The organism is Paraburkholderia sp. MM6662-R1, assembly GCF_050436245.1.
Classification (GTDB): domain Bacteria; phylum Pseudomonadota; class Gammaproteobacteria; order Burkholderiales; family Burkholderiaceae; genus Paraburkholderia; species Paraburkholderia tuberum.
In genome coordinates, this window is sequence record NZ_JBNDLV010000003.1 from 864456 (window position 1) to 922126 (window position 57671).

The 57671-nt window shown below is 61.9% G+C and carries 48 protein-coding genes and 3 pseudogenes (1 of these 51 only partly in view); 26 read left to right on the forward strand and 25 right to left on the reverse strand.

Going from position 1 to position 57671, the window contains the following annotated elements; translation table 11 throughout:
- The first annotated feature begins 420 nt into the window (after positions 1-420).
- Positions 421-1551 (forward strand): IS110 family transposase, encoded by a 1131-nt coding sequence (locus OKW39_RS26795; protein WP_090803864.1) that lies wholly within the window; start codon positions 421-423, stop codon positions 1549-1551.
- Between the two features lie 392 nt (positions 1552-1943).
- A complete protein-coding gene (locus OKW39_RS26800) occupies positions 1944-2645 on the forward strand; it encodes a transposase (RefSeq protein WP_429564044.1) in 702 nt (233 codons plus the stop codon).
- 506 nt (positions 2646-3151) lie between these two features.
- Here the strand turns inward: OKW39_RS26800 and OKW39_RS26805 are convergent.
- The 3 genes from OKW39_RS26805 to OKW39_RS26815 all read right to left on the reverse strand — a co-directional run bounded on the left by OKW39_RS26805 (position 3152) and on the right by OKW39_RS26815 (position 6394).
- Positions 3152-4288 (reverse strand): IS110 family transposase, encoded by a 1137-nt coding sequence (locus tag OKW39_RS26805; protein ID WP_429359775.1) that lies wholly within the window; start codon positions 4286-4288, stop codon positions 3152-3154.
- A 117-nt stretch (positions 4289-4405) separates the two neighbouring features.
- Positions 4406-5038, reverse strand: coding sequence for a malonic semialdehyde reductase (locus OKW39_RS26810; protein ID WP_429359777.1), 633 nt, complete (start codon positions 5036-5038; stop codon positions 4406-4408).
- A 567-nt stretch (positions 5039-5605) separates the two neighbouring features.
- A complete protein-coding gene (locus OKW39_RS26815) occupies positions 5606-6394 on the reverse strand; it encodes a hypothetical protein (protein ID WP_429564271.1) in 789 nt (262 codons plus the stop codon).
- 224 nt (positions 6395-6618) lie between these two features.
- Between OKW39_RS26815 and OKW39_RS26820 the strand changes: the two genes are divergently transcribed.
- The 4 genes from OKW39_RS26820 (at position 6619) to OKW39_RS26835 (ending at position 10065) form a co-directional block, all read left to right on the forward strand.
- Positions 6619-7680 (forward strand): IS110 family transposase, encoded by a 1062-nt coding sequence (locus tag OKW39_RS26820; protein WP_090812806.1) that lies wholly within the window; start codon positions 6619-6621, stop codon positions 7678-7680.
- A gap of 626 nt (positions 7681-8306) precedes the next feature.
- Positions 8307-8789, forward strand: a complete 483-nt coding sequence (locus OKW39_RS26825; RefSeq protein WP_429564045.1) for a hypothetical protein — start codon at positions 8307-8309, stop codon at positions 8787-8789.
- 260 nt (positions 8790-9049) lie between these two features.
- Complete coding sequence (locus tag OKW39_RS26830) at positions 9050-9805, forward strand: hypothetical protein (RefSeq protein WP_429359783.1); 756 nt, start codon at positions 9050-9052, stop codon at positions 9803-9805.
- Between the two features lie 119 nt (positions 9806-9924).
- Entirely contained in the window at positions 9925-10065 is a 141-nt protein-coding gene (locus OKW39_RS26835) for a hypothetical protein (RefSeq protein WP_429359785.1), read from the forward strand.
- A 41-nt stretch (positions 10066-10106) separates the two neighbouring features.
- Here OKW39_RS26835 and OKW39_RS26840 read toward each other — a convergent pair whose 3' ends face one another.
- The gene (locus OKW39_RS26840) at positions 10107-10436 is read right to left on the reverse strand and encodes a hypothetical protein (RefSeq protein ID WP_429359787.1); all 330 of its coding nucleotides are present in this window, start codon (positions 10434-10436) and stop codon (positions 10107-10109) included.
- 75 nt (positions 10437-10511) lie between these two features.
- Positions 10512-10865, reverse strand: coding sequence for a BON domain-containing protein (locus OKW39_RS26845; protein ID WP_429564046.1), 354 nt, complete (start codon positions 10863-10865; stop codon positions 10512-10514).
- Between the two features lie 704 nt (positions 10866-11569).
- Between OKW39_RS26845 and OKW39_RS26850 the strand changes: the two genes are divergently transcribed.
- Both OKW39_RS26850 and OKW39_RS26855 read left to right on the forward strand, forming a co-directional pair.
- Entirely contained in the window at positions 11570-12964 is a 1395-nt protein-coding gene (locus OKW39_RS26850; RefSeq protein ID WP_429359793.1) for a serine hydrolase domain-containing protein, read from the forward strand.
- 501 nt (positions 12965-13465) lie between these two features.
- The gene (locus OKW39_RS26855; protein ID WP_429359795.1) at positions 13466-14536 is read left to right on the forward strand and encodes a helix-turn-helix domain-containing protein; all 1071 of its coding nucleotides are present in this window, start codon (positions 13466-13468) and stop codon (positions 14534-14536) included.
- A 316-nt stretch (positions 14537-14852) separates the two neighbouring features.
- On the opposite strand, the gene OKW39_RS26860 is transcribed toward OKW39_RS26855, so the two are convergent.
- Together OKW39_RS26860 and OKW39_RS26865 are read right to left on the reverse strand one after the other, a co-directional pair.
- Positions 14853-15137, reverse strand: coding sequence for a hypothetical protein (locus tag OKW39_RS26860; RefSeq protein ID WP_429359797.1), 285 nt, complete (start codon positions 15135-15137; stop codon positions 14853-14855).
- A gap of 490 nt (positions 15138-15627) precedes the next feature.
- Entirely contained in the window at positions 15628-21144 is a 5517-nt protein-coding gene (locus OKW39_RS26865) for a trifunctional serine/threonine-protein kinase/ATP-binding protein/sensor histidine kinase (protein WP_429564047.1), read from the reverse strand.
- Between the two features lie 923 nt (positions 21145-22067).
- On the opposite strand from OKW39_RS26865, the gene OKW39_RS26870 reads away from it, so the two are divergent.
- Together OKW39_RS26870 and OKW39_RS26875 are read left to right on the forward strand one after the other, a co-directional pair.
- Entirely contained in the window at positions 22068-23060 is a 993-nt protein-coding gene (locus OKW39_RS26870) for a hypothetical protein (RefSeq protein ID WP_429359801.1), read from the forward strand.
- Positions 23061-23124: 64 nt separating this feature from the next.
- Complete coding sequence (locus OKW39_RS26875; protein ID WP_429564048.1) at positions 23125-23838, forward strand: hypothetical protein; 714 nt, start codon at positions 23125-23127, stop codon at positions 23836-23838.
- 279 nt (positions 23839-24117) lie between these two features.
- Here OKW39_RS26875 and OKW39_RS26880 read toward each other — a convergent pair whose 3' ends face one another.
- The 3 genes from OKW39_RS26880 to OKW39_RS26890 form a co-directional block, all read right to left on the reverse strand.
- The gene (locus tag OKW39_RS26880) at positions 24118-24294 is read right to left on the reverse strand and encodes a DUF1016 N-terminal domain-containing protein (RefSeq protein ID WP_429332863.1); all 177 of its coding nucleotides are present in this window, start codon (positions 24292-24294) and stop codon (positions 24118-24120) included.
- Positions 24291-24569 carry an HU family DNA-binding protein gene (locus OKW39_RS26885; RefSeq protein ID WP_429360668.1) on the reverse strand — a complete coding sequence of 93 codons (279 nt, stop codon included), beginning with the start codon at positions 24567-24569 and terminating at the stop codon, positions 24291-24293. Before OKW39_RS26885 ends, OKW39_RS26880 begins: the two co-directional genes overlap by 4 nt.
- A gap of 959 nt (positions 24570-25528) precedes the next feature.
- On the reverse strand, positions 25529-26506 hold the full coding sequence (locus OKW39_RS26890; RefSeq protein WP_429359811.1) for an IS5 family transposase: 978 nt from the start codon (positions 26504-26506) through the stop codon (positions 25529-25531).
- 117 nt (positions 26507-26623) lie between these two features.
- On the opposite strand from OKW39_RS26890, the gene OKW39_RS26895 reads away from it, so the two are divergent.
- Positions 26624-26782 (forward strand): hypothetical protein, encoded by a 159-nt coding sequence (locus OKW39_RS26895; protein WP_167368858.1) that lies wholly within the window; start codon positions 26624-26626, stop codon positions 26780-26782.
- A 303-nt stretch (positions 26783-27085) separates the two neighbouring features.
- On the opposite strand, the pseudogene OKW39_RS26900 reads toward OKW39_RS26895, so the two are convergent.
- Positions 27086-27331, reverse strand: a pseudogene (locus tag OKW39_RS26900) (SET domain-containing protein-lysine N-methyltransferase); the annotation flags it as partial.
- A gap of 417 nt (positions 27332-27748) precedes the next feature.
- Between OKW39_RS26900 and OKW39_RS26905 the strand changes: the two are divergent.
- Together OKW39_RS26905 and OKW39_RS26910 are read left to right on the forward strand one after the other, a co-directional pair.
- A pseudogene (locus tag OKW39_RS26905) lies at positions 27749-27907 on the forward strand (IS6 family transposase); the annotation flags it as partial.
- 282 nt (positions 27908-28189) lie between these two features.
- Positions 28190-28789: pseudogene (locus tag OKW39_RS26910) on the forward strand (DUF2242 domain-containing protein); the annotation flags it as partial.
- A 367-nt stretch (positions 28790-29156) separates the two neighbouring features.
- Here the strand turns inward: OKW39_RS26910 and OKW39_RS26915 are convergent.
- From OKW39_RS26915 to OKW39_RS26925, 3 genes are all read right to left on the reverse strand, one after another.
- Positions 29157-29351, reverse strand: a complete 195-nt coding sequence (locus OKW39_RS26915; RefSeq protein ID WP_187639048.1) for a hypothetical protein — start codon at positions 29349-29351, stop codon at positions 29157-29159.
- 282 nt (positions 29352-29633) lie between these two features.
- Positions 29634-30023, reverse strand: a complete 390-nt coding sequence (locus tag OKW39_RS26920) for a hypothetical protein (protein ID WP_429359813.1) — start codon at positions 30021-30023, stop codon at positions 29634-29636.
- A gap of 76 nt (positions 30024-30099) precedes the next feature.
- On the reverse strand, positions 30100-31002 hold the full coding sequence (locus OKW39_RS26925; protein ID WP_429564049.1) for a hypothetical protein: 903 nt from the start codon (positions 31000-31002) through the stop codon (positions 30100-30102).
- Positions 31003-31205: 203 nt separating this feature from the next.
- Between OKW39_RS26925 and OKW39_RS26930 the strand changes: the two genes are divergently transcribed.
- The 3 genes from OKW39_RS26930 (at position 31206) to OKW39_RS26940 (ending at position 34118) form a co-directional block, all read left to right on the forward strand.
- The gene (locus OKW39_RS26930) at positions 31206-31907 is read left to right on the forward strand and encodes an IS6 family transposase (RefSeq protein WP_429564050.1); all 702 of its coding nucleotides are present in this window, start codon (positions 31206-31208) and stop codon (positions 31905-31907) included.
- A 70-nt stretch (positions 31908-31977) separates the two neighbouring features.
- Positions 31978-33675, forward strand: coding sequence for a phage integrase family protein (locus OKW39_RS26935; RefSeq protein ID WP_429564272.1), 1698 nt, complete (start codon positions 31978-31980; stop codon positions 33673-33675).
- Positions 33676-33848: 173 nt separating this feature from the next.
- A complete protein-coding gene (locus OKW39_RS26940; protein ID WP_429564051.1) occupies positions 33849-34118 on the forward strand; it encodes a DUF1488 family protein in 270 nt (89 codons plus the stop codon).
- Positions 34119-35070: 952 nt separating this feature from the next.
- On the opposite strand, the gene OKW39_RS26945 is transcribed toward OKW39_RS26940, so the two are convergent.
- The 3 genes from OKW39_RS26945 to OKW39_RS26955 form a co-directional block, all read right to left on the reverse strand.
- Positions 35071-36639: a tetratricopeptide repeat protein gene (locus OKW39_RS26945; RefSeq protein WP_429488390.1), complete on the reverse strand. Its 1569-nt coding sequence runs from the start codon at positions 36637-36639 to the stop codon at positions 35071-35073.
- A gap of 614 nt (positions 36640-37253) precedes the next feature.
- Positions 37254-38423 (reverse strand): IS91 family transposase, encoded by a 1170-nt coding sequence (locus OKW39_RS26950; protein WP_429564052.1) that lies wholly within the window; start codon positions 38421-38423, stop codon positions 37254-37256.
- Between the two features lie 23 nt (positions 38424-38446).
- Entirely contained in the window at positions 38447-39322 is an 876-nt protein-coding gene (locus tag OKW39_RS26955) for a tyrosine-type recombinase/integrase (protein WP_429564053.1), read from the reverse strand.
- A gap of 283 nt (positions 39323-39605) precedes the next feature.
- Between OKW39_RS26955 and OKW39_RS26960 the strand changes: the two genes are divergently transcribed.
- The 3 genes from OKW39_RS26960 to OKW39_RS26970 are packed head-to-tail and all read left to right on the forward strand — an operon-like array spanning position 39606 to position 42880.
- Entirely contained in the window at positions 39606-40919 is a 1314-nt protein-coding gene (locus OKW39_RS26960; protein ID WP_429564054.1) for an NAD(P)/FAD-dependent oxidoreductase, read from the forward strand.
- A 43-nt stretch (positions 40920-40962) separates the two neighbouring features.
- A complete protein-coding gene (locus OKW39_RS26965; RefSeq protein ID WP_429564055.1) occupies positions 40963-41799 on the forward strand; it encodes an alpha/beta fold hydrolase in 837 nt (278 codons plus the stop codon).
- 55 nt (positions 41800-41854) lie between these two features.
- The gene (locus OKW39_RS26970) at positions 41855-42880 is read left to right on the forward strand and encodes a pyridoxal-phosphate dependent enzyme (RefSeq protein ID WP_429564056.1); all 1026 of its coding nucleotides are present in this window, start codon (positions 41855-41857) and stop codon (positions 42878-42880) included.
- Positions 42881-43139: 259 nt separating this feature from the next.
- Here OKW39_RS26970 and OKW39_RS26975 read toward each other — a convergent pair whose 3' ends face one another.
- Positions 43140-43772, reverse strand: coding sequence for a class I SAM-dependent methyltransferase (locus OKW39_RS26975; RefSeq protein WP_429401084.1), 633 nt, complete (start codon positions 43770-43772; stop codon positions 43140-43142).
- A gap of 1049 nt (positions 43773-44821) precedes the next feature.
- On the opposite strand from OKW39_RS26975, the gene OKW39_RS26980 reads away from it, so the two are divergent.
- The 3 genes from OKW39_RS26980 (at position 44822) to OKW39_RS26990 (ending at position 48338) form a co-directional block, all read left to right on the forward strand.
- Entirely contained in the window at positions 44822-45691 is an 870-nt protein-coding gene (locus tag OKW39_RS26980) for a DUF427 domain-containing protein (protein WP_429564057.1), read from the forward strand.
- Between the two features lie 5 nt (positions 45692-45696).
- Positions 45697-47451, forward strand: a complete 1755-nt coding sequence (locus tag OKW39_RS26985; protein ID WP_429564058.1) for an MOSC domain-containing protein — start codon at positions 45697-45699, stop codon at positions 47449-47451.
- A gap of 578 nt (positions 47452-48029) precedes the next feature.
- On the forward strand, positions 48030-48338 hold the full coding sequence (locus OKW39_RS26990) for an EthD family reductase (RefSeq protein ID WP_429564059.1): 309 nt from the start codon (positions 48030-48032) through the stop codon (positions 48336-48338).
- Positions 48339-48814: 476 nt separating this feature from the next.
- Here the strand turns inward: OKW39_RS26990 and OKW39_RS26995 are convergent, their stop codons facing one another.
- From OKW39_RS26995 to OKW39_RS27010, 4 genes are all read right to left on the reverse strand, one after another.
- Positions 48815-49273, reverse strand: coding sequence for an NUDIX domain-containing protein (locus OKW39_RS26995; RefSeq protein ID WP_121323336.1), 459 nt, complete (start codon positions 49271-49273; stop codon positions 48815-48817).
- A 127-nt stretch (positions 49274-49400) separates the two neighbouring features.
- Positions 49401-50027 carry an NUDIX domain-containing protein gene (locus OKW39_RS27000; RefSeq protein WP_429401056.1) on the reverse strand — a complete coding sequence of 209 codons (627 nt, stop codon included), beginning with the start codon at positions 50025-50027 and terminating at the stop codon, positions 49401-49403.
- 62 nt (positions 50028-50089) lie between these two features.
- On the reverse strand, positions 50090-50722 hold the full coding sequence (locus OKW39_RS27005; protein WP_184056562.1) for an alkyl hydroperoxide reductase: 633 nt from the start codon (positions 50720-50722) through the stop codon (positions 50090-50092).
- Positions 50723-50887: 165 nt separating this feature from the next.
- Positions 50888-51091, reverse strand: coding sequence for a hypothetical protein (locus tag OKW39_RS27010; protein WP_429564060.1), 204 nt, complete (start codon positions 51089-51091; stop codon positions 50888-50890).
- Between the two features lie 874 nt (positions 51092-51965).
- Between OKW39_RS27010 and OKW39_RS27015 the strand changes: the two genes are divergently transcribed.
- The 4 genes from OKW39_RS27015 to OKW39_RS27030 all read left to right on the forward strand — a co-directional run bounded on the left by OKW39_RS27015 (position 51966) and on the right by OKW39_RS27030 (position 54187).
- On the forward strand, positions 51966-52163 hold the full coding sequence (locus OKW39_RS27015) for a hypothetical protein (protein WP_090812124.1): 198 nt from the start codon (positions 51966-51968) through the stop codon (positions 52161-52163).
- Between the two features lie 257 nt (positions 52164-52420).
- Positions 52421-52987 carry a TIGR01841 family phasin gene (phaP, locus tag OKW39_RS27020; RefSeq protein WP_429564061.1) on the forward strand — a complete coding sequence of 189 codons (567 nt, stop codon included), beginning with the start codon at positions 52421-52423 and terminating at the stop codon, positions 52985-52987.
- A 154-nt stretch (positions 52988-53141) separates the two neighbouring features.
- Positions 53142-53885, forward strand: a complete 744-nt coding sequence (gene phbB, locus OKW39_RS27025) for an acetoacetyl-CoA reductase (RefSeq protein ID WP_429564062.1) — start codon at positions 53142-53144, stop codon at positions 53883-53885.
- A gap of 149 nt (positions 53886-54034) precedes the next feature.
- On the forward strand, positions 54035-54187 hold the full coding sequence (locus tag OKW39_RS27030; protein WP_167368824.1) for a hypothetical protein: 153 nt from the start codon (positions 54035-54037) through the stop codon (positions 54185-54187).
- A 603-nt stretch (positions 54188-54790) separates the two neighbouring features.
- On the opposite strand, the gene OKW39_RS27035 is transcribed toward OKW39_RS27030, so the two are convergent.
- From OKW39_RS27035 to OKW39_RS27045, 3 genes are all read right to left on the reverse strand, one after another.
- On the reverse strand, positions 54791-56038 hold the full coding sequence (locus OKW39_RS27035) for an enolase C-terminal domain-like protein (protein WP_090812121.1): 1248 nt from the start codon (positions 56036-56038) through the stop codon (positions 54791-54793).
- Between the two features lie 45 nt (positions 56039-56083).
- Positions 56084-57373, reverse strand: coding sequence for an MFS transporter (locus OKW39_RS27040; RefSeq protein WP_184056566.1), 1290 nt, complete (start codon positions 57371-57373; stop codon positions 56084-56086).
- A 98-nt stretch (positions 57374-57471) separates the two neighbouring features.
- Positions 57472-57671, reverse strand: partial view of an SDR family oxidoreductase gene (locus OKW39_RS27045; protein WP_184061701.1) — the final stretch only. It continues 568 nt past the right edge of the window; only the last 200 of its 768 coding nucleotides appear in the window; the start codon falls outside the window, past its right edge; it ends in the stop codon at positions 57472-57474.

Below are 57671 nucleotides of genomic sequence, written 5' to 3' on the forward strand. Positions count from 1 at the left end.
TGGGATGATCGCAGTTGCCCTCGAGCTGGCAAGGGGACCAACTGTTTCCGCGCTTCAGAAGTATGATTTCCTGGTCCTCTTTCCGTTTAATCCATCGACGCTCGCAAAATACCGCGAGGCGTTCAAACCGAGTCGGGCCAAAGACGATCCCACCGATGCCGAACTGGCACTCGATCTGCTGCTTTGCATCCCGAGCGGTTCGCTCCGCTGAGGCCGCAAAGCGCGGGTATGCGTTGTCTGATGAGCCTGATCGAGCAGCGCCGTGAAATGGTCGGCGACAAGACGCGATTCACTAGTCAGTATGACTCCGCGAGGTAGAGGCTGGCCCGCCGCGAGGACTCAAACGCGGGTTAGTATTTCTGCCAGAGCCGCACGGTGTGGACAGGGCCACACCCGGCGATATCCATCACGGAGGCCAGCGTGGAAAAAGATATCACACTGTACGTAGGGCTCGACGTTCACAAGGATTCGATCACGGTTGCCTATGCGCTGGGCACAGGCGAGGTCGAACTGCTCGGCAAGATTGGCACGACGAAGACGGATATTGATCGGCTGTGTACGCGCCTGCAATCGAAGGCGCGGCACATCCGCATCGTCTACGAGGCGGGCCCGTGCGGCTATGGACTTTATCGTCAGCTCGTGCAGAAGGGATTCGACTGCCTGGTGTGCGCGCCGTCGCTGATTCCGAAAAAGCCGGGCGATCGGGTCAAGACTGACCGGCGTGATGCGATCAAGCTGGTGCGGTCGCTGCGCGCCGGCGACCTGTCAGCGGTGTACGTGCCAAGCGTGGAAGACGAAGCATTCCGCGATCTGGCTCGCGCGTGGGTCAGCGCCAAGGACGATCTTAAGCGTGCGCGGCAACGGCTGAAGGCCTTTCTGCTCTTGCATGGCGTGCGCTATGCCGGCCGCGCCGACTGGGGACCTGCGCACCGGCGCTGGCTCAGCGCCTATGCTTTCGACAGCGTCTGGCAGCAACTGGCGTTCGAGGAGTATCGGCGCACGATCGAGGATCGCCTGGCGCAATGCGACCGGCTGGAGGCCGCGTTGCGCGAGGCTGTCGTCAACTGGCGATTCTATCCTGCCGTGCTGGGCCTGCAGACGATGCGCGGCGTGCAGTTCACCACGGCAGTGGGCATGCTCGCTGAGCTCGGGGATCTGTCACGCTTCGCCCACCCGCGCCAGCTGATGGCCTGGCTGGGGGTGACGCCATCCGAACACTCGTCGGGCGACAAGCGCCGTCAGGGCAGCATCACCAAGAACGGCAACAGCTATGCAAGAAAGTTGCTGGTGGAAGCGGCCTGGAGCTACCAGCATCCGGCCCGCGTGAGCCCCGAAATCCAGCGCCGCCACGAAGGCATCCCCAAGCCCATCGTTGACCGCGCCTGGGACGCGCAGATGCGCCTGTGCCGGCGCTACCGGAAGCTCCTCGCGCGCGGCAAGCAGAAGAATATTGCGGTGGTCGCGGTCGCTCGCGAACTCGCCGGTTTCATCTGGGACATCAGCCAGCTCGCCATGTCGCTCTCCGTACGGCCCGAGGTGCGCATGGCGTGACCGAACCCTTGAGCAACAAGTAAATCAACCTCACCACCCGAGCAAGAGTTTCCTGAAAGCGGCGTAGCCCGGCACCCGAGCAACCCGCGAGACGGTTAGGCAACGGATTTGATTCGACTTGCGGCACTAGATAGCGGCAGGCTCGCTGGGCGGACTTCTGTAATGCGGTAACCAACCCGCGGATATCAGCATGATCCACCGTCGAGATTTACTGCTACGTCGCCCTCAGGAAATTCAGATGGCAGCTCAAAACCCAAAACCGATCCCCTCTTGACAAGCGGAGTCATATCAACCGTTTATGCAATACGCTCAAACAGTATTACCCGCAGGCGCTGGAGTGGTTCGCGCACATCGACACGGCACTGTTCTGCGACTTCATCGCGCGTTGGCCGATGCTTTCGGCCGTCAAACGCGCCCACCGCAGTACCCTTGAGGCGTTCTTCCATGCGCACAACTGCCGCCGCCCCAGGCTGATCGAAATGCGTCTGGAGTCCATTCGCTCGGCCACCCCTCTGACTGAAGATCCCGGCATCCTCTCACCCTGCCGGCTGCACGCGTTGGCGCTGGTGGCACAACTGCGAGCGGCTCTCGCTGGGATCGATGTGTTCGACAGGGAGATTGCGACGGTCGCGCGAACGCTACCTGACTTCGCCCTGTTTGAATGCCTGCCGGGAGCGGGCCCACATCTGACACCGCGGCTGCTTGCCGCATTCGGCGAGCAGCGTGAGCGCTTCAGGCACGCTGCTGAACTGCAGAAGTATTCCGGCATTGCGCCGGTCACTGAGCGCAGTGGCAAGAAATGCTGGGTGCACTGGCGCTGGCAATGTCCGACGTTCCTGCGCCAGACATTCGTGGAATGGGCCGGCCAGACAATTAACAAGTCATTCTGGGCGGGCGCTTACTACCTGCAACAGAGAGCGAAGGGCAGTTCGTATCAGGCCGCCGTCAGGGCATTGGCGTTCAAGTGGATACGGATCCTCTACCGCTGCTGGCAAACACGGACACTGTACGACGAGAGCGTCCATCTGAATGCATTGAGGAAGCGGGGCTCGCCTCTCCTCGGAAGCCTCGCACTGCCCCCTCGAAATACTTGACGGACGGACTCAGGGCGTGAAGTCGTCATTCAAATCCCACCTCTGGTGGCCGCAATGCGGTATTTCGCCGTTAGGCAGTGACCGGCCCGCTTCGGACGTTCGCACGCGCTTTCAGGCAGACATTCGAACGTCGGCTTCTATGGGGACTTGTATGTCAAGCCGTTTTTGATCACGTAAGGCTTGGATTTCATGGTGGCTCCTGTAGGTTGTTGAGCGCGTGATGCCTTGGCGCGACATGGCTGTGCCATCCTGGTCCGGGGTCGGGGTGTGATGAGCGTTCGAGCCAGTGCCCGAACGAACTTCTATCCGTGCAGGGCGCCAACACCCTGCACCTCATGCAGCATGCGCGCAAGGCGCGCTGGCAAACCCCGGTTATGGGCGCGCCCCATCTCTGCGAGACGGTCACGGGGTGCCGTGACCCGCCGACGTTCCGGGCGCGTCGACCCTGGATCATGATGACGTGTTGCGTGCGAAGGCGTTGCGTGGTACCCGTGCTGCCCGGAATTTCAGGCAGCTGCCGGCTTGAGCGAGGCTCCGGCCGGAATCTCGCCGTGCTCGAGGTAGTGCCACAGCGCGATAGCCAGGCGCCGCGCCAACGCCACGATGCCCACGCGCCGCATGCGCTTGCCGCCGCCGGCAAAGCGCCGGTTGAACCACTGGGTCAGGAGGCTGTCGGGCTGCAGCTGCAGCCAGCGCCAGGCGAGTTCGACCAGCATCGTGCGCGCTCGCTTGTTGCCCGCCTTGCTGATGCCTTGCTCGATCTGACTGCCGCCACTGTCGTAGGGTGTCGGCGTGAGCCCCAGGCTGCCGGCCAGCTCGCGCCGGTTGGCGAAACGTCGCCAGCCAAACACTTCCTTGACCAGCACCCAGGCGCCCTTGGGGCCGATCGCGCGCAGCCGTGCCATTTGCGCCACCAGCGGATGCTTGCCCTCGGCCAGTTCCTGGCGCCGCGCCGCTTCCAGCACCTTGAGCTGCTGCCTGACCAGCGCCAGCCGCGCGCTCTCGCGCTCGATCTCGCCGCGCAACACCGGCGGCACCTGCTCGCGATGGCGCTCCCACCACGCCGCCCAGTCGCGCCCGCCGACGATGACCGGCACACGCAGGTTGTGCAGCACCAGCAGGGAGCGGATGCGGTTCGTGTGGGCGGTACGCTCCTGGCTCAGCCGGGCCAGTTCACGGTGCGTGCGGCGCGCATCTTCCTGCTCGGGCGCGGGCTCGTGCACTACCGACCAGACGCGCTCGCCAGCGTGGTGGCGCCTGAGCATCACCAGCAGCTTATCGCCGTCGAGCCGGTCGGTCTTGGCCCGTCTGGCGCGTCGGTTCACTTCGATGCTCGCCGGGTCGACCACGAGGTTGTCAATGCCTTGCCCGCTCAACCAGCGATGCAGCCACCAGCCATCGCGGCCGGCCTCATAGCACGAATGCACCGGGGCCTGCGGTTCGAGCTGGCAGCGCTCCTTGGCGCGGCGCACGCAGTCGAGCACCGCAGCCGTGTCGCCGGCGTGCACGCTGAAACGGCTCGGGCCGCGCCGGCCATCGCTGGCCGTCAACTTCCACGACTTGTCGCCGAGTTCGAAGCTCATGTAGAGCTGGACTTGGATCGCCGTATCATTGCCTTGTGGGACTGTCTGGGTCGCCGACATTTCCGTCTCCTTTGCACAGGGTTGGAAATTCCGTTTTAGCTAAACGGGTCTGGCTTGGGTAGTCCCACATAGCATCTCCGCTTTAGTCAACGGACGGCGAAACCGGGTTCCTGCTGGTCAGAGCAATTTGCAGGCCTCGTCAAAATCTAGGCGTGGGCTGCGCGGGAACAGCCCTGCCGGATCACCATAGCCCAGATTGCAGAGGAAATTCGACTTGATGTGGCTGTCGGGAAAGTACTCCTGCTGGAAGGTGCCCTCCTGTGCGCTCGCAGGAAAAAATTCATGGTCAACCTTTGCATGATCGAACCCGGACATCGGACCACAATCCAGTCCGAGCGAGCGGGCAGCCAGGACGAAATAGGCCCCTTGTAGCGAGCTATTGCGCCGTGCCGTGACCTCGGCCAGCTCCGGTGTGTCGGCGAACCAGGCTCGCGCATCTGCGTGCGGGAAGAGTTTGGGCAGCTTGTCATAGAACTTGCCGTCATAAGCGATGATGGCTGTCACCGGTGCGCTCATCGTTTTGTCGATATTGCCTGGTGCCAATGCCGGCAGAAGTCGTTGCTTCGCATCCTGAGTGCGCAGGAACAGAATACGTGCTGGGCTGCAGTTTGCGCTCGTTGGGCACCACTTCATCAGCTCGTAGAGTTCGCGCAATGTGTCATCACTGACCGGCTTAGGCAGCCAGCTATTGTGGGTTCGAGCCTGACGGAACAGCAGATCCATCCCTTCTCCATTCAATCGTTTCTCCATATTTGCCTCCCAGCGGAAACGGACGTTGCAAGTTGCCTGCCTGCATCAACAACCACGAATTGTTGGAGGGCCGTACGCCGTCCAAGCGTTTCGTGAACATCACGCAGCAGATCATCGATGATCTGAGCGCAGCCCCGTTCGGGTGTTATAGACGTACCACGCGTCGTCCATGGAAAAATTTGCGCGGTCGGGTACCAGTGACGCTTCGGGGAGCACCCTGCTGGACTGTAAGGAAGTCGGCATTTCCGAGCAGATCAGTCTGACTCCGATCACTTTCGAACGAGAGAAGGTGTAGCGACGCGTTGCCCGCCTCAATTAACCGTTGCAAAGGGTCACAGCTTACGCGCGACCATCACGGCGCCGCGATCCAGCTCCGTGCGAGCAGAGTATGTCAGATGTCCCTGCGCTGTCTCACGCTAACGTTCAATGCCGCTATTCCAGGTAGCGGCGTCTCCCGCGCACAATCCGGCTTGGTGACACTCAGAAGCTGCGGCTTCCTCTGTCTGATTCGAAACCGGCACCCCGAGAGAGGTTGTGTCGAAAAACAATCCAGGGTTTTTTACTTCTTTACTTCGACAGATGCAGCTTCTTCGATAGCACGATACCCCGCTGCGGGCTCACCAGCCAGATGGCGTGAATGTTGGTGTACAGCGTCGAGGTTCTTGTCGTGATGTCTGTGGGCTCGTCGTCGCTGGGATCGCTATGTTCGCGTCGATCGCTCAGGTAAGGCGGCGCCATGCTACACATCAGCACAATCGCGAAGTCTCCATTCGCTTCGTAGAACGCCGGCTGCGAAAGTGTCACGCGTCCGTGAACCCTGGTTTTGCTCCGTTCGCCGGACTTGAGCTCAATCAGATGGATATGTTGGATGTACCCCTTGGCCTTCGCCTCCGGCGCCACCACAAGCCCTCGACCGCGTGGTCCGGTTATGGTCTTCTTGAGCAGGATCACTCCCGGATTGTCGTCATCGGATAGATCTACGTTTACCGTCAACAGGTGCGTCTTTGACTGATATCGTATTCCGTAGGGCGCCGGTACGACGAAAGCCAGCTCGCGGTCGAGACTGGCTTTCGGCAAGTCGAGATCGCTTGGCGCCTTAAGGACAGGGACGTGGATCAGGTTCCTGATGCGATCGCTCAACGAAGGCGAGTTGGCATTGAAGCTCTGGTCCGCCAAGGCGTCCCTGATGGCAACCGGGTCGTCGCCCACGAAAGGCCGAGTCGACAGGACATCTGCAGAGGCAGAATTTTCAGGCTCAGTCGCATGGGTAACAGTGGCTGAGTCTGCCGACGTCCCGGCGTGCGCCAGCAGCGACATGCAAATCAGGGCGCAAGCGGCGTTCGAACGGACCAACATGGTTTTAAGATCAGCCACGACAAACCCCTCTAGGATCAAGGCAGTCTATCGCAAAGCCTTGCACGGTCAACTCGAGCGCGCGACAGCGGCCGTAGGCACCGGCTTGGTCCGTTCTTCGTCAGCTCAGCAATCCCAACGAATTAGTAAGGACTTTCCCGATCTCGTGGCATAGCGATATGCCAGGATGGTTGGTGCTAGACAACTCATCTGGGAAGGGGAAAGTCATGGACAAGATTACTCGTATCGGCGTGGATCTGGCCAAGAACATCATCCAGGTACACGGCGTGGACAGCATGGAACGCGTGGTGGTCAGGAAAGCCATTTCACGGCAGAAGTTTCTCGAATGGTTTGCCAACCTCGAGCCGTGCCTGGTCGCAATGGAAGCGTGCAGCGCAGCCCACTACTGGGGGCGCAAGCTGCGCGCGCTCGGCCACGAGGTTCGGCTGATCGCGCCGCAGCTCGCCGCGCCCTACCGCAAGGGCGGCAAACACGTGAAAAACGACAGGCTCGATGCCGAGGCCATCTGCGAGGCCGCGGGCCGACCGCACATGCGCTTCGTGGCCGTCAAAACGGCAGAGCAGCAAAACGTGCTGCTGCTGCACCGGATGCGGGACGGTTTCGTTGAGGAGCGTACCGCGCTCGTCAACCGGCTGCGCGGTGAGCTGGTCGAGTTCGGCGTGTTCCTGCCGCAAGGCATCAATGCATTTCGTGCCCACTTCGTCGAGGCACTGGAGGACGGGGCCACCGAACTGAACGGTGTCGCGCGCACTGCGCTGCTGCGAGGCTGGGAGCACCTGCAGGGCCTCGACCAGCAAATCGCCTGGTGCGACGCGCAAGTCGCCACGCACGTGAAGCACGACAGCAACGCGCAGCGCGTGATGGCGGTCATCGGCATCGGGCCGCTCACCGCGTCGGCCACGGTGGCTACCGTCGGCGACGCTCGCCTGTTCAAAAACGGCCGCCAATTTGCCGCCTGGATCGGCACGGTGCCCAAACAGAAGAGCAGCGGCGGCAAGACCCACCTGGGCCGCATCACCAAACAGGGCAACACGTATCTGCGCACGCTGCTGTTCCAAGGCGCGCGCTCGGCAGTAACGAGCGCCCATCGACGAACCGACCGGCTCTCGCGCTGGATCGTTCAGCTCCAGGCACGCGTGGGTTGGTATCGAACGCTGGTGGCTGTCGCCAACAAGCACGCGCGCATCCTCTGGGCAATTCTGGCCAAGGGCGAGCGCTTCGATCCCTCGTATGTCTCCACTCCCTCAACACCGGCCCAGCCACGGTAGGACAACAGCATGAACAGGTAAATTCGCAGCGTCACCTAAAAGCGTGACTTCGTAATCCAGGACGCAAAGGCAAGGATAGCGACAGGTCAGACCGGCAGCGGGCGAACTCGAAAAGCTGTGAGGCGCTACACGAAATGTATTCGCCGTCCAACGGATGGAGTCCTGCTGCGCGGTTACTATCCGGGCCCGGGCACCCGCAATGATAGTGCTCAACAAGGCCGTTTATAGGTGTGCAGTCTGTCTCGCCGCTGAATGCCGAATGTGTACCCCGATGACATGGCAATCGAATGGATGGACGAGGATGGATGGATAAATCAACCCCAGCTTGCAAAAAAAGGGAAGTCCTTATAGGCAGCTATAAAGGCCGAGAACTTCCCGGCCAAGACGGCTGCTCGAATGGCTGTTCCACTTTGAAAGCTGCCGTAGCGATCGCGTCGGGTCGAAGGGCAGATGTGGGTCGTCTACGGTCTCCGAACGGTGTTAAGGCGGAACGCCGGAAAGGATGTGAAAATCCCTTGCGGGTGCCACGGCGCGTCCGATACTGAAAGTGCTTTGCGGGTGCCCGCTACCGAAGTTAGTGGCAAAGTCATCGGCAAGGTGAACGGACTACGCAATGGAGGCTGACTATGAACCAGTCAAGTTCCGCTCAAAGGCGGGAGAAAATATTCTACGAGGTGTCAGGCGAAAATTCGAAATACACGCTGCTTCACCTGCTGGACGTTGAAGACATACCGGGGCATTCGCTCGCACTCTATGAACTGCATCGCACCTTTCCCAAGGGCGCGTTGATGTTTGCTGGCGTAAGCGTCACGGAGCAATGGATGCGCGGCACCGTGGACACCGTCGATGGCAACGGCACCGTCATCGGCTATGGGTTTTACAACCTGGAAGGCGGCGACAAGATTTTCGGCAAGTTTGACGGGATCTCACAATCTGCAACCGGCCAGTCCGCCGATGTCCGCACCGTCATAGGAAGCACGGTGCTCACCGGCGGCACGGGGAAGCTGCGTGGCATTTGCGGCATCCTTCACTTTATGACCAACACGGACGTCTCACAGAACCTAAATGAGAGTAAATGCGAGGGCGAGTACTGGATGCAAAAAGGCTAGTCCGGGCCTCACGGTGCCTTGCACGCGGCCCAGCGTAAAGCTCACTGATCAGAAGCCTCCGCTGAAGCTCAAGGAAATCTGGGCGATCAGCGAAAAGCTGAAGGCGGATACGACTTCGCGATGTTCAGTTCAATCTCCGGGGGTGGTCACTACCTGAAATACGCCGTTACCACTTTATAACGTGCAACATGGAACCCTGACATAAGCTGAATGGAAAGTGTGAGGCGCATGTCGCCGCGCGAATAACGAGGGAGCATGTCATGAACCCGCTCGATGCAACGTTGCGCGCCGGCAGCGCCGTTGCAGTTCTTGCGTTGTCCGGCGCGCTGTCTGGTTGTTACTACGTACCGTACGGCTACTATCCAGGCTACGGGTATTACCCGGGCTATCCTGCTACCTATTCCACTGCCTATCCGAATGGCTATCCCGCCGTGCCGACGGCGGCCACGCAGCATGGCGTGCCCGTCGCGCCCGGGGAGCCGTCGCAGCAGGCTCCGGCGCCAGAGGAATTCAACATGCCCGACGGCAGGTCGCCCGACGGGCCGCCATCGACGTACGATTTCGCCCCCGCGCCTGCCTATGGCGCGCCGGCGTACTATCCAATCGCCTATCCACCGGCCTACCCCTACGCGTATCCATACCCGTACTACGGGTACTGGCCGGGCTACTACTGGTGGCCGTCGGTGTCGTTCGCCTTCTGGGGCGGGTGTTGCGGCGGTTACAGCCACTACCACTATGGCCATCACACCTACTGGGCCGCCCACGGCTACTGGGGCCATGGGTACTATGGCCACGGGTATTACGGACACGGCTACTACAGCCGCGCCTACTCTGGAAATGGACAGGGTGCGTGGAGCGGCAGTCACGCCAGCTGGGGAGGTGGTAGCTACGGCAGCAGCGCTTCGGGCGCCGGTCACGCGAACTGGGGCGGCGGTGGCGGCTGGGGCGGTGGTGGCGGTGGCGGCTGGGGCGGCGGCCGTTACTGGGGTGGCGGCGGCCACGGCCGATCGCATTGAACCGGGCGTGCGGCGCACCGCGCGACGGGTATCGCGCGCGGCGAATGGCCGGAGCTGGGACGACGAACGCAATCCTTCCGCCCCATCGAGTCGGAATTCGCGACGGCTGCAGAGCGCCGATGCGTACCACAGCTGGGTGCGCCAAGATTCAATCGTCGCTCGCCGACACGCGCCCCGCGGTCGCGCACGATCAGGTGATGGCCGATACGGAGGTAATCATCCGCGCGGCCGAGCGAAAACGGGCGGCTATACGGTCGTGACGGCTCAATAGAGCCGATTGCGACTCGATACCTCCGCCTGCTCACCATCGAATGGCGCGCGTCCGCGCCCGAAGGACCTGACCGAGCTCATCGGCGTCATCGCCGAACATAACCCGCAGGCTGCCTGCGAGTGACACGGCGGCCGCCATCAGGCGCAATTTTGGGACGGTTGCTCCTTGTTCTTGTCGGTGCGTGCTGATCAACACCACGACGGCGGCCGGACAGTTCGGGCTCAGGAGTGACGAGCGGTTTGCGCTCGATCCGCGCCTGACATCGATCAGATAGCCAAATCCTAGGTTCCACGAATGTCTGCTGATCACGCTCGGCACGATCACGAGAGAGTGCGAGGCGGGTGGACGCACGGTGAACATCTTGTCCTGCGAGAGCGTCGGCTCCTCTTTTCACGGCTGAAAACGGCCAGTACTTCCCGGCGCCGCCTCGGAGCGTCAATACCCTTTCGTATAGAGCGTCAGATGGTTACTCACCGACGTTACACCCGGCACGCCCTTCGCCACGTCCGCGGCCTGCTGGATCTGAGGACCGTCCGGCACGCTGCCGGATAATGTCACGACGCCGCCCCGCGCCTTGACGAATACGTTCGACACGTTGAAGTTGGGCGCTTTCGACAACGCCTTGCGTACGTCCCGAGCCAGCTTCTTGTCCGCTGGCGTCGCCTTGCCTGAACTTGCAGCCGGACTCGAGCCCATCGGCATAGCGTTGCTGGCTTGCGCGTAGACGTTCGACGTCAACGTCACGCATCCCACGACGACGAGCAGATTCACGACGTTCCATGCTTTCATGATTGCCTCTCTCGTTCGGCCTGGCAGATGGTGAGTCAAAGATAGCCAACATTCCGCTTCTAACAAAGCTGCTTGCACGATTAAGGGAGGAAAGCCCGTATCCAGACGCGCGCCCGCTGGCAGGTCGATCATCGGGCGAGTTCGCGAATGAGCAGCCGCAGTATCGCTAGCGAGGCTTCACCGCAGATCCGAACGCGTGACGCATTGGAAGCCACCTCACCCCGTGCACGATCCGCGTGCTGAAAGGTTACGCCTCAACGCGCTGCGCCCGCGTGGTTATGACGCTCGTAGTCTTTGAAGCTGCCGAATATGTGGTGATGGGTCCACGGTCCGCTCAGGGTCGCTTTATGCCGGTCGCATATCGGCATCGAGCGGCGGTAGACCGAGGTCCGCATCGGGCTGGGTTCGGCCAAAAGCCGACGTCCATCGATGTAGATCGAATCGCCGACAATCGGTTCCCTCGTGGGAGAGCCGTTCTCGTGCGGCGGTTGCGCACCCGCACCCGCCGCATGCCGCGCCTTATCAAACCGTACCTATCAGCGCTCGGGAACGACGTCGAACGGTGTAGCCAAGATTGCAATCGTCGCTATTTTTTTCTTCAAAACGTTGTGTAGACTCTTATCTCGGAAAAGAACTGCTTACGTGCCAATGGCATTATTTTTCCGTGATTTCGTTCAGGCGCGCGCCTAAGGGACAGCAAATCAATGGACAAGAATACCCAGGCTGCCGCTCCGGACTCTATCGGGCAGAAAATCACAGAATTACTCGCTGCGATTAACTCAAACGACCGCCTTGCAGTTCGAGCGTTTCTGGATAAAAACGTCGTTTCCCCGCCGGCTTCGCAAAAACATCTTGCCCGAAACGATCTCGAATGGTTGCTTGGCCTTTTCCGAATTACGCAGGGCGTGGACTTACTGTCCGTGGCCGAAGATACGAGTAACTCGACGGTGGTGGTCACCGTCGAGGACCGAGTGTACGCGGGATGGCACGAAATTCGATTGATTATGGAATCTGGTGGGTCAGGACGCATATTCGAGATGACCGCGAGGCCAACTCTCACGCGAAACGCAACTCGGACACAACTGGCCACGACGGATTTGGCTGAGCAGGCACTCGAACTCTGCGTGAAAGGATTCAATGCCGGTGTGTTTTCCGGGGCAGTGCTCATCGCGCACGGGGATGAGGTTCTGTTCGAATATGCATGTGGTCACGCAAACAAGCGCTTTCACATTAATAATGGTCCGGATACCAAATTCAACCTTGGGTCCGCGAACAAGATGTTCACTGCCGTTGCGCTCGCGCAGCTGACAGAAACCGGTCAGCTCAGTTTTGAGGACTCTCTCGACAATTATCTGAGCGATGAGTGGCTTCCTGCCTCCGTGTCGAGCGGGGTAAAAATAAGACACCTTCTTACCCATACCTCTGGATTGGGAAGTTACTTCAATGAGACATTTTTCAAGACTTCCCGCGATCTTTTCCGCAGCATAGACGACTTCAAAGTACTCGTTCGGGACGACAGCCCTGCGTTCGAGCCTGGAAGTGAGTTTCTATACAGCAACAGCGGTATGTTGCTGGCAGGTGCCGTTATTGAACGGGTAACTGGTACGGACTACTTTAGTTATGTTCGCGATCGAATATTTGTTCCGTGCGCAATGTTTGACACCGACTGCTACGACATCGACGACCCCATCGAAAATCTCGCGATGGGCTATGTTCCCACATCGCAGAATCGGTCCGGGTGGCGCGAAAACATATTCACCCACGTTGCCAAAGGCGGACCGGCAGGCGGCGGTTTCTCAACCGTTCGAGATCTTCACCGATTCGCCACGTCGCTCTTGTCCGATCGCCTGATCAGTCGCAAGACACGTGATTTGCTGTGGAGAGATCACATCGGGGCGCAGTATGGGTACGGATTTTTTGTAAGTGGTGAGGGGAGCGACTTAAAGGTCGGCCACGCTGGTGGTTTTCCGGGCATCAGCGCAGACTTCAAGATTCAACTGAATGGCGGTTTTGTTACAGTTGTGTTGTCTAACTACGACCTTGGAGCATTGGAACTATCACGGCGCCTACACGAGCTAGTTGACCAAATATATTTTTGAATTGTCTCGATTCTCGCAACTAGCTGCCCTCCGCTGAATCTGCTTCAGCGGCCGGCACGACCGTCGAAGATGAAGTTGGAATGTCCGCTCTGGAATCCGTCGAAAGACCGCTGTGGGTCGCGATATGCCGGACGCATGAGGCACGGGTCGGCCAGCTATGGACGCTGACCAACGCTTTCAAGCGGACATCCGAACGTCGAATTGCCCCAGACAGCTGACCTTCGCGCGCGGATTGCCAGATAGAATGCGCCCTAGCTGCACGATCCGATTGTCGATTTGTTCTCTTGATGGACCGGCTGGATGAAGGCTAAGAACCGCCTGGGTCGCTTTAAGCCTTCCATGGCTTCGGCAGCCCGGACAGGATATTCTTCTTTGTCACCCAATAGGCGCGCACGGGGCGGCCTTCTGACTTGACATGGAAACTCGCCGCACCGGGCGGACCACAACTGGACGGAAACCAGCGATGCGCACCAATGGACCAACGAACTGTCGCCCGCCCGTATGCCATTGAGCCACTTGTTGTTACCGCCGGAGCCGCCCAAGCTTGCGCCGGGCATCGTGCACAGCAATTTCAGCGTGCAAGGCGACGCCCGTCACAGCTTCCTCGCCTGGCAGGAGCGCATGAATCCGGTCTACGACATCCAGGCTGCCTCGAAGCACGGTGACGAGACGTTCGACGCGGCGCTCTCTCGCTACACTATCGACAATCTGAGTTTTTTCGATTTCCGCACCAGTCCCAATCTGGCCGTGCGGTCGCTGGGACGAGTGTCGACGGAAAGCATACGCGACGTTAGCTTCAGCGTGTTCCTGAAGGGTCTGCCCGGCCAATTCCTGGGCGGCAAGCAACGGCGCGACGCACCGCAGTTATCTTCCGGGCCGACCATCCTCGCGCTGGACATGGATCAGCCGTGCACAGTCCGGAGTTTTCATAGCCGGATACTGCTGTTCTTTGTGCCGCGCGCCCTGGTCGAAAAAGCGTTCCCCGACGCCGCGTCGCTGCATGGCCGCCAGGTCGAAGCCACGACGCCCTTGACGCGCATGCTGATTGCTCATCTGGTCGCGCTCAATCGACAAATCGTCGGCCTGAGCAAAGACGAGGCACATCAGTCTTTTCTCACCGCGGTCGAACTGCTGGCCGCGGCATTCAGCCGACAAGCGGGCCTATCCGGTAACGCTCGCGCTGCGGTGCGCGCCGCAGCGTACGGACAAGTTCGGCGCTATGTCGAGGCCAATCTGCACGACCCGGATTTGTCGCCTGACAGCGTGTTGGCGTCGCTTCATTTATCGCGCGCCAGCGTGTACCGACTGTTCGAGCATGAAGGCGGCCTGGCCACTTATATCGCCAGCCGCAGGCTGCGAATGGCGGCTGATGAACTGGTCCGCTTTCCTCATCTCGAAGTGCAGGACATTGCCTCGGGGCTTGGTTTCAATAGTGCGTCGAGTTTTACGCGCGCATTCCGTCGCGCCTTTGATATCGCGCCGCGGGACTTGCACGGGTATGCCCCGCTGCTCCGACGCGAACAGGACAGGCTGGAGCGACATGCTACCTGGCCGGCGGCAGGCACCACATAAATGCGCAAGAAGGTTGAGCACGCGGTGCTATTCGACTGCGGTGACTCCCGCGCCGATCGGACTGGGGTCTGTAAAGTCAGGTTGCCGGGAGCGGGTTGTAGCCGCGGCATAAATCGGCAGGAGCCGGCCAGGAACAATGGGATGGACTCCTCCTCACCCGACTGGTACACGGCGCATGATTAGCGGCGTACTTGACCGGTCCACAGGGACGAACCGTAGATGGACATTATCCGCGAGCGCCCGTTTGCCGGATCGGAATCGCCACCGTGTTCTCTTATCGGCCCCCAGGCTGACGTCCGGTTTTCCCCGGCCGGCGTCAGGCAGCGGTGCGGTTGCATATGCTGACCGATGCGTGCCGCTTGAGCAGGTCGAGGAGCCGGAAGACCCGGCGCCGCTGAACGGCTACAAGGTCATGTGTTTCCGCCAACCTGCCAAGGCGCCTTTCCCAATACTCGTGATCGAGCCCACGAAAAGTGTTTTCAGCGTTCACGCGCGTGACGTACTGGGCTATGCGTTCGAAGTGGTCGAGCTGCGCGTCGGCGAGGCTGGCCGGCAACAGGCCCCCGTCCGTCGAAGTCGGTTTTTTTTTCGTGCTGCTCATGGCTATCTCTGATCGTACGTCTAGCACCTTCCGCCAAAGCGATGCCATGGCCAACGTTCGCCCACAACATCGCGACGGCCCCTGAGTTTTCCCGGGCAAATGCGGGAGTCCCTTATCTGGTGGAAAAGCCTTCTTCCGTACGACAATACCGCGGCTTCCTTGGTACGCTTTACCGTGTGTCTCACAAACTTCCGAGGGGCCGTGCAAATCGCGTGTCGCCTGATACGAACGCGGCGTCGCGTGTCAGATTCACCCGTAGAGCTCCTTGATTGACAAAATGTCCTCGGCCCGTCATTTCAGTGCGAGGGCAGGCTGCCGCATCGGCGCCGATCGGCCATCTTGAGACACTCGTAGGCGCGCCGCGGCGGACATTGCAACGTCGGCTTCGAGCCAGACAGCGGACGCTGGCCGATCGACCCTAGCTGCCGCATCGCCGGCTCAGCCGGCTCGCGGACCGCAACCGCCAGAAAAGTGCTCGTGCTGCGTGCAATCACGATGAAAGTTCTGGATAAACCGGCACGGTGAACTGAAAGACAGCGCCGCGCGGCACGTTCGCGCTCGCCCACAATCGGCCGCCGTGTGCTTCGATGATCGAGCGGCAGATCGACAGTCCCATCCCCAAACCGGTCGGCTTCGTTGTATAGAACGGGGCGAAAACGTGTTCGGCGCTGTCCGCGGTAAAGCCCGGCCCCGAATCGCGCACCGCCACGAGCAAATAGCCCGAGTCGGCTTCCGCTGTGCTGACGAGCATTTCTCGCACGCCATCGCTGACGCTGCTCATGGCCTCGATCGCGTTGATGACCAGGTTGAGGAGGACTTGCTGCAGTTGCACTCGGTCGCCTTCGACATGCGGCAACCCCCCCGCGAGTCGCGTCTGCACCGAGGCGCCGCGCTTCGTTGCTTCGCCACGCGTGAGCTCGATCACCTCGCGGATCGCCTCGTTGAGGTCCATCCGTTCCTTCCGTGGTGGCGCCTTCCTGATCAGCTCACGGATCCGGCCGATCACATCCCCCGCCCGATTGCTGTCATTGACGATCCGGCTAAGCGCCTGCCGGACCTTCTCCACCGCAGGCGGCTGGGCGCTCAGCCAGCGCAGCGCAGCCTGGGCGTTGGTGACCGTCGCGGCGATCGGCTGGTTGACCTCATGGGCGATCGAGGCCGTGAGCTGCCCCATAGTGGCCACGCGGTTCGCATGCGCCAGCTCCGTCTGCACCTCGCGGTAGCGCCGCTCGCTCTCGCGGGCTTCTTCCTCCGCCCGCTTGCGCCCGGTCAGATCGAGCACGAACGAGACACATTCCTTGCCACCTGCTTCGATACTGGCCGCACCGATCATGACGGGCACACGGCTGCCGTCCTTCCTGACGAACTCCTTTTCGCTCGGCTGCGCGCGCCCCGTCTCCGCGATCTCTCGCAGCGCTCGTTCGTCGCCCTCGCGCCATTCCGGGGGAGTGAGGTCCGTCCAGCGTACGCGACCCGAGACGAGGTCCTCACGCTCGTATCCCACCATGCGAAGAAATGCGTCATTGGCCTCAAGAATGTCACCTTCGGCATTCCAGACGCCGATGCCGATGATATTCGCGTCGACGAGGCGCCGGATCTTCGCTTCGCGTTCCGCGAGGTCGCGGTACAAACGGGCGTTCTCCAGCGAGATCGCGGCCTGCGAGGCCACCAGCTTCAGCACGGCGATCCGGGCCGGGCTGAACACGCGGACAGTCAGACTGTTTTCGAGGTAGAGCGCGCCGGTCAGCCTGGCCTGATTCATCAGGGGCAGGCAGAGAATTGAACGGGCACGATGCTCACGGATGTAAGGATCGGTCGCAAACGGGGGCTCGGCCACGGCATCGTCGAGAATGACGCTCTCGCGGGTGCGCAGGACGTGGTAGAGGACCGACTCCGGCAGCATCGCCGCGCTCACCGGCACATCGCGCAGCTGCAACTGGGTCGCGTCGCCGCCGGTCGTCGCTTCCGCTGCTATCCGTTGTTCGCCGCCGTCCGACAGAATCAACAGGCCGCGCTCGGCGCCCGCCTGCTCTGTGGCCGTGCGCATGAGCGTATCCAGCAGCTTCTCCAGCACTATCGCGCCCGAGACCGCCTGCGACACCTTGATGACCGTGGCGAGATCGAGGTGCTCGACCGGCGTCGCGATCGTGCTTGTCGGGTCGGGCGCGGACTCTTCTGTCCTCAGGTGCGGATACCTCTCCTCGAGTTGTCGCACCTTGCCGTCGGCGCCCCAACGCAGATAGCCATAGCGGGCGTCCCGCAAATACAGACGGGCAATCTTCTCAAGACCGCGCGCCGCGTAGAACCGCCCGGCGAGTTCGTTCGCGAGTGCCTCATTGTGGACAAAGCCGTTTGCCTGGGCCGAGTGGATGGCCTGTTCGTACAACTGCTCGGCATCAACCACGCGGCCTTCGATGCGGGCGATCTCGGCACCGACCAGCGCGGCGCGGTTCCCGAAATTCTCTGGGCCGTTTTTCGCCCAGACCTGCAGCTGCTTGTGATGCGCAGCCACAGCGTCCAGGTGCTGCTGCCGATCGCTGGCTCGTGCGGCGTCGCCGCAGTCCCAGTATGCGGCTCGGGCCAGCGCGCCGTAAAAGTGATAGTCGGCTTCCTCGAAGAACGAAACTGAGGTCCAGAGCAGCGGTTGCGCCTTCGATGTGGCGTCCACAGCCGCCGCATAGTCGCTGGCCATATAGCGCGCCTGCAACTTCCGGATCCAGTACCAGCACGCAGCGATCGCCAGGGCCGGGTTGCTGGACAGATGGTTTTCGGTGCGAAGCTCGGCGAACTGCCCGTCGTCAAAGCAACCGAATTTTGGCGTCAAGCCGCGGAGCGTCCGTACCAGCGCGAGTTGCGTTGTAATGATGTCAATTGAAAGGCCGAACCGCGCCTTCTCGGCGAACGCGAGGCCGTGTTCGGCTTCGCCTTGCACCGCGGGCAGCGGCTCGCCGGCGAAGAGCAGGTCCGAGTTGAGAAGGCTGCACGTGTAGGCCCCATGCGTGAGGTCCCCGATCCGGTTCGCCGCTTCGAACGCTCGGCGCAGCAGATCACGGCAAGCCCGTACGTGTTTTGTCCAGCCCACGACAAAAAGCGAGAAGCAAAGATAGGTGCTCGCCTCGAAGCGTTTTAGCCCGCGTCGTTCGACCAGCTCGTAGCCGAGCTGGCCGAATCGAAATCCGTCCTGATAGTCGCCAAAACACGGTCCGGCAATCTTGCTGAGCTGGACGTAGGTGTAACACGAAGCATCGCAGTTGCCGCGCTCGAGGCTCAGACAGACCGCCTTGCAGGTCGTCAGGGCAGCCAGGTTCGCATCCGTAAACACGGCCGACGGCACGAGCTTACTCAGAACCTCGACGGTCGCGAAGGATGCCGCGTCTCGCATCGGCGGCAAATCGATGAGTTCCTCGATCGTCCGGCTCCCAAGCAGTGACCAGATGCGCTCGTATTCGCGTCGCACCTCCTCGTCCTCCGGATGGGGGGACCACGCGATACCGACCTGCCGGAGGTAGTTGAGACCAACGGCGGTCGCGCGGCCGGCCTGATCGAGGGCCATGCAGACATCAATGTGCAAGCACGCGACGAGCGCTTGTTCGACCGTTGTCGTGGCACGAGTCGACAGCGCCGCCAATCGCTCCTCTGCGACCGATAACTGGCCGGTGAGGAATTCGCATTCGGCCCGATTCAGCTCCAGCGCAAAGATCAGCTCATGCCGTCGCGCCCAGCAATCCTCCGCCAACTGCGCCGCACCAGCGACGAGATAGGCGAGCGCCGCGGCGTAGGCGGTGGCCCCCTTGGCGCGCTTGCCTGCGATCAGATTGAACTGGGCGAGTTGGTCCCGTTCCTCGTGGTCGGTGATCAGCGCGGCGCCGCGGTTGAGCTGACTGACGATGTCGAAGATCGCCTCCTCCCGCTTCCCGGGAGTTGTGTGCGCCGCCAGCAAGCGACCGATCCGGAGGTGGACCTCGGCGCGGGATGCTTCCGGGATCAGCGAATGGGCGGCTTCCTGGACCCGGTCGTGGATGAATCTGTACGAACCTTCCAGGCGCTCGATCAGTTCCTCACGGACCGCCGGCCACAGCGCCGCCTGCACCTGCTCCTCCGAAGTCCCGAGAACGATCGCAAGCATCGTGATCGCGGCGGTGTTGCCGAGACTGGCCAGTAGCTGCAACGCCTGCTGCGTGTCGGCCGGCAGGCGGGTCAGTTTGCCAACCATCAGGTCGACGACATTCTCGGTGTAACCCTTGGCGTAAATGCGATCGAGATTCCAGGACCAGCACGCCACGTCATAATCGAAGGTGAGCAAATCCTCGTCCGCAAGTACGTGCAGAAACTGAATCACGAAGAACGGATTGCCCGCGGTTTTGTCATGCACCAGTTGCGCCAAGGGCGCGGCGCGCTCCGGCTCGCAGTGAAGCGCATCGGCCATCAACTGTTCGAGGTCATCAGGGGCGAAAGGCTCAAGCGTGATCTCCTCGATCTTCGCGCCGGCGTTTCGAATCGATTCAAGCTTGCGCATCAGAGGATGGCTGGCATCGACCTCATTGTCCCGGTAAGCGCCGATCAGCATCAGGTGTTGCAGGTCCGAGCGGGTCAGCAGGTCCTCCAGCAGGTCGAGCGTCGCTGCATCGAGCCATTGCAGATCATCGAGAGAGAGCGCCAGCGGATGGTCCGGTCGGGCAAATACGCCAATGAATCGGCGCAATACGAGCTGGAAACGGCTTTGCGCGTGCTGCGGCTCGAGCTCCGGGACCGGCGGCGGGTCACCGATAATGAGCTTCAGTTCGGGGATGAGGTCGGTCATGAGCCGCGCATTCGGGTCCAGCGCCTCCAGCAACGCGCCGCGCCAGATCGCCAGCTCCGTGTCGCTCTTGCCGAGAAGCGGCCGCACCAGGCCTTGAAACGCCTGCACCAGCGTCGAATAGGGAATGTCGCGCTTGTACTGGTCGAACTTGCCCGAGGCGAAGAGCCCGCGCGATGGCACCAGCACCTTGTGCAGCTCATTGACGAGCGCGGATTTGCCGATCCCGGAATAGCCGGACACCAGTATCAACTCCGGTGCGCCGCCTTCGACGACGCGGTCGAAGGACGCGAGCAGGGTTTCGATCTCGCGCGCCCGCCCGTACAGTTTCTCGGGGATCAGCAGCCGGTCGGGCGTGTCGTGTTCGCCCAGCGGGAAGTCGTCGATGCGGTGCTGACGCTCCCAATCGGCCAGGCAGTGCTGCAGATCGCGCTCGACGCCGGCCGCGGTCTGGTAGCGCGCCTCGGCCGTCTTGGCGAGCAGCTTCATGACGATCTGGGAGACCGGAACCGGGATCCTCTCCACCCTCTCGTTTGGCGGCACCGGCTTTCTGGCGATATGGCAGTGCACCCATTCCATGGGGTCGGCGGCCGTAAACGGCAGCGCGCCGGTGAGCATCTGATAGAGTGTGACGCCAAACGAATAGAGGTCGCTGCGCGAATCGATCGAGCGGTTCATCCGGCCGGTCTGCTCGGGCGCCATGTAGGCGAGCGTGCCGGCGATGGTCTCGGGCGGCGCGGGCGCCTGTCGTTCGCGCGGCAGCCGCGAGGCGAGGCCGAAGCCGGTGAGCCGCGCGTGGCCGTCCGCGCAGTTCACCAGGATATGAGCCGGCTTGAGGTCCTTATGGACGAGGCCGCGCTGATGGAGCTTGCCGAGCGCCGCGGCGATGCCGACGGCGAGGCGCAAAACACTGCCCACCTCCATGGGCGCGCTGAGCAGCCGCGCGAGCGGCTCGCCGCCAGGATCCTCAAGCACCAGCAGGGTCTGGCCGCCTTCGCGCACCAGCTCCAGCGGTCGCACTGCCCACCCGCCATCGAGTTCATCCCTCAGCCCGAACTCGTGAGCGAGGCGAACGAGGCTGGCCGGTGGTGGATGTTCGGCGGCGGGCCGCGCAATCAGGACGTTGTCGCCATCGCCATCGCCCGGGCGCCGCCCTCGAGAGAAGACGCGCTCGCCATCGTCCCACAAGATTTGAAAGCTGTTACGCATCGCGCCGGAACCATACGTACGCGTTTATCTGTCGCACTCTGCCGTCGGACTGCTGCCTGTTATTGAGTTAAGAGGACGTTAACATCCGTCCGCCTAACGGGCCGGGTGCGCTCGAAAAGGAAGTCGCGCGACGGCATCGCTATGGACTGCAACGTTCTACAGCCGCAAGCGTCTCGTCAGGATACACTTCGGCGACCGCGGCGCCATCGGGATTGGGTCGGAGGGCCGCGGTGAGGATCTGCACGCTACTCGGACTGTGCCGTCGAATGGGGGGGCTGGCGCGGGCGGGGCCTGGCGCGCCACCGACGCGGCTTCGGCGCCGTGGCCAAGGCCGACCCGAACCGGGCCGCGGAGGTTCGCTGCAGAGGCGCTCCTGGTTCGTGACCCTCCGCCCTCCCTCAGACTTCATGCGGGTGCCGTCAGCGTGGCCCATCTCTCGACAATTTTCCGGCTCGCCAACGCCACCGGACAAAGCCGTGAGACACGATCTTTGCGATCTGCGACCGTAGGTAAAGGCAGGGAGCGTACTGGCAGCCGCGGAGGCACGGATGACCGTTGCGCCTCGGAAGCTGCCGTCTACATGATGAGGCGTCCAACGGCAGAAGTGGGTCGTTCACGGTCCTCCGATGTCGCCGGTAACGGTTGTCGGTGTAGAGAACAACAATTACGAGGACCAGGGGCAGCGTAACGCGAAGACTCTGATGCAGAGCCTCGGCGACGACGCAATCCAGCCTTGAACGCCAGCAGGCAGCAGTCGGCCAGGAGCTGCCGGACACCGAGCGGGTGCCGGTGGCAAGTCAAGGCCGAAGCGGTCCATCGCGTCTCGGCGCTGGCGCGCTGATTGGCGCCCCATTGCGGCCGCTGGATCGGCGGAAGTCGTTGCCCGGAGCCACGCTGTGCGTCGTTGCGAATCAGGAGAAGCCATGACAGATCCCCGCCATAGCAGAGATGCCGGAGGTTCGTTCACCCTGAACAATCCCGACGACAAGACGTCCATTAGGGAAATGCTGTCGCTCGGCAAGTTCCTCTACATCGTCACTGAAAAGTGCACCTACCGCGTCCAGATGGCAGACCAAGTAGACCCCGACCGGAAAAATCCTGCCCTCCCCCCCGTCTTCCAGCAAAAGCTTTTCGACGTTGGCACTGACTCCGAGCTGCTGCGACGGACATTCATGCAGGCGAAAGTCTTGTTTCGCAAGGAGTTCCTATCCATCGACATCGAGAAGGCAATGGAGCTGACGCTCGAAGCGCTGGCGGAACTGGCGGCGTTGCACGAGACTTGCGAAAGCTTCGCAGCGTCGGAGCAAGCCGCAATCGACAAGGTGAGAGCGAGCCCGGCGAAGGATAGAAGCCAGACCGTGCCTGCCATCGGTGGCGTTCAGAGCCAGTGCAAGACTTTTGCCCAGAAGGCCGACCACTTCGTAGTGAAGCTCATGGACATCGTGCGGCTGTTTTTCCCCGAGCAGAAGGGGAAGAATTGGGACGACCTCCGGTCGCTAGCAAAGCGTCTCTACGGCGAGGGCGACCCGTTTTGCAAGGTGCTTGAACTAGCGGTCCCTGTGCTGAAGCTCGTGCGCAACACCCGCGACTGCCTCGAGCATCACTTGCCCGGCGCGACCATTCGCGACTTCGAGCCCGACCCCGGCGGCGGGATTGCTCCACCGACCATCGAGGTTGACTTTCGGGGCAGCTTGCTCGCGCGCTGCCCGATTACCTCCTTCATGGAGCAGGTCAGGACGCATCTTCTCGACACGTTCGAGATGCTCGTCGCCCATATGAGCGCCAAGCACATGAAGCCGTTCGCTGGGATGCCTATGTCCGTGGGGTTGCTGCCCGAAAATGTGCAGGCCGCCTGGCATGTCCGCTTCGCCTACGGCATGTATGACCAGGACGGTCATTTCGTGCCGTGCGGTTGAACTGAACCCGCTCTGGTAAAGTGGCCGAAGTTTCGGCGCTCGTCATGCTCAACCCAAGGTGACCATGAAATGCTGGATTTGTGGTGCGGAAGAGGCGGCAACGCGCGAGCACCTCGCCAAGGCATCTGACCTGAAGGCGCTGTTCGGCAAGCCCTCCCAGCGCCATCCCCTCTATTTCCACGCCAGTGACCGCCCCGGAATGCCCAGACGCCGCAACATCCACGTCGGCAGCCTGAAGTCGGACACGCTGAAATTCGCGCATCGCATCTGCCTGACCTGCAACAGCGCGCGCACTCAGCCATATGACTACGCCTGGGAGCTCTGCTCGGGGGAGCTGCGCGCGGCAGTGCCAAGGTTGCTGGCCAAGGGCTCGTTCCGCGCCAACTGGCTATTTCCCTACGACACGCGGCGCGCCATGCGCTTCGTGCACCTGTACTTCACGAAGCTGTTCGGTTGTCTGGTGATCGAAGGCGGAATGCCCATCGACATCGCGCCTTTCAGCGAAGCTATTACGAGCGGTCGCCCGCATCCGCACCTCTACCTTGCCTTTGGCCATCTGCCGCTGCCGGTCGTCATGGCAGGTGGGTCCGACGTCCATACGGCGCAGCTGGAAGGCAAGGTAGCGTTTGCCACGTGGCTATACCACGTGGGTGACTTGGCGGTGAACGTGATGTATGCCCTGCCGGGACAACAACGCGAGGGGCTCAAAGTTGCTTGGCATCCCCACATGGGGGCCCAGCGGCTTCGCTTCACGCGGTTTAGCGGGGAAACAGACTAAGCGCCCCACGCCGCTCTGCCGCTACTCAAGCGCCGCGCTCTCCAAGCAGAATGCCCGCGCTCAAAAACCGGGCGGGGTAAGAAGGGGGCATGCTGTTCAAGGTATTGGGGATACTCGGGACCAATATCACCACCGATGACGGTTGTGTGGCCGAGCGCGAGTACAGGGCGAGGCGGTCACCGGCCGCTCCCGCCGCACAGCTGTCGTCGAGTTCAAGGCAGCGAGGGGCAGCTTAGGGTCGAGCTGAGACAGTTGACCGGGTGCCACCGACCCGCTGGCCTAGCCGAGTTCGCCGCCTTGCTCGAACTCCACGATGCGCCGGCCAATCTCCCGGTAGGTCGCCGTCATCAACGCGTTGACGCGGCGGGCGGCGGCCGCGCGCGCGGACTCCACTACGTCGGCGATTTCACGCTGCAGGCCCGCGTAGATGGCCGGTGCGATGCCGGTCTTCGTCACCGTGCGTTCACCGCGTCTTTGAACACCTTGCCGGCAGTGAACTTCACCGACTTTGCCGCGGCAACCTGGATTTCAGCGCCCGTCGACAGATTGCGGCCGGTGCGTGCCGCACGCTGTCCCGTCGGGAACGAGCCGAAACCGAACAGTTGCACGGTGTCGCCAGCGGTCACCGCGCGCGTGATGGCGCCTGGCACTGCATCGATGACTTCGCCGGTGGCGGCCCTGGTGTCGCCGGTGCGGGCTGCGACCGCGTCAATCAGTTCCTGTTTATTCATGTTCGATCGGTTGTTGGCCAGACCCGCAACGTACGGCAACGGGCGGTCCGAACGCAAACGCGCACGCACGTGCCCAAGGTAGCGCCCGCCCCCTCCGTTTTCCCGGCCAGCGCGGGCTGCCGGAGCGTGACAGACGGAAAATCGTCCAGCGGCCAGCAGCGCTGTCGCGGCACTGCGGTAAAAGTCGGTGTGTGCGGCTCCGTCATTGCGAAACGGCCTCGACGTTGGAGGGGCGGACCAGGCGAACATGACGGTTAGTTGCGTCATTCGGTATTAAATGAACCGGTAAGGCGAGCTTTTGCAGGAGCGCGGACACTGGAACGTTGAGGCTTTCCTCCTGCAGTCCGTCGTGACATCGCTAACCGCATCGGGCGCCTTGGCGATGCGGCGGCACGTAATGGCGCCGGGCAAATCGTTTGCGCCTTTGCGCCGGAGGTCCTATGAGGTCACACGCGGATCTGCCATCGGGACGGCAGGAATTCGCCCTTATGAGAGCGTCGAACGCACATGTCAGGGTCGAATCGATACTCGAACCTACAGATTTCAGTCTGCGTAACGAGCGAAGCCGAATGTGGTCGGTCGAGGAGGATGCCATGTGGAGCCGATCGGCGATGATGACAAGATCACCGTTCGGCAGACCAGGCTGCCCCTGGTAGCGCCCCCGTTTGCCGAGTAGGACAAGCAGCGCTAAACCCGGGTCATCAACGCGCCCATGCTCGTGGCAGCCTCTTCGAATCCTTCCCGGTTTGGGCTGCGCAAGGCGGCAGGAGGCGGCAGCAAGAAGGAACAGGTAGAGTACCCGACGCGCCGGCACATCACCTAAGGCTACGCTGAACAAGCCGCGAATTCGGCAGCGTGTCAGCAATTTGAACGTCGCCAAGTCATGAGGCCGAGCTTAGGTCATTGCTTTTCGGCCCTCGCAGGCCTGTTGGGCGGGCGCGTTGCCCGCCTTTCGCCCACTATGGGCGTACCGGTGCCATCAGTTTCTTGCGCGACAGGTAGACGTTCGCCAGTGCGAGCGCGACGAACGCCCGGTTGGCGTTCTTTGCCAGCCCGCGATAGCGCACCTTCGTAAATCCCCACAGTCGCTTCACGACGGCGAAGACATGTTCCACCCGGGCGCGAATCTTCGACTTGTTGCGGTTCTTGCCCCGTTGCACTTCGTCGACTTCGCCGCCCGCACGGCGCGTGCGCTGATTGGTAAAGTCGCGCGCCCTGGGCGCCTTGCTGTGGATCAGCTCCTTCTGGCTCGCATAGGCGCTGTCGCCGTAGACGCGCCGCTCCTGCCCGTGCAGCAATTGCGGCAGTGGATGCTTGTCATGCACGTTGGCCGGCGTGAGCACCGCGCTGTGCGCCAGGCCGCTCTGGCTGTCCACACCGATGTGCAGCTTGGCGCCGAAATACCATTGCTTGCCCTTGCGGGTCTGATGCATCTCGGGGTCGCGCGCCTTCTGCTCATTCTTCGTCGAGCTCGGCGCGCCGATGATCGTCGCGTCCACGATGGTGCCGCTTTTGAGCTTCATGCCGCTGGCCTGCAGCACCCGGCCGACTTCGGCAAACAATTGCTCGCCCAGTTTGTGCGTCTCCAGCAGGCGCCGGAATTTGAGCAGCGTCGTCGCGTCCGGTACGGCTTCACAACCCAGGTCAATTCCGGCAAAGCGACGCAGGCTGGCGCTGTCGTAAAGTGCCTCTTCGCAAGCGAAGTCGGCCAGATTGAACCAGTGTTGCACGAAGTGGATCCGCAGCATGCGCTCCAGACCAATTGGCGGGCGGCCATTGCCACGCTTCGGATAATGCGGCTCGATCACCGCGCACAGTTGCGCCCATGGCACGATTGCGTTCATCGTGTCGAGAAACTCGTCGCGCCGCGTGCGTTTGCGGTGGGTCTCGAAACCCGCCCCCTGATCGGCTGCCATCGCCAACGTCTGCTGCTTCATCCTGTTTCGCCTTCTTCGTTCAATCCGATTTCTATAACGCTTGAGGTACCGGATCGGTGGACTTAATCAGCGTTGCCCTAAACTGTAAGCATGTTTGCGACTCGACAGGAGGTCGCCATGGCCGAATCAATTTCGGGAATCATGCTGGGAGTGATCGTTCTGATCATGGCTGCCATCCTCGTGACGGAGCACTACCGACGTGAACATCACAGGAGCCGGCAACTCCGCTGGCTGGACACCCATCCGATGCGGGACTGGTTGCACCGCAGGCCTTGAAGCACAGCCAGACACCTGCCTTGTTGACTGTCCACCCATTGCAGGCAATTCCGGCAGCGCAAGCGACAGGGGCCAGCCGTTTGCGCTCCACTCCGGACGAGCTGTGCTCCGGCGTCGGCATGACCCGGCCCGTCCCGGGTAACGCTCGCTTCCCGGGCCCGAGCATGGTGCGGCGGCACCACCGCACAGGCACGCGTAGTACCGACACAGGTCACCATCAAGTGGCTCGTCCGTCTCCAGTCGGTAATCGATAAAGAGTTCGCCGCCAGCCGTAATGTCCCGGATCGCGTGGTTGAACACGCGCCCCGCCTCCTCAACTGCCTCGCAGTTCACCGAGCAGCAGTGATCAGCCAGCGCGCGCTGTTGCCCCCGCGGCTGCCGTCGATCACCCGGCCGTCGTCCAGCCCGAAAAAGAACGTGTGTCCCTCGATGCCGTCTCGCCGGTGCTGCGCGGGCGGCCCGTCGCCAGGAAATCACCTCACCCCTGTATTCCAACACGCGCTCCCCCGCTTTCAGCGTCCGCAGCGCGAACACTCGTTTCCCATGCACCGGCGATCGCTGTCATCAGCGATCTGAAAGTCGTCAAAAACTGACAGTGTGAAACTCACTGCGTGGAACCAACTTTTCTTGGTTGATTTTCTTCGGGGCCCGGTTTATCCAGAGCCTCATTCTTCTTTATTTTTCCTCGCTCCATTCTCCTGCTTCCCGTGTGGTTGCCGCATTCTCAGCGGATTAGCCACTGAGGTCAGCCGCGGTCGCAGAGCCAGCTTGACTATTTATCCCGCCCCTACCGCATCGCACAGCTCTCGGGCGAACGCAATGTAGGCTTGGGGCGTGACGGCGGATGTCATCTGCGATGCCGTGCGTTGAAATAGCAGCAGGCCCCCACGTTCACCCAGCCTCCTGAAACATCCCGTCCGCAAGTTCCGAAAAAAGGCTGCCCGATTTGACTACGCTGCGCAACATCGCACACGGGGTTTCCTCTCATGCTTCGGCCTGATCCGGCAGCACTTCGCGCTGCCTCGACATCTGATGAATGCAGGTCGACACCGGGCAGAATTGAAGGATCGCCTGGCGGCCCGGCGTCAATGGACAATGGCAAAATCTGGCGTCCGCATTTTTTGATTTGCAGTCCTACTCTTTGTCAAAAATTTCACCTTTCCTCGACCAACTTGAGAAGGCCGTCGTCTCATATCAGCTTGCCACATCCGCCGTACCACGTAACGGATCTGCGCTCACGAGAACGTCGAAGGTTGTTGTAGGGAAAGAAAACTATAATGGCCCGGCCCATTCACTTCCGGATCGGCCGCATGATGTGTCCCTCTCATGCAGCGCAAGAGCATTGGGTGTCGTGGCCATCTGGCGCCGGCCCCCTTCTCCGCTCGAGCCGGTCCAACCTATTCAGCCATGCATCCCCCGTTCCGCTTTTTCTCCGCGGCTTTCGTGCTTGCGCTTGCGACCGCACTGTCTGCGTGCTCGACACCGAAGCCGCTTTACCAGCAAGAACAGTTCGACGCAGGCGATAGCCCTTATATGCACAATTTCGCCGGGAAGGCAGAGCTCGCCTGCGAAGCCGCCCGCCGTGCGTTGCTCAGCCAGGGATATATCGCCAGTTCGACGAGGCCCGATTCGGTCGACGGCTCGAAAAATTTCCAGCCCACCGGCGATACGCACGCGGTGATTGAAATCCATGTGGTCTGTACAACCGACGACCCCAAAAGCAACAGCAGTATCGCGTACGTGAACGCAGTGCAGGATCGCTATGCGCTGAAGAAGAGCAACACGTCGGCGAGCGTCGGACTGAGCGTGTTCGGATCGCTGTCGCTGCCGATCGGCTCAAGCGATGACTCGATGGTGAAAGTTGCGAGCGAGACGATTCCTGCCGGCGTTTTCTATCAGCGTTTCTTTGCGCTAGTCGACCACTACCTGAAGGCCGACTCCGCCCAGCCGGACGCCGCCGCGGCAGCGCCGAAGGAGACGCTGCCGTCAATGAACGACGCCGTGCCGCCGATCGGGACAGCCCAGACAGGTAATGGTTCGGAGAAAGCGACGAGCGCCAGGTAAGGCGTCGACGGTATGGCGCGCCCGGACGTGTGCTCGAGCCGCGTTTGGTCCGCCCACTTTCCCGGCTAGCATGCAGCGACGAAGAGGCGAACAGCCTGACGTGCCATGTTGCCGTGTACGGACCCGCCTGGCAGCAGACGCGAGCCGCCGCGGTCGTCAGCCCGGTCGTAAACTTCAGCGCATAAACGGCGTCATGCTCGCGCTGTCCCAGTGCAGATTGGGCGGGCCTCGAAGTTGGGCCGCGGCAAGTGTCGGGAACAACGGTCAGGCCCGCATCATATTGGCTTGCGGGCTCATAGGGTGCGACATGTCAGTGAAAACGTGCGAAGGCCCGAAGCACGGAATCTCCGTCCTGCGTAATGCGAAGCCGCACGGCACCGCCGGCAAGCTGCTCCATGGCGACGAGCTGGCGTTCGAGCAACGTGCCAAGTTCCTGCCGCTCAGCAATATGGTCGGCCGAGTCCCTGACGAGCATTAATGTCGCAAATTCATGGGCGCTGAGCATTCCTGTCTCCTGGTCGTTCGAGTAGGTGCCGTAGGGGATTGCACCGGCTACTGGCCTTTGGCCATGCCTGCCCGGCCAAGGTCGCTTCCGGCGACGCATTACCGATGGCGCGTTTGGCTGCAATTGGCAACGGGGAGTTGATGGTAGGAGCAAGCTCGGGAGCGGAACAATCCGGGTCGTCCCGCATATTGGACATGTTGAAGGTCTTCCGCGCGTGAAATAGCATCACCCAGCTTCAACGCCGGCTGCCCCGTGCACAGTCGCGAGGGCACCCAACTGGCCTCACCTGATCAACCCGCCGCTCCACCGGTCACGGCCGCTCCAGAACGGACACCGCGGACAGGTCTCGCCGTCCGGATAGTCGATGCCTTCCTCATGCGGGCACCCGATGATGCGATCGACGGCGACGACCGAACGCGCACCATGCTGTTCAATGAACCGGACGACTGCTTCGGTGATTTCCGGATCGGCTCTCGCATCGGACGTTTCACAGAACCACCGCTCAACAGGATCAGCATCCGCGCCTTCGTACGCGACGATGCCGACGGCAACCTTCGTCGCCCGCCTGTCATCGGGCCCATAGCAGGCCACCGTTGCGACCGGGTAGCCGCAGAAGCCCTTGCGGCTTTTTTTCGCGAGCCTGTCCCGGTACCATTGCGCTTTCAATGTCATGTCGCCTCCGTGCCTCCGCGCGACTGGCCGATGCGACTATGGCATCAGCGGTAATCGTGGCCGCCGATCGTCATACTCACCGGTGCTGCACTTTCCGTGTGGCCATGTACACGTCGAACAGGCCCGCATGCAGGCGACTGAGCGCCTGACGCAGACTGACGAGTTCGTGCTGGTCGCCGTCATGCTCCCGGCGCAGGATCTCGCCCAGCAGGACCGTGGCCCGCGATGCCGCAACCTCACGTTGCGTCCCGGCGTCACCCAGCCGGCCTGCGAGCGCCGGCTTGACCACCAGCAGCCAGGCCGGCAACCACGCGTAATCGTCGATCTCGCCGGTGCCGGGGAACTCCGCATCGAAGCGCTGGCGTAGCGCGTCGAGCGACGCGTCGCCCAGTCCGGGCAGCAACGCCGCGAACCGTGCGGGCGCGAGCCACGCCAGTCCAGCGAGCAGTGGCCACGCGGCATCCAGACCATCAGCCCGGTAGCGCGCCTCCGTCATCCACGCGAAGGGTGCGGGGATGCGCCACCAGGACTCAATGGCTTCGACTGCTTCAATCGCAGCCGCCCCGTCGCCCGCCAGCAGCCAGAGCGGTGCGGCGTAGCTCTCGGCATGGTTCCCGGCACCGGCGCCGCGAAAGGCCAGGGACGCGGCCCGCTTGGCGAGCGCTCGCCAGCATGGTGCGAGCCACGGGTGGACGCTCTGCGCGGGCAGCACGCGCCGGGCGGCGGGCACCACCCCGTCCTCCGGGTGACGGTGGGCGATGTCCAGCGCCGCATGGTCAGCAAAGGGCCCGGTCGATCCATTCCCGAGTTCGCGGACCAGCACGGTCATCGCGGGCAGCGCACCGTCGTCCGGGTATTCGCCGGCGAGCTGCGCCAGTGCCGTTCGCGCCGCCACCGCATCGCGCCGCTGCAGCGGCGCCAGCACGTCGTTGCGCAACATCACGTCACGGCTGTCGGCGAAGATGTCGAGCTGCTGCATGGTCCGGGTCATCCCGTTCAGAAGAGCTGATCGTGAAGAGCGGTCAGACTAGCCCATTTCACCGTGCTGCGGAAGGTGCGGCCGTCCTCGTCCACCGATTCGATGATCACGCGCTGACCGCTGGCTTCGGCGACCACCCGGGTTCTGTTGCAGTAAGGCGGTCGGCTATGATGGGCGGAACGACACGAACGACTGAAAGCTCGATGAAGACTATGAATCCGGCGGTGGCCCGAGTGCTCAAACGCCTGCATTATCCGCTCGACGTGATTCTGACCTGCGTGCGCTGGTACGTGGCCTATCCGCTGAGCCTACGGCACCTTGAAGACATGATGGCTGAGCGTGGCGTTTCGGTCGATCATTCGACTGTGCACCGCTGGGCCATCAAGCTGCTGCCGGTGATGGAGAAAGCGTTTCGCCGCCGCAAACGGCCGGTGGGTAAGAGCTGGCGGATGGACGAAACATACATACGTGTCAAGGGGGAATGGCGGTATCTTTACCGGGCCGTCGACAAGGACGGCAACACCATTGACTTTCTGCTGCGCGCCCATCGGGACAAGACTGCGGCCCGGCGTTACTTTGAGAAATCGATCGCCCAGAACGGTATGCCCGAGACGGTAACCATCGACAAAAGCGGCGCCAATCTCGCCGCGCTCGAGGCGATCAATGCCGAGCGTGAAGCGCCCATCAGGATCCGCCAGTCCAAATATCTCAATAACCTGGTCGAGCAGGATCATCGGGCGATCAAGCGACGAACGCGGCCCATGCTGGGGTTCAAGACCTTTCGCTGTGCCCGGATCCTTCTGGCCGGCATTGAGATTATGCACATGATCGCCAAAGGACAGATGAAGTGTGCTCGCGGAGCCCATCCGTCCGCCGCTGATCAATTCTACGAGCTCGCAATGTAAGCAGTACTTCGCGAATCGATCTCGCTCGCTCTTTGATCCTTACTGCGACAAAGCCAAAAAGCGCCTCACCCTGCCCTCCGCGCCCGCTGCTGACGCTGAATCTTCCGGATCCGGTGTTCCCGGTGCCGACGAGCTTGCCGTGCTGCGCGCGTGGTACGCCGGCGTGTCCGTGCGGCAGGCCGTGGCGCGTTACCTGCCCGCCGCACTCGGTGACGGGAAATCGGCGCGCGGCGTCCTCGGGCGCATCCGCGGCAAGCTGCTGGACGTTGCGCGCGCGGCCCATCGCGACGATCTCGTCGCACTCCTCACTCATCCTGTAGCGGGACGCGAGCAGCAAGCGAAAGGCGTGGCGCAGGCAATCGATGCGCTGCGCACGGCGCGCTCTCCGGAACCGCAGATCGCCGACGACATCGCGCAGTGGTTTTCCCCGCGCGCGGTGCGCGTACTGCACGCGTACGGCATCACGACGCTCGCCGATCTCACCGTGCGCATTCCGCGCCGGCGCCAGTGGTGGAAGGCCGTGCCGGGGCTCGGCACGGCGAGCGCCCGTTCGATCGAGGCGTTCTTCGCCGCCTGGCCCGCGCTCACGGACAGGGGGCGTGGGCTGGTGGTCGCGAGCCAGCGCGGCGACATCGTGCCGTGGGAAACCCTCAAATTGCCGCACGAGGTCGATGGCTCCGCCGGCACGTTCCGCGCACCGCCCGCCACCTGCACGCTCGACGCGTCCAACGACTACGAGGCCGTGCAAACGTGGCTGTCCCTGCACGAGTCGCCCGCCACGCAGCGGACCTACCGCAAGGAAGCCGAGCGGCTGATCCTCTGGGCCATCGTCGAACGCGACCGCGCGCTGTCGTCGCTCACGACCGACGATGCGATCGCGTACCGGACGTTCCTGCGCCATCCGGCGCCGCGGAGACGCTGGATCGGCCCGGTGCGCCCCCGCACGTCACCGGACTGGCGGCCGTTTAACGGCACCCTCTCGGCGCGCTCGGTCGCGCACGCGCTGTCGATTCTCGGCGCCCTGTTCCGCTGGCTGGTCGAACAGCGCTACGTGCTGGCCAATCCGTTTGCCGGCATCAAGGTGCGCGGCGGCAAGACGGCATCGACGCTCGACGCGTCGCGCGCCTTTACCGACGGGGAATGGGCGCTGGTGCGTACGATGGCCGAGGGGCTGGAATGGTCTCACGGCTGGACGGTTCCGGCCGCGCAGCGCTTACGGTTCCTGCTCGATTTCGGCTTTGCGACGGGTTTGCGCGCGAGTGAGCTGGTCGGCGCGACGCTCGGCCACGTCGAGACGGACGCACGCGGCGAGCACTGGCTGCGCGTCACCGGCAAAGGCGGCAAGATCGCACGGGTGGCGCTGCCGCCGCTCGCGTGGGACGCACTGGTCCGCTATCTGGCCGGGCGCCAGTTGCCGACTACTACGGCGCGCTGGCGGCCGGACACACCGGTCATCGGCAGCCTGGAAGCGGACAGTGACGCGGCCATCAGCAGTGTGCGGCTGTGGAGCGTGCTCGAGCGCTTTCTCGTCCTTGCCGCCAATGCGATCGAGACCGATCACCCGCCGCTCGCGGAGAAGCTGCGCCGCGCGAGCCTACACTGGATGCGTCACACCCATGCCACCTATGCGCTGGGGCACGGCGCCGAACTCACCACGGTGCGCGACAACCTGCGGCACGCTTCCGTCTCCACAACCTCGATTTACCTGCACAGCGACGAAGTGAAGCGCGCGCGGCAGATCGGCGAGGCTTTTACAACCCGGAAGTGAGAGTAACAGCTCGCGTCACGGAGGCGCCTGTCAGCAGCCCGTCCGTTATGCCCGCCTGCGCGCGTCTCGATGCCCCGCAGCCTGTACCCTGATGCCGGCGGCAATCGCCAACCTCATCAGACCGATACGCATACCGCTTTACCCGCATAAACGACAACGCCCTGAAACCCGTCATGGAAAAACCTGAATTCGAGCCGCAGATTCTGGCAAGCCGCCAAGGCGTGTCGTTCCGCCTCGTCAGAGGGCAAACCCTCGTCGAATGCGTCATCACGACGACAGCACTCGAGGCCCACTTCTGGCTCGAAGACAAGGCCGACGACCTGCGGATCCTCAGGACCTTCCGCGACGGATATAGCCGCATCCGCGCGATCGCTGAACGCAAGCTGCTCGCGCACCCGGGCGCACGCGTCGAACTGACACCTGACGATTTCGGGCGCCACTGATCAAAGCGAGCACGGCAGGTGACGCCACATAGTTGTCCGCAATGAAATCACGGGTTGCTCAACCCGCATGCCCTTTTCGGACGGACCAGGGTCGTGGCCCGCTATCCCATCCTGCTGCCAGACGGGGTGGCGGCGAAGCCAGGCCGGAGGGCGCCAGCGCTTGACAGTTAGTTGCGTCACGAGCATCGGACGTGAGTACGCACGGGCTGCTGCGCTGTCTCTGGACGGAAAAGCCGACGGACGTTGCGACTGGGCCTTGTACTGAGCCATTCGCCTGCGACGATAGACTGCCGGGAAAAAGGTCCCTTGCGGGGCCTATGAGCCTATGAGCGACGCGCGGCGATGCGTCGCGTTCGCATGGCGTCGACTGGAGATCTGCGTCTGCCCGTCAGCAGTCTGAGGCGGAGCACACTCCGGTTTTTCTGAAGGACGGTCATCGAGGCCGTGACGGTTTTGCGCGTGACACCGACGCGCAGACGAACCACCTATTCCTCCCTGAACGATAGCTCCATGCCAATCCCACTCTCTGCCGACGATCGCGTTCTCGCGATTCGGAGGGCGGGTGACGGAGCAGTCCGGTCCGTGGCGCCAGCTTCCCGAGTGCGGCATTTCGGCCAATGCGGACGTCCAGTGGGCGACGTCGGTGAGGCGGCTGTAGGTCGCTTTCCTGCCGCTCGCGCATCGGTGGGCGCGAATGTCAGGTGTCAACGTCAACGAACGCGTACTCACGACCCTGAGCCGCCTGTCGAGTCACCATAGCGAATGTCCGTAAGAGAGCTGCGATCGGACACTCGACACGACGGACAATCTTTCCCGGTGTCTTCACCCGGCCATTCGACGCGCTTTGCTCGCTCAAAGCGGGTAATCGACCCGACGGAGATGACACGATCACATTTGCGGCTCAAACCCCCGCGAGCACATGAGCGGGCACTCGCTGTACGTAGGGCGTCGCTCAGGCACCCCGCAATGCGTCCAGCTCTGCGCGAAGCGCAGCCACTACGCCAGTCCAATCACCTCGCGTCGTTTGTCGAAACAAGTGCGCCTGTGCGTACCATGGACTATCGCTTCTGTCGAGTTGCCATCTCCAGTCCGGCATGAACGGCAAAGCAATCCATACGGGCTTGCCGAGCGCCCCCGACAGATGCGCTACAGCCGTGTCGACGCTGATGACGAGGTCGAGGCGAGCGATCAGCGCAGCCGTCTCAGCGAACGTAGTGAGCCGCGCGGAAACATCGCGCAGCACCGCGCGCTGCTCAAGCTGCGCGAGGCACGTACGATCACTGTCGCGTACATCCTGTTGCAGCGCGAAGAAGTCCGCGTCGGCATCTAACAACGGCTTCAGTTGCTTGAGTGACATAGACCGGTTGCAGTCATTTACATGCGTCAGGCTTCCCGACCATACGATCCCAACTCTCGGCCGTCGAGCAGAGCCTGCAAACAGATCGTCCCATTGACGTACAAGCGCGTCGTCTGCGTGAATATATGGACCGGTCACCGCGAGATCGGGTGCACGAACCTTGAGCGCAAACGGTAGACTCAGGGTCGGAACGTGATAATCGAAATGCGGCACCTGTCCTGTCTCGCCGATGACTTCGGCCGCACCCTGATAATTCTTGAGAAGCGGCAGCAGTGCATCCTGAACACGCAACACGACCCGAGCTCCAACTGCACTGAGTCGATCCACGAAACGCACGAATTGCAGCGTGTCGCCGAACCCCTGCTCGTGATGAACGAGTATTGTCTTGTCACGTATCGGTTGGGTGCCGGTCCATAGGGTGTTCTGCGGAAATCCGTGGCTATCGGTGCCATCGCGCCAACGCCATTCATATTCGCGCCAGCCGTGTTCGAATTCGCCGAGCAGCAAATTCGTCTGAGCCCGATTGGTGCGGGCGCCGACGTCGTTCGGATCGAGCGAAAGCGCCTTCTTGAATTGAAGCAACGCCTCATCAAAGCGTCGCAGATCTCGCAACGCGACACCGAGATTGACGTATGCGCGCACGAAACGCGGCTTGAGCGCGATCGCCTGCCGGTAGGCATCCAGTTCGTCCTCATAGCGCTCCAACTTGCCGAGCAGCGCGCCCCGGTTGTAATGCGCTTCGGCTGAATGTGCCTGGATTTTGCACAGATGCACCAGGATTTCGAGTGCACGCTGCGGTTCGCCAAGCTGTATCAGCGACATTGCGACGCCATGCAATGAAGCGGCATGGTTTGGAAACTGGGCCAGGCAGCGCTCGAACAGCGCTATCGCATCATCGTGACGTTGCGCCAACTGACACACCTGCGCGGCGAAATTCAGGTGTTCCGCCGACATGGACATGTGCGCCGATGCCTGTATCAGATACGCCGCTGCACGTGCATGATCGCCCTGTTTGGCCGCGATGTAACCGAGGCCCGCAAGAGCTTCACCGTGGTCGGGGACGCTTGCCAGAATACCGCTCAGCAGACGCGTTGCATCGTCGAATTGACCGGCCATGAGGTTCTTTTGCGCGGCAGCGAGAGCGTGTTCAGTGTCGTGATTCATGGCGATGTAGGGCGGCGCAGAATGCGATCTGTCGACGGGTGGGGAAACGCCTCATTGTACGGCGTCGCGTAACGCGGGCCTCCAGATCGAAGCAATGGCAGCCGTCGGTTCTCTGCGTATGGAAATAGCGACGATTCCGGCGACGCGGAGCCCTGCAATCCTCCTTTCCGATTGCTACGCAAGACAGGTCAACCCTAGTGGCTGTCGTATGTTGAATGGGGAACGGACGGTCGCAGGTTGGGTTCCGGCGGCTGCTTTTGTTTAGGTTTGTAGGATGCCTGCCCTCGACCACGGATATGAGCGCACGCCGCAGGCGCATGCGGGCAGGCGTCGTACAAACCCCGAGGGAGGAAACCGCGGAGTGTTCCGGCGCGGCCGGAACCTTTAGCGCTATGGGGATTGAAGAGGTCGCGTGCGGTGTTGGACTGACGCGGCGCTGGGGCAAAGCGGGTTGATGTCGACGGGATGCGCGTTGGGGAGGCTGTCCGGCGCGCGTTGGTGACGGGAGGCCGGGCGCACAGCCGCGTGGTCCGTGTAAGAGACGCAAGCGTCCGCTATCGGGTCCCGTTGCCGGAGAGCCGACGATCGCCTTGAACGTCTCGAAACACCTGTGCTCATGCTGCGGCTCGCTGTACGGGTGGTGCGCGGATCGGTGCGCTGCGCTGGAGGACCTCGATGACGATCATCGGCGCGCCGCAGTGCCGGCAGATGAAGGCAGGACGCAGAGCGGGACCGGTGTCGTCGGGTTGCGTGCTGGCTGCGGGCACGACGTGCAACAGCCCACGCACCTTCGCGAGATTCTCCCGGCGCACGGGATTGGCCAGCAGGCCATAGTGGCGGATGCGGTGGAAGCCGCCGGGCAGCACATGCAGCAGAAAGCGGCGCATGAACTCGTGAGGGCCCAGGGTCATGGTCTTGTGGCGGGTGCGCCCCTTCGCGCGATAGTCCTTCCAGCGGAAGGTGACGCCGCGCTCATCGAGCGCGACGAGCCGCTGGTTGGAGATGGCCACGCGATGCGTGTAGCGTGACAGGTAGGCGAGCACCACCTCGGGTCCCGCGAACGGGCGCTTCGCATACACGACCCATTCACAGGCGCGTAGCGGCGCGAGCCACTGGGCGAAGACCGCAGGATCGGCGAGCGCGGCGTACTCGCCGAAGAAGCGCAACTGGCCACGACGATGCACTGCTGCGAGTTCTTCCAGGAAACGGCGTCGGAACAGCCGCGAGAGCACACGCACCGGCAGGAAGAAACCGGGCCGGCAGGCGACCCATCGCTCACCGTCGGGTGACAGGCCTCCACCGGGAACGATGCCGTGGACGTGGGGATGGTGTGTGAGTGACGAGCCCCACGTATGGAGCACCAGCGTCGCGCCAATCTGCGCGCCCAGATGCTTCGGATCGGCGGCGATGGTACGCAGGGTCTCGGCGGCAACATCGAACAGCAGGCCGTAGAGTACCGCCTTGTTGTACCAGGCGATCGCGCTGATCGTGGCGGGCAGCGTGAAGACCACGTGGTAATACTCGACGGGCAGCAGGTCGGCCTGACGTGCCTCGAGCCACCGGTGTGCGGCGCTTGCCTGGCACTTTGGGCAATGCCGGTTGCGACACGAGTCATAGGAGATCTCCAGCTTTGCGCAGCCGGAACAGCGCAACACATGTCCACCCAGCGCCGCGGTGCGGCACTGTTCGATGGCCGACATGACCTTCAGCTGTCCCAGGCTCAGCCGTACAGTCTGTCGCCACGCTGGCCCGTGGACGCGGAAGATGTCCGCGACCTCGAGCACGGGACGCTCCGCGCGGTGCTGGCCTACTCGGAAGGCAGGCGGTCCAGCGGGCTGATCACCTTGCGCAGCAGGTCGGTGGCCACCTGGGTATAGAGTGAGGTGGTCTCGAGCTGCCTGTGCCCGAGCAGGACCTGGATCACGCGGATATCCTCCTTCTGTTCCAGCAGGTGAGTCGCGAAACTATGGCGCAGCGTATGCATGGATACGCGCTTGCCGAGGTGTGCCTCTTCTGCGGCGGCATGGATGGCGCGGTTCAGTTGCCGCGTGCTGAGTGGGTCCACCGGATTGAGGCCGGGAAACAGCCATCCGCCCTCGAGCATGCGGCCCTGCGCGTGAGCCACCCGCCACCAGACACGCAGGCGCTCGAGCAGGACCGGCGAGAGCATGGCGTAGCGGTCGCGGCGGCCCTTGCCCTGCTCGATGCGCAGCGTCATGCGGTGGCTGTCGACGTCTCCGACCTTCAGTGCCACCACTTCGCTGGCACGCAGCCCGGCACCGTAGGCGACTGACAGCGCCGTCTGATGCTTCAGGTTGCCGGCGGCGGCGATCAGCCGGGCCACTTCGTCAGGGCTGAGCACGACCGGTAGCGTGCGGGGCACGCGCACCGGCTGCATCCTCGCCATCAGTTGGGGCTGGTTGAGCGTGATGTCGAAGAAGAACTTCAGTCCGGTGATGGCGGCATTCAGCGACACGGGCGAGATGCCGTGGTCGATCAGATGCAGCTGGTAGCGCCGCAGGTCCTCGACCGTGGCGGTGTCGGGCCGGCGCCCGAGAAAAGCGGCGAACTGACGGACCACGCGGACATAACCGGCTTGCGTCTTCGGTGCGAGCTTGCGCATGCGCATGTCGTCGATCAGGCGCTGGCGCAGCGGACTGATATCCTGGCTGGTGTGAGTCATGGCTCTGCTCCTGTTGAGGAACGAGGCGGATTGCCTCGTACCCAACATGGAAACAGAGCCGGTTTCCTCTCACCTGCCACCCGAGCTCAATCGGAGCCCCATTACCGCGCGAGCGGTTTCGTCCTTTGGCCGCTTTGCGACGATCGCGAGCGGCCGAGTTCGACCAATTTTTTATTCGCCAAGCGATGCAGATTTCTTGGATGTCGATAGTTCCATCCCACAAGCGCCGCCTATACTGATCGAAGTGCCCCTTGTGCGGGCATGAGTTCGGGCGGGAAGACAGGTGAACAACAACACGGTCGACGGCGATGAGGCGCCACTACTGGCCCCACCGACGCAACAGGAAGCGTTTGATGTCGTCATCATCGGTGCAGGGCTCGCTGGCTGTACCGCCGCACGACTGTTCGCGTTGGACGGGTTGCATGTCGCGCTTGTGGAACACCACGTCGACATCGCGGCTTTCAAGCAGTTATGCACGCATTTCATCCAGGCGTCGGCCACGCCCACCCTGCGGCGTCTGGGTCTTGACCAGTTGATTGAGGACGCCGGTGGGTTGCGAAATGGCGTTGATATCTGGACCCGCTATGGCTGGACTGGTGACGTCGCGCCGCTCGACCAGAATGGTGAACCTGTCTTCGGATACAACATTCAGCGCCGGACCCTTGATCCGATCCTCCGGCAACTGACGTCGCATACCCCAGGTGTCACAACCATGTTCGGCTGCGGTGTGCGCGCGCTGGTGAAGCAGGACGGCGTCGTCAGTGGTATCGAGCTCGGTGGGAGCCGCGCGGGCGTGGTCTCGGCCCCGCTGATCGTTGGCGCGGACGGGCGAAACTCGCCGCTGGCGGCGCTCACCGGCATCAAGCCGGCATCCTCGGAGAACAGCCGCTTCGCCGCAATTCGCGCTTACCGCGGCGTCACACTGCGGCGCGGAACCTGCTCGCAAATGTGGTTGCGCGGTCCGGAGACCGGCTACGTGTTTCCCAACGATGGCGGCGTCACAGTGATTGCCTACATGGCGACCAAGGACAAACTTGACGGCTTTCGCACCGAGCCGGGCGAGGCACTGGAGCGCAGCATGGCCGGATTTCCCGATGCCCCCGATCTGTCCGCCGCCGAGCCGGTCGGTAACACCTTGCTTGTCAAGGACTATCCGAATCTGTGGCGGCCAGCTGCGGTCGGTAACGTCGCGTTCGTCGGCGATGCGCTGATGAGTATCGATCCCCTGTGGGGCGTCGGTTGCGGCTTCGCATTCCAGACGGCGGAATGGCTGGTTGACACGGTTACCCCGGCGCTACGGCAGAGGCGCCCGATTTCGCCCGCGCTGCAGCGTTATGCAAAACGTGTTTCACGCCAACTCCGCGGCCATCGCTTCTTGATTCTCGACTATGCGCGCCGGCATGGATTCAACGCCATCGAACGGCTCACTTTCTCGGCTGCCGCGAAGGACACTGCAGCGTCAAGACATCTGCATGCCTTTGGCGCACGCATTATCGGTCCGGCCAAATTCCTTTCCCCCGGCGCTCTGGTAAGGGCGGCGTGGGTCGATCTGCGACAGCCCGCCGCGCGCTCTGCGCAACCCGACGCGCCGGTCTGACCGGCAGGTTCGCGTCGGTTTACATTTGCCACCCTAGAGACGCATGAAAGAGACATCAGTCCGCGTCGACGGAATCCGCTCTCCCTTGTTGGAGGCTGGCCCGCGCGGAGCCGACGAGGCTGTCGTTTTCGTGCACGGCAATCCGGGATCGACTGCTGACTGGCCCCGGCTCGTGGCCAGCGTGGGTGAGTTCGGCCGCGCCGTCGCCATGGACATGCCGGGTTTCGGCGCTGCGGACAAACCTGAACATTTCGACTACAGCGTGCCTGGCTACTCGCGCCACCTCGGCCGGCTGCTGGCCGAGTGCGATGTCCGACATGCTCACCTCGTCATGCACGACTTTGGCGGCCCGTGGGGCCTCGCGTGGGCCGCTACAAATCCTCACGCCGTTGCAAGCGTGACATTGATCGACACGGGCGTCCTGCTTGATTACCGATGGCACTATCTGGCGCGCATCTGGCAGACGCGCTGGCTGGGCGAACTGTTCATGGCCACGACAACGCGTGCCGGAATGCGGCTCCTGCTTCGGCACGGCAACCCGCGTGGCTTGCCCGTGGAATATGTCGATCAGGCGTTTAAAAGCTTCGATGCTGGCACTCGACGCGCCGTGCTGCGGCTCTACCGCAACACCCGCGAAACGAAAAGTGCCATGCAGGACCTCGCAAGCGCACTGCGCCCGCTGGATCTGCCAGCACAAGTGGTGTGGGGCGCCCACGATCCCTATATTTCCGTGGACTTCGCCGAGCGACAGCGCGAGGTCTTTCCCCGCGCCGAAGTGTTGATCCTGCCGGACAGCGGTCACTGGCCTTTCGTTGATAATCCTGACGCCGTTGCCGACACGGTCGTTCCCTTTCTTCGCTCGCAACTCAGTCCACGCTGAAGTGTTCCGAAGCTCAGGCAGCTTTCCGTCGCGGCTGTGTACGCCGGAGGACAAAATGGCACTTCCAGACATTTTTCACAATCGTCGTAAGCCTCTCGCCGAACCGAATTTTCTGGCCGATGTTGCCCGCAAAGATATTGAGCAAACATCGCGCGCCCTTGCCAAGGAAATCATCCGAACACCTCTCCTCCCTTGCATGGCGCCAACCTACGGCCGCTCAAAATTTCTCAAGCGAGAGAATCTGCAACCGCGTGGATCGTTCAAGATACGTTGCTCACTCAATGCCATTCTGGACCTTGCACCAGCCCAGCTATCGAAGGGGGTTTACACAGCGAGCACCGGAAATTTTGCGTTGGGACTGACACAGGCCGCTCGTGCGCGCCATGCCGACGTGCGCGTGTATGTCACAGAAACGGCCGCGAAAAGCAAGATCACCGCCCTCCGCGAGTTGGGCGCGCAAGTCGTCGCGATCAGTTTCGACGACTGGTGGTCGATCCTGTGCGGTGAATCGCCAGCCGGCGAAGATGGCACGTTCGTTCATCCGTGCTCGGGTCGTGCCGTAATTGTCGGTAACGCGACTATAGGGAAGGAAATTGTCGAAGACTTGCCGGATGTGGACGTCATCCTGGTGCCATTCGGCGGTGGCGGCCTGGTGACAGGCGTCGCACTGGCGTGCAGCCTTTGGGGTTCCCACGCACTGGTGTATGCCTGCGAGACGGAAGCTGCGGCACCGCTGCGTTCTGCCTTGGCGGCAGGTGGCCCGGTCGAGGTGCCGGTCGACAAGGATTCCTTCGTCACGAGCATTGGGGTCTCGACTGTATTGCAATCAAACTGGCCATTCCTCAACGCGATGGTGGACGGTGTTGTCGTGTCGTCGCTCGAAGCAACGGCTGACGCGGTTCGCCAATTGGCCAAATACAATCACCTGGTGGTTGAAGGTGCTGGTGCCGCGGCGCTCGCGGCCGCCCATCATCCATTTTTCACCGGCAAACGAGTAGTCGCAGTGCTTTCAGGGGGCAGTATCGATCACGACGTTCTGGCGTCGATCCTGACCGTCGACGGGTCACACGCGCACGGATAAACTTAGCATCGTTCTGTCGCAAGCTTGAATGGCCGCGCCAGGGTGCGAGCTCAGTCGTCTCCTTCTGGCCGCCCTCTGCCCGTCGCGGCCGACGACAGGCGTCCCCGCTTCTGCCGATTGTCTGAGATCCACGACTGGCCATTTCTCTGCGCGATGGACACTGTTGCAAATCGGCTGCTTTGCGCTGCATCAAAGCGGCTTGAACGCAAGCATCTGCCAAGCCCAACGCGGGCATACCGTGGAACAGCTCCCGGGCGTTTCAGGCAACCGGCTTGCGCCACACGCTGGCTAGCCACGGCTGCCGCTCACGCGGCAAGCCGGCGGGCCGGTAATAGTGCTCAATTTCGACGAAGCCTGCGTCCGCCATATATCGGCGCCATGCTTCGAGATCATGGAAGACGCCGTAGCGGCCGTGGCTCCAGCCTTCCTGGTTCGTGCCGCGCGGGTTGGAGCTGAACAGTACGCCGCCGGGCTTCAGCGTCGCGTGCAATTGCCGCAACACGCGCGGCAACGCCTGACTCGGGACATGGAACAGCGCGGCGTTGGCGAAAATGCCGTCAAAGTGCGCGGCCGGCAAATCGAGATGCAGGAAATCCTGCTGCCAGACGTCGCAGCCAGTCGCGTCACGCGCCATTGCAACGAAGCGCTCGGCGCCATCGAGGCCGACTGCGCAATGGCCGAGTGTAGTGAAGGCCTTGAGATCTCGCCCCGGCCCGCAGCCGAAATCCAGGATCGTAAGAGGGGGCTCGACTTCGATATGGTGCAGCAGCGCCGCGATGTTCTGCGTGACGTCGTGGTCGTACGTACCGTTGCGGAAATCTTCCGCGTGCGCGTCGTAGTGCTGCAACGTGACGGCACTGATTTTATCGAGGTCGCGGGGGTCGAGTTCCATGCGGGAAGTATATCTCGGGGCATTTCCCGCACGACTACGTCGGACTTCCGGTGTCATCGGTCGTGATCGGTTGCGTGCCGAACAGGATGAACAACGCGATTCCGTGTGCGCAACTGATTCCTCGTGGGTTTCCGAGGAAAGCGCACGGTACCAGGCGAACGGCTGGAGATTGCCGTACCTGGCCGATTGTCGTGCGATCGACCCGTGCGTGCCACGAGCGGCAGCACGCGACCCACACCTGCCATACGAGGTTGCGGTCGGACGGAGGCCGTTTTCAGCGGTGCAGCGGACACTCATGCCGTCGTCTGTTCCGCCCATCCGGCTCGGGGGGACCCAAAGCTTCGGCAACACTTTCGAATGCTTGAGTCAACGCCCCAAAGAGGTTACGGTTTGTCGGCACTACGTCCTTCAGATCCGGCTCCTCCCGGACCATGAGGCGCTGGCGCTCGTCGTCGTGCTCGCGCTGATGCTGCATTCGGCGCTGACGCCGCAGCAGACGCCCTCGCCGAAGGTGTATGAGGGCCTCGTGATGGGCAGCGCAGTTGTTCGCGGAACGCGAGGCGCCGCGCCGCACGCTGAACCTGCTCGCGCTGTCGATCATCACGACGATTGGCTGGTGGGTCATTTCGAGTTGGGTGCGGACCTGCACGGTGGCCGTTCGCCAAGGCCGAAGGCATTGCGGATGCCGTGTCGTGGAGCCCGAAGTTGTCGATCTTCTGTACGGTCGACGCGATCGGGCGGCGCGCGTTCCTCTCGCTGATGTTCGTCTGTCCCGTGTGCTCACCACGATCATCACGTCAACACTGACGCAATCCCGATGCGCTGGCGGCTAGCGGGAAGGCATCGTTTATCCGATCAATGATGCCGCGGCGCTCTCCCGCGAGGCCGCTTAAACTAGGCGGACTATGCGCCGCGCGTCCGTTGACGGATGCGGCGCGCGCTTTGTCTGCTTCACTATTCACTTTGGAAGATCGGCCCCAGGTCCGGAGAGCACGTTGATCTAATGTTCGCGATTCCGGCTGGTCGACCTTGACGGTGGGAGAGCAGCGATGGGACTGTCGTGGCAACAAGGTCAGCTGTCAGCGGGCGCAATCGGCCGGTTTCTCGTACCCGAGCCGCTGCCGAAGAGACTGTTGTACGTCGAGCCGCTGCGCCGGCGAATGCGAGTGCGCTTCGGCGGCAACTGGATCGCCGATAGCGAGCAGGTCGTGCTCCTGTTCGAGCCGGCCCGTTATCCCGTCGCCTACTTTCCGGAGGGCGACATCGTTCCCGGTGCGCTCGAACGCATCGACCATACCACCCAGCATGCCGACCTCGGGATCACATCGTGGTTCGCCGTCCGCGCGGGCGATCAGACCGCGCCGCGCGGCGCGTGGCAGCACACCGGACTCCCCGCCCACGCGAGCGAACTGCAAGGACACGTCGCCTTCGCCTGGCGCGCGATGGATGCGTTCTACGAGGAAGACGAGCGCATCATCGGCCATGCCGCCGATCCAGATCATCGCGTCGACATCCGCCAGACTTCGCGTAAGCCCGTCGTCACGCGTGGCGGGCGCGTCGTCGCTGATACGACGCGCCCGCTCGTGCCCTTCGAATCGGGCTTCGCGCCGCGCTGGTACGTGCCGCGCGACGACATCAACGCGTCCGCGCTCACGCCTGTCGAGATTCAGACGTTCTGCCCGTACAAGGGCGTTTGCAGCCACTACGACATCGGCGACGCGCGTCTGGCGGCATGGTCGTATCCGCAGGCGTATGCCGAGGTGGTGCGCATCTCGGATTTCGTGTCGTTCGAGCCGGACAAGATTACGGTGCATCTCGACGGCAAACAGCTTCATCTCGAACCCGGGCAGACGGTGATTGCGCACGGTGTCGATCGCGAGCTGACCATCGCCGAAGTGTCGCCGTCGCACAAGCGGTGACGGCCATGGCGCAACTGCTATCGGTGAATGTCGGACTGCCGCGCGACATCGAGTGGAAAGGCCGCACGGTACATACCGGGATCTGGAAAATCCCCGTGCGGGGCCGATGCCGCGCCGGGCGGCTGAACCTCGACGGCGACGGTCAAGGCGATCTGGCGGGGCACGGCGGTGAGCAGCGGGCCGTATTCGTCTACCAGATCGAATCGTCGCGCTACTGGCAGGTGGAGTTGAAGAGGAACGACCTTGCCTACGGACAGTTCGGCGAAAACTTCACCATCGAAGGACTGCCCGATTCTGACGTGTGCATCGGCGACCGCTATCGGATCGGCGACGCGCTGTTCGAGGTGACGCAGCCCCGTGTCACCTGCTATCGCGTCGGCATCCGCATGGACGAACCCCGGATGCCCGCCCTGCTGACATCGAGCGGACGACCCGGCTTCTACTTCCGCGTCCTTCAGGAAGGCGAGGTGGGAGCGGGCGACGAGATAGTGAAAGTCGGCGAGGCCAAAGAGCACATGAGCGTCGCGCAGGTCAATGCTCTGCTGTACTCGGCTCACCATCCGCGCGATCAACTGGAGCGAGCGTTGCGGATCGAAGCACTGTCGCCGGGCTGGAGATGGTCATTCGAGGCGCTATTGAAGAGCGGGGCGAAGCGAGGAAATGCCGGGCTCGCCCCCGCAGCGGCATCGAATCCCGTTGCACCGGGTTTCCGGCCACTCACGGTGACGGCGATCGAGCCGGAATCCGCAGACGTGCTGTCGCTCAGCTTCAAAAGCGCGGATGGTCAGCCGCTGCAACCCGCTCTGCCGGGCCAATACGTGGTGTTGCGTCTGCAGCGAACGGCGGGCGCACAGCCGCTATTCCGCAGCTATTCGATTTCAGGCGGGCGTTCGCCGGAAAGCTACCGGATCAGCGTGAAGATCGAGCCGAATGGCGCGGCCGGGATTTACCTCAAGCAACATGTGCGGGTGGGCGACACGATCGACGCTAGCGCACCTCGCGGCAGCTTCGTTCTAAAGCCGGGCGACGGGCCCGTGGTGCTGCTCAGCGCGGGCATCGGCGCGACGCCGGTTCTTTCGATGCTGCACGCGCTGTCGGCGGCGCACTCGACGCGGCAGGTCTTGTGGCTGCACGCGGCGCACGACGGACAGCATCATCCGTTCGCCGCCGAAGCTCGCCGTCTGATACCCACGCTCGCTCACGGACGCAGCTACGTCTGTTACAGCACACCGGACACGCGCGACCGCAAGAGCGTGGATTTCGACGCGACGGGCCACCTGTCGCAAGCGGTTCTGAACGAGGCCGGTGTGACGCGCGACGCGGACATCTATCTCTGCGGACCCATGCGCTTCATGGACGACATGAAAGCGGCGCTCGCCGGCCTGGGCGTCGCGCCGGAACGGATTCACGCCGAAATCTTCAACGGCGGAGAGTCGTTGAACCCGGGCATCGTCGGGGAGGCGAGGCGCAGTCCGCATCTGCCGAAAGACGACGCGAACACGGGGCCGCTGGTGTCGTTCGCGCGCAGCGGCATCGCCGCGCACTGGAATCCGTCTGTCTACCAGAGCATTCTTGAACTGGCGGAAGCCTGCGACGTTCCTGTCCGCTGGGCGTGCCGCACGGGTGTCTGCCACAACTGCGAAAGCGGTCTGGTGTCGGGCGCGGTGGCCTACCGGCCGGAGCCGCTCGACCAACCCGCCGAAGGCAACCTTCTCGTCTGCTGCTCGCAGCCGGTTCGCGACATCGTCGTCGATCTGTAACCGAGGCGCGACTCGATAGGCAGAACCGTCTCGACCCGTTGCCCGACACGTCTGGCCGCAGGTGAAGCATCAGCGCCGGGCAGATCAACGCAAAAACAAAGCGCGGTGCGAAGTGCGCAACCAGCATCGCTCGCCGGCACGCACGTGGTACACCGTGACGCCCGCCGTCAGCGGCGCACGCCGCTTGAGCGCTCGACCGTGTCCCAGCGCGAAGGTCCGTTATCTGGACGGAACGGTCCTCCGAATGGGCGTATAAGGACGAGGGCGAACGGCTGCAGTTGGCCGAGGGCTGCCTATCGCGACCGACTTCGGCGGACCCGTGATTGTCATCCTCGCTTGTGTGCAGGCCCTGGCCTCAAGGGACCTTGGGCCGTCTGGCAAATATGCGAAGACTCGTGACGGGTTTCGATGCGAATTCACAGCCAGCGTAGAATTCAAGCTGAAATCTCAACAAGGTAGGACAGTTATATACCCGAACCCGTACCAGTCTGGCATGATCCCGGCCGTCGGCAGATTGGAGCGCGAGACGCTCATTCTGTCGTGCACCGATCTCGCCGGGTGCTCAAGGAGACATGACCATGGCAAAGCTCGTCGCACTATACAAAACGCCGTCAAACCCGGACGCATTCGACGCGCACTACTTTTCGAATCATGTGCCTCTTGCCAAGACGATATCCGGGCTTCAGCGCTATGAAGTTAGTGCCGGGCCGGTAGCGACCCCGCAAGGCGAGTCTCCGTATTACCTGGCAGCGATCCTGAGCTTTGATTCGGTGGATTCCCTGCAACAGGCACTCAATTCACCCGAAGAGCGAGCGACAGCGAGCGATCTAACCAATTTCGCACAGGCCGGTGTCGAGCTTCTCGTATTCGACACCAAAGACGTTTAAACACTGGTCAGTGTCGCGGTGGCATACGTCGATGTCAGCCAATGCGTCTAGCACCGGATATGCTTGTCGCTATCCGGCTGGACTACTGCCATGCATTGCGGCGGCCTAATCCGCCTTGCCGTCGCTGACGCCAAACAAGAACCAGCCGGGAGATAGCACCGACGACGTAGCAACGACCAGCTCCTTCACGGGTTCTCATAATGGCCGTTCGATGACACCATTACTGGCCCGGTATGATGCCCGGCGAGACCCGGTCGCAAAAGTTGGGCAATGGTTGATGCAGTAAACTCGATGGAAGCTTGGGCGCCGTTCGACACCTTCGCTGCGATCGCCAGCATCCCCCGCTCGCGATATGCCACTGGCGTTGGGACCAACGTCAAATGCAGGATGCCCACGATTGTGGGCGAGATAAACCGCTTCCCTTCGCAGTCGGCGGAGCTTGACCCCGGGCAGCCGGGATACCGCCCGGTCGACATCTAACGGCAAAGATCTCCGCTCAGATACGCAGCCACTGGCGCTGTCAGTCCGAAGCCATGCAATTCCTCCGGCGTTGCCAGATGCGCGGCGACAATCTCGCGATTATCGATCCGCAGCTTGGGTAGGCGATCGAGGTGTAGTTCGAAAAAATGCACCCGGTCTCGTCGTCCGTCCCAGGCGCCGCAGACGCTGCCCACCGGGAGCAATGTGTACGACGACAGACCAATTTCCTCTTCCATTTCGCGCTGCGCGGCTGCCTCGGGCGTCTCTCCGGGATGGACACTTCCTCCCGGAAGATTCCACGCGGTCCGGTACGATGCTTTCACGAGCAACAGCGACTGCCCGACATAGATTGCGACAAGCGCCCCCTGATGGCTGGGTCGTCGAAGGTGCCACCAGACACGAGCAAGCGGATATCCGATGCGAAGTGCCATACGCCAGACAAAGTCGATGATCATGGAACCGTAGTTTAGGCAGCGTTTGATCTTGCTCCGGATGGCGATTGTCGGCAATTCCGAGGCGTATGTCGACCGGCCGTCGATGGCCGGCGCTGCCGATCACGCGTAGCTGGCTTGCCATCAGCTTTTAGAACTTGAGGAACAAATCGTCGATCGAATACGGTAATGCCAGTTCGGGCATTTCGTGCCTTTTGAAATACCGGGTGTCCTTGGTTTCGGTGTCGGTACGAATTCCGGAACCGCCAGTGATCTTGCACTGAAACAACGTCGCAACGTATTCAACCTGATCGCCATTGGGATACGTGTGCCGGAATGCTCGGCCGCCGAAGACGCCGAGAATGCCATGAATGCGGATGGCGTATCCGGTCTCTTCCATCACGTCCCGGGCAATTGCTTCTTGGGGGCTTTCACCCAGTTCAATTCCCCCAGCTGGCAAACTGCAAGCCTCATCCGAAGATTTCTCTTGCAAGAGAAGTCTGCCCTCGTGATCGTGAATCACGGCCCCAACCGACGGGCTCAGTATCAAACCATTACCGACCTTCTGTCTCAACCAACCGATGTAGCTCTCGTCATTCAAAATGCCACCCGCATAGGAAAGTCGAACCGTTGCGATGGAAAACCGAACCTCGGCATCGGAGGCGATTGTCGCGGATCTGAACGGCCTCGTCGAACGGCCGAAAGTGGCCGAGTACACCCCGATGCGGTCGGCTGAGGCCCACGCGTTGCGGACTTTCAGCGTTACAGATAACGGCATCCCCGGGGGGCGAATTAGCGGGGATACCCGCGACAGATGTAACCTGCAGGTCGGTGCTACGGCTAGCACGCCGCGCGCAGTGCCGCTCTCATGCTCATTTCTATGTCGTGAAGTCTCGCGCCGAGTTCATCAAAGCTGCTGCGCCCCTCGCCGAATAACTCGCCGTTCATGTAGATCGTCGGCACAACGCTAACATCACGCGCCGACACCTCACTTTGAAAAAGCCCTCCGTCGATCGTAATGTTGTGAATCCGTGAATTGATCACCGTCATCATGTTCAGCGCTTGCACAACGTCCACACAGCTTCCGCAAGATAGTGAAATGAAGGTCTCGAAATAGTAGTCACGTTCTAGCGTTCGAATCCGTTCAATGGTCGTACGGTCGGCTATTACGGGATGTCCTCCCACCTGGAGTATTGCAAGGACAAGGGACGAAAATTCAGGCCCTGTTGGAGTGGCGGCAAACCGAATGCCGGGTTTTGCTCCCGCCTGCCCGATTGAAAATGATGGCTTGCGTTCCTCGCCTTGCTGCTCCTCGATTACCGTCACCAGATCTGTCAACGACGCGATTTCGTTCAACATCGTCAGCATCTCGGGCGATTTTTGACTACCGTCCTGCGACACGATCAATTCGACAGGTCTACGGATGTTTCGCAGATACGTCTGCAGCTGTGACCTGAGACTGGTGTTTAACATGGCTCGATCCCCTAACGACCTTCACAAGGTTAGATGAAGAAGTGCAGAAACTGAAAGAAATCTGAACGGAACGTGCAGCGCCTTCTGCCATTTGGATCAAGAGGTTGCCGGGTGATGCTCCCTCGGAACGTCAGTGCTCTCTGTTGCGCTATCGCACATATTCCCTCAGTGGCCGCGCTGCGGCAGCGCCAGCAGCACGAGCTGCACGCTGCGGTGGCTCTGGCTGTCGACCGGGCGCCCGGTGAAGATCGGAAGGTCGGTCTCGGGCAGCTCGGCGACGAAGATGCGCGAAGCGGCGATTCCGCCTTCGGCAATCAGGGCACTGCGCACGACCTGTGCGCGCCGGGCCGCCAGGTGCGCTGCCGACAAATCTGATGGGTCTCAGTGCTTCACGACTCATCACCAGGCGCTTCGTCGCTGTGCGACTGTGCTCCGCCTGCTTGAGGGGGCCGCTCCTGAGAACGTTGAGCAGCGGCTTTGTGCCTTATAGCAACACAAGTGACGATGCCAGCCGCCGGCCATTTCCGTAAATTCTTCGCATCGCCTCAGCTTCGATCGCGAGTGAGGAATCTGGGTCGTGAACGCATTTGGCTACCGACGCCGCGATGAGCTTGGCGCAATCAAAGGCTGGGAACGACCCACAAGGGCCATTCAGCTTGAGCTAATGGATGGCGGCTTTCGGCGCAACATGAGACGCCGGTAGTCGACGCCGGGTTTGTCGATCGAGCCTCTCCGCGCATGCCTCTGGTCGCAATCATAACGTTCGTGTCGATGCTCCAGACGGGCGACTGGTGACGCCTGGGCGCTACAGCAACTTGCCCCACGAAATGCGGAAGCGCCTCGACACGGACGTACGTTATGCGGGAAACACGTTGCAATTCAGATTTGGGGTGCCTACTATTATCAGACAAACTGAGCTGTCGTTTACCCTCCTGAACGATCGTGCGACAAGCCGTCGAACCATACGTCTGAAAATCTTCGAACGCCTTTACCGGCGGGGGCGCACGCCCACATGCGTGCAGGTGGCGGCCCACCGTTCGAATGCAATTGTAAGAAAAATGTTAAATCCCACATATTGATCGTGCCGATGGGGACACATTAAGATGATCTCCCGGGCGCGCAGTCGGCATCCGGTTAGCGTGAATCATGCGTGAAAGTCGCATTTCGGGAGACACGATTCTGGTCGTCGCGCGAGAACGGTTGAGCTTTCCGGCAAATTGACACCTATCAACAGGAGACAAAGATGCTGAGCCCCCATGAGTTCGCAACCTTGATGCTGATCAAGGACGCGCCCGATCAACTCGGGCTGGATCGTGCGGAGCTGGATATTTTGCTCGAACACCAACTCGTCGCACTCGAAACACTTCCATCCGGCCAGCAACGCCCCCAGATAACCAGCGACGGCGTTTCCATACTCAAAGCTGTCACGCGGTTCGGCTAATGACTTTCGTTAGCGGATCATTGTCCGCCCTATAAAATCCAGCGCCCACCTCCACGGGGCAAGCAATGCAGTTCCTTATCATCGGAATAAGCGGGTCCTCAATAGTACGATAAGTACTACTATTAATTGTCCTGGCGCGTGCAAGGCGCAGTCCGCATTGCGCTCGTGTTTTCCGCCAGTCCGTCCACATGACCGCCGCGCACCTCATTGCTATCCGATTGATCGGAAAGGTGCCAGGTCGCCTCAGGAGTTTCGCGATGAACCTATCGACCCCGGAGCAGATTGCAGCATCCCGGAAGGCCAACCTTGATACCGCTTACGGGCTGGCCACAAAGGTAGTCGAGGGGATTGAAAAGCTGGCCGAACTGAATCTGAAAACGATCCAGTCGACGCTGGCCGAAACCCGGCAGAACGCGCTGAAAGTGTTCTCCGTCAAGGATCCGCAGGAGGGGCTCGCGCTGCAAGCCGCTCTCGTTGCGCCGACGACGGAAAAAGTGCAGTCGTACAGCCGGCAGCTATTCGAGATCATGTCAGCCACCCAGGGCGAATTCGCGCAGGTCGCGCAGACGCAATACGAGGCGTACCACCGCCGGGTGCAAACGCTTGTCGAGGATGTTGCCAGAAGCGCACCGGCCGGTTCCGAAGCTGCCATCTCCGGATGGAAGTCGGCGATTGGCGCCACCCATGCGCTGGTCGAATCCCTGCAGAAAACCAGTCACCAGGCGGTGCAGGTCGCCGGAAGCAGCTTTGACGCCGTTGCGACCGCTGCATCGAAGACTGCCCGGCGCACTGCCGAGCAAGCGTCGGCGGGCACCAGGCGATAGTGTCCGAAGCGGGCCCGGCGCCCGCGTCAGTCAGTCCAATCAGTTGCGTCATACAAAGGAATCCTGTTGATGTTGGCGCATCTGGACGGCCATCAGGCGAGCATCGCCGTTCCGCGTGAGCGAAGAACGCCTCCTTTTACCGGAGACAGGTGAGATGACGAAACAGGTTGCCCTGGTCACAGGCGGAATGGGCGGACTCGGTGAAGCGATCAGCATCAGACTGCACGATGCCGGCTATGCAGTCGTGGTCACCTGCTCGCCGCAGAATACCGGTGCGGACAGCTGGCTGGCCCGCATGGAAGCCGACGGGCGGCAGTTCCGCGCGTATGCCGTCGATGTCGCCGACTACGACTCGTGCCAACGATGCGCCGAGCGGATCAAGGCAGAAGTCGGCCCAGTCGACATCCTGATCAATAACGCCGGCATCACACGGGATGCGGGCTTCAGGAAACTCGACAAAGTCAATTGGGATGCGGTGATCCGCACCAATCTCGACTCGGTGTTCAACATGACGAAGCCGTGGTGCGACAGCATGGTTGAACGAGGCTGGGGCCGCATCATCAACGTGTCGTCGATCATTGGCAACAAGGGCGGTTTCGGTCAGACGAACTATGCGGCCGCCAAAGCGGGCATGCACGGCTTCACGAAATCACTGGCGCTCGAAGTGGCGAAGAAAGGCGTCACGGTCAACACGATCTCGCCCGGCTATATCGCCACGAAAATGGTCACAGCAGTGCCCCAGGACATTCTGGACAGCAGGATCATTCCGCAGATTCCGGTCGGCCGCCTCGGGCAGCCGGATGAAGTGGCTGCGCTGGTTCTGTACCTGTGCTCGCGTGAGGCGGCTTTCGTGACCGGCGCCAACATCGCGATCAATGGCGGCCAGCACCTGCAGTGAACCACCCGGCTTGCAGCCGGGCGACGGAGGTGAACTGGTCTGCAGCCGGTTCACCGCACAACAGGGATGGCGATGGAAGCCTGCGGCCTGGATGGACGGGCTCCGGTAGATCGCCTGGGTCGGTAACGGCAACCGCGGAGGAGAGCGAAATGAGCGACTCATGGGTAGGCATTGTGATGGGTTCGTCTGTGCTGGTGATCGCATCAATGCTCGTGGCCGGCCACTATCGGCGCGAGCAGCGCCGGCGACAGCTCCTCCGGAACCTTGACCACCACGACTGGTGGGACTGGACCCGCCACTGACATTGAGGAGCCTCAGACCGGAGATGGCCTCGCGGCAACGGGCCGCATATAGCCTCGTGCACCCGTTATCGATCTGTGGCACGTCAACCGAATGGAGGTTGCGTGAGTCGAATCGCCGACAGTGCGCAAAATGGTGCGAGCGAAGTTGGACGGCAATCAACGAGTTCGACATTGAAGTGGCGGTTGAGACTGACTTCAGCTGGAAGATCAGGCGCGGCCTACCGACCAGCCTGGCATATGTGGCGATCATGCGAATCAAGCCCGTCGAGCAGTCCCGGAATATGGGTCACGAATGCAGCATGGCATGAAAAATCCCTTCGTGATACGCGTAGGCGGGACGCTGCGGTCGCAGTAAGTACTGGAACGCGAACGGCTGATCGTCGCCGCACTCCCGCCATCCCGCGCGGCATCTCGATCGGCCGTTCCTGGCCGATGTCTGCCGAATCCGGAAGTCGACCAATGACCCGAACCGTATCGGTGGCCCCGATGCCTACTACGATTTCCCATTATCGGTATATCCGAGGCCACCAAGGATAGCCAGCTTGCGACGTAAAGCATGCCCAAGCCGTTCAGACAACGAATACGCCCGGCGCTTGCTCTCAATCAAGGCGTCTGCAAGGTGCCGTCTTTCAACCGGGTTTGGGTCCAGGTCGTCACGGTGTTTTCACACGGGTACTTTGTCGCTTCAGCTTCGTCGATATCGACTCCGAGACCGGGTTTGTCGTTCGCATACACGTGCCCGTTGCGGAACTCGGGCAAGCCTGGGAAGACGTCCAGCAATGCCGCCCGCGGACCCTTCAGGGCTTGGATGACAAAGTTGGGCGGCTCGGTGCCCGACCATTCCTGAACCCCGAAATTGCGCGCAGCGAGATCGATATGAATGTTCGCCGCGTGAGCCATCGGCGACATATCGCCCGGACCATGCCAGGCTGTCCTCACGCCAAATTGTTCGGCGAATATCTGCAGCTTGCGTCCGGCAGTAATCCCGCCGATCTGGCTCAGGTGAACGCGTATAAAGTCGATCAGGCGCTCAGTGATCATGAAGCGCCATTCATACGGGTTGTTGAAGAGTTCGCCCTGAGCGAGAGGTGTCGTCGTCTTTGTGCGCAGTTGCCGTATCCATTCGCCCTCTTCTAGCGCAATCGCATCTTCAAGGAAGAACAGCTCGTATTGCTCGAGCTCGCACGCGAAGCGGATCGCTTCGACAGGTTTGAGCCGCTCATGCACGTCGTGACACAACTCGACGTCGAAGCCGACCTTGCTGCGAATGCCGTCGAAGAGTTTGAGGGTCTCGCGCATGTACTTCCTGCTGTCGAGATACACGCCCTCAGGCGCGCGCGCCGGCGCGCCCAATGGCGCCTTGCCATAGCCGCCTCCGCCGTAGCCGCCGCTTTGACAGCGAATGTGCGTGATGCCCTGCTCCCGATACTTCTGGATGTTCTCGCACAACTCGTTGAGATCACGCCCGTCCGCATGGCGATAGATGGGCACCCCTTCCCTGCACTTGCCGCCGAAGAGTTGATAGAGCGGCATGCCCGCCATTTTGCCCTTGATGTCCCATAAGGCCATGTCGATGCCCGAGATCGCATTGTTCTCGATGGGGCCGTTGCGCCAGTACGCGTTCTGGTGCATCAGTTGCCACAGCTCCTCAATCGCCTCGGCGTCCCTGCCGATCAGAAGCGGTCGCAAATACTCCTCGACCAGACATTTGACCGCTACATGCCGATACGCAAACGTCGCGCAACCGAGCCCATACAGTCCAGCCTGATTGGTCTCCACCTTGACGACGATCAGGTTGATGCCTTCCGGCGCGGTCAGGATGACCTTTACATCGGTGATCAGCGTTGTCATGTTGTTCCTGCCATTGCAAATGTTGAGTCGTGGCGTGGCGGTTTATCAGCGGCTCACTGCGAGGCGCCCTTCCTGCTTCGAGCGCTGACCGGAGTGCTCAGGCACGGTGATCATCAGAATCACAGAGCAGAGCAGCGCGCCCGCCATGAACATGTACGACGCCGCCGGGCTACCCGTCGCACCGTTCAGATAGCCGACGATCCAGGAGCCGAGAAACGCGCCCATTGCGCCGCATGAGTTGATGAGTCCGATCGCGCCGCCCAGCACGTTGCTCGGGATGAGTTCGGGAACGAGCGCGAAGAAGGGTCCATACGGTGCATACATCGTTGCACCTGCCACGACCAGCAACGCAAACGAGGTCCAGAAGTGCGAGCTGCCGATCATGTACGAACCCACGAATGCAATCGTCCCGATCAGCAGCGGCGGCCAGACGAACAGCTTGCGGTTGCGGGTCTTGTCGGACAGCCATGATGCGAGCAGCATCAGGATGATCGCAGCGAGATACGGAACGGCGGCAAGCCAGCCGACCGACACGATATCGATCGTCGAAGCCGTCTTGAGAATCGACGGCAGCCACATGATGAAACCGTACACACCCACGCTCCACAGCGCATGGATCGCACAGCATTTCAGCACGATCGATGAGCGGAATGCGGTCTTGTAGTCGCGCACCGGCGCAATGTCGGCCTGTTCGGCCTTCAGGCGCGCCTGCAGTTCGGTCTTTTCTGCTTCGCTCATCCAGGGCGCGTCAGCCGGCTTGTCCTTGACCGTGAACCACCACACGACGGCCCACGCCAGCGCAGGTATGCCTTCAATCACGAACATCTCGCGCCAGCCGAAGCTGTGCACCAGATAGCCGGACACCACCGACATCCACAGCACCGTCACAGGGTTGCCGAGAATCAGGAACGTGTTGGCGCGCGAACGTTCTGTTCGCGTGAACCACCGGCTGATATACATCAGCATCGACGGCATCACTGCGGCCTCCACGACGCCGAGCACAAAACGCAGCACCATCAGCATTGGAATGTTGCTGACCATGCCCGTCGCTGCGGCACAGAGGCCCCACAGGATCAGGCTGAAGAAAATCAGTTTCTTGACGCTGTTGCGCTGCGCGTAGATCGCGCCGGGCACCTGAAACAGACAGTAGCCGAGAAAAAACAGTGAGCCGATCAGCGACGACATGCCGTGCGTGATGCCGAGGTCCTTGTCGATTCCGGCGGCCGCGGCGAAACCGTAGTTCGCACGATCGAGATAGGCGAGGCTGTAAGTGATGAAGATGATAGGCATCAGATACCACCATCTCTGGGTTGCTACGGGTTTGACGCTTTCCATGATGTCTCCGATCGGTGCCGCGAAAGACGGCACACACTGTGTGATGAGCGGGGATCGTGCCGTTCTTCTAGTTGTGATAGACCCCTCGTGAGTTGCTTTCAAAGCACGGCCAGCCAGCCTCCGTCGACATAGATGATCTGGCCGTTGACGTAGCTCGATGCGGGCGACGCAAGAAACACCGCCGTGCCGACGAGTTCTTCCGGTCTGCCCCAGCGTTGCGACGGGTTGCTGTTCTTGACCCAGGCATCGAAGGCGGCGTTGTCGACGAGGGCCTGATTCATATCGGTCAGGATGTAGC

What these genes read in the sequence shown, in the direction of transcription:
- OKW39_RS26800 (WP_429564044.1), top strand. Translation starts at nt 1,944, where the DNA reads ATGCTTTCGGCCGTCAAACGCGCCCACCGCAGTACCCTTGAGGCGTTC.
- OKW39_RS26805 (WP_429359775.1), bottom strand. Translation starts at nt 4,288, where the DNA reads ATGTCGGCGACCCAGACAGTCCCACAAGGCAATGATACGGCGATCCAA.
- OKW39_RS26810 (WP_429359777.1), bottom strand. Translation starts at nt 5,038, where the DNA reads ATGGAGAAACGATTGAATGGAGAAGGGATGGATCTGCTGTTCCGTCAG.
- OKW39_RS26815 (WP_429564271.1), bottom strand. Translation starts at nt 6,394, where the DNA reads ATGTTGGTCCGTTCGAACGCCGCTTGCGCCCTGATTTGCATGTCGCTG.
- OKW39_RS26820 (WP_090812806.1), top strand. Translation starts at nt 6,619, where the DNA reads ATGGACAAGATTACTCGTATCGGCGTGGATCTGGCCAAGAACATCATC.
- OKW39_RS26825 (WP_429564045.1), top strand. Translation starts at nt 8,307, where the DNA reads ATGAACCAGTCAAGTTCCGCTCAAAGGCGGGAGAAAATATTCTACGAG.
- OKW39_RS26830 (WP_429359783.1), top strand. Translation starts at nt 9,050, where the DNA reads ATGAACCCGCTCGATGCAACGTTGCGCGCCGGCAGCGCCGTTGCAGTT.
- OKW39_RS26835 (WP_429359785.1), top strand. Translation starts at nt 9,925, where the DNA reads ATGCGTACCACAGCTGGGTGCGCCAAGATTCAATCGTCGCTCGCCGAC.
- OKW39_RS26840 (WP_429359787.1), bottom strand. Translation starts at nt 10,436, where the DNA reads ATGTTCACCGTGCGTCCACCCGCCTCGCACTCTCTCGTGATCGTGCCG.
- OKW39_RS26845 (WP_429564046.1), bottom strand. Translation starts at nt 10,865, where the DNA reads ATGAAAGCATGGAACGTCGTGAATCTGCTCGTCGTCGTGGGATGCGTG.
- OKW39_RS26850 (WP_429359793.1), top strand. Translation starts at nt 11,570, where the DNA reads ATGGACAAGAATACCCAGGCTGCCGCTCCGGACTCTATCGGGCAGAAA.
- OKW39_RS26855 (WP_429359795.1), top strand. Translation starts at nt 13,466, where the DNA reads ATGCCATTGAGCCACTTGTTGTTACCGCCGGAGCCGCCCAAGCTTGCG.
- OKW39_RS26860 (WP_429359797.1), bottom strand. Translation starts at nt 15,137, where the DNA reads ATGAGCAGCACGAAAAAAAAACCGACTTCGACGGACGGGGGCCTGTTG.
- OKW39_RS26865 (WP_429564047.1), bottom strand. Translation starts at nt 21,144, where the DNA reads ATGCGTAACAGCTTTCAAATCTTGTGGGACGATGGCGAGCGCGTCTTC.
- OKW39_RS26870 (WP_429359801.1), top strand. Translation starts at nt 22,068, where the DNA reads ATGACAGATCCCCGCCATAGCAGAGATGCCGGAGGTTCGTTCACCCTG.
- OKW39_RS26875 (WP_429564048.1), top strand. Translation starts at nt 23,125, where the DNA reads ATGAAATGCTGGATTTGTGGTGCGGAAGAGGCGGCAACGCGCGAGCAC.
- OKW39_RS26885 (WP_429360668.1), bottom strand. Translation starts at nt 24,569, where the DNA reads ATGAATAAACAGGAACTGATTGACGCGGTCGCAGCCCGCACCGGCGAC.
- OKW39_RS26890 (WP_429359811.1), bottom strand. Translation starts at nt 26,506, where the DNA reads ATGAAGCAGCAGACGTTGGCGATGGCAGCCGATCAGGGGGCGGGTTTC.
- OKW39_RS26895 (WP_167368858.1), top strand. Translation starts at nt 26,624, where the DNA reads ATGGCCGAATCAATTTCGGGAATCATGCTGGGAGTGATCGTTCTGATC.
- OKW39_RS26915 (WP_187639048.1), bottom strand. Translation starts at nt 29,351, where the DNA reads ATGCTCAGCGCCCATGAATTTGCGACATTAATGCTCGTCAGGGACTCG.
- OKW39_RS26920 (WP_429359813.1), bottom strand. Translation starts at nt 30,023, where the DNA reads ATGACATTGAAAGCGCAATGGTACCGGGACAGGCTCGCGAAAAAAAGC.
- OKW39_RS26925 (WP_429564049.1), bottom strand. Translation starts at nt 31,002, where the DNA reads ATGCAGCAGCTCGACATCTTCGCCGACAGCCGTGACGTGATGTTGCGC.
- OKW39_RS26930 (WP_429564050.1), top strand. Translation starts at nt 31,206, where the DNA reads ATGAAGACTATGAATCCGGCGGTGGCCCGAGTGCTCAAACGCCTGCAT.
- OKW39_RS26940 (WP_429564051.1), top strand. Translation starts at nt 33,849, where the DNA reads ATGGAAAAACCTGAATTCGAGCCGCAGATTCTGGCAAGCCGCCAAGGC.
- OKW39_RS26945 (WP_429488390.1), bottom strand. Translation starts at nt 36,639, where the DNA reads ATGAATCACGACACTGAACACGCTCTCGCTGCCGCGCAAAAGAACCTC.
- OKW39_RS26955 (WP_429564053.1), bottom strand. Translation starts at nt 39,322, where the DNA reads ATGACTCACACCAGCCAGGATATCAGTCCGCTGCGCCAGCGCCTGATC.
- OKW39_RS26965 (WP_429564055.1), top strand. Translation starts at nt 40,963, where the DNA reads ATGAAAGAGACATCAGTCCGCGTCGACGGAATCCGCTCTCCCTTGTTG.
- OKW39_RS26970 (WP_429564056.1), top strand. Translation starts at nt 41,855, where the DNA reads ATGGCACTTCCAGACATTTTTCACAATCGTCGTAAGCCTCTCGCCGAA.
- OKW39_RS26975 (WP_429401084.1), bottom strand. Translation starts at nt 43,772, where the DNA reads ATGGAACTCGACCCCCGCGACCTCGATAAAATCAGTGCCGTCACGTTG.
- OKW39_RS26980 (WP_429564057.1), top strand. Translation starts at nt 44,822, where the DNA reads ATGGGACTGTCGTGGCAACAAGGTCAGCTGTCAGCGGGCGCAATCGGC.
- OKW39_RS26985 (WP_429564058.1), top strand. Translation starts at nt 45,697, where the DNA reads ATGGCGCAACTGCTATCGGTGAATGTCGGACTGCCGCGCGACATCGAG.
- OKW39_RS26990 (WP_429564059.1), top strand. Translation starts at nt 48,030, where the DNA reads ATGGCAAAGCTCGTCGCACTATACAAAACGCCGTCAAACCCGGACGCA.
- OKW39_RS26995 (WP_121323336.1), bottom strand. Translation starts at nt 49,273, where the DNA reads ATGATCATCGACTTTGTCTGGCGTATGGCACTTCGCATCGGATATCCG.
- OKW39_RS27000 (WP_429401056.1), bottom strand. Translation starts at nt 50,027, where the DNA reads ATGCCGTTATCTGTAACGCTGAAAGTCCGCAACGCGTGGGCCTCAGCC.
- OKW39_RS27005 (WP_184056562.1), bottom strand. Translation starts at nt 50,722, where the DNA reads ATGTTAAACACCAGTCTCAGGTCACAGCTGCAGACGTATCTGCGAAAC.
- OKW39_RS27015 (WP_090812124.1), top strand. Translation starts at nt 51,966, where the DNA reads ATGCTGAGCCCCCATGAGTTCGCAACCTTGATGCTGATCAAGGACGCG.
- phaP (WP_429564061.1), top strand. Translation starts at nt 52,421, where the DNA reads ATGAACCTATCGACCCCGGAGCAGATTGCAGCATCCCGGAAGGCCAAC.
- phbB (WP_429564062.1), top strand. Translation starts at nt 53,142, where the DNA reads ATGACGAAACAGGTTGCCCTGGTCACAGGCGGAATGGGCGGACTCGGT.
- OKW39_RS27030 (WP_167368824.1), top strand. Translation starts at nt 54,035, where the DNA reads ATGAGCGACTCATGGGTAGGCATTGTGATGGGTTCGTCTGTGCTGGTG.
- OKW39_RS27035 (WP_090812121.1), bottom strand. Translation starts at nt 56,038, where the DNA reads ATGACAACGCTGATCACCGATGTAAAGGTCATCCTGACCGCGCCGGAA.
- OKW39_RS27040 (WP_184056566.1), bottom strand. Translation starts at nt 57,373, where the DNA reads ATGGAAAGCGTCAAACCCGTAGCAACCCAGAGATGGTGGTATCTGATG.